Genomic DNA, 57,671 nt, shown 5'->3' with positions numbered 1-57,671 from the left:
GACTTATAAAATAATCTGATGTTTATCAATTTCTACCCCTAAACTCAAATATGAACCTTATATAAAGAAATCGCATAAGAACACGAACAATTCGTATAAAACGTATAAAAAAGTTCTGATACTTATCGATTTAAGCACTAAAACTCTAATATGAAATTTATTTTGTAGCGATTATAAATCTTTCATTCAGTTAAATATTTTTTATATTTCATTAGTAAAATTTCAAAATTGCCAACAGTTATAATCAAGGTTCCAATCAGGAATGCATATAAGTTTGAGATAAATATTAACATTATTGCCATTCCCAGAACTGTAAATGTTGTCATTAACAGCAAATCCTTTTTTGTTAATTTAATATTTTGCCTATAATATTGTTTGTTTGCTAAAATTGAAATGTAGAAAACAACTAATGAAACAATCATCAAAATACTTACAAACCAATAATTAACCTCACCAGAATTAATCAGCTCAAAGGAAACAGTGACAAGATTAATGCTTATGATAATAAAATAATGGCTAAACATTAGCCTTAATGATCTCTCAATCCTATTATGTTGCATTAATCTGTGAATTTGAATTACATATGAACCAAACATGGTTATTACAATTAGAAATAGTAAGATTGGCACTACATTAAAGTTGGTTACATCGAAAAATTCTGCCAATCCAACAACAGCCTCACCAAAGGTGATGATTGTCAATAATTCAAACCTTTCAACAAGATGGGGAAAGTTGATGATATTTTTATTAAATTTACCTCTAATGAAAAATGGCAAAAATGCACCTGCCAATACCGCTAAAACATTAATCCAAATTACATAATCTTCAAAATCGAAAATATGGCATAAAATGGCAATGATATAGATGGTACATACAATTGATAGGATTGTTATGGAGTTTCCTGCTGCTCCAGACATTGATTTTTCTTTTTTAGCTTGAATTGCATATAATATTACAACAGTACCTAGCATTATGAGCATGGAAATGTCGAAAGCAAAATACATTGAAGCCCAATCGAGCGAAATGGTATTGGCCATGAAAATAGCTGCAATCATATTTACACAGACTAAAACATAATCATACCATTTCCATTGTCCATAACGGTTAACATAGTTTGTAAAATAAAGCCAGGCTTGGAGAATTACAAAGCAAGTAATCAAATAAGCGAAAAAATTAAAAGGAGGAATTATTCCTCCAATAGGTTCGTTAATCAAGCCGGTCAACTGTGAAATTGCATAAACAAAAATCAAGTCATAGAATAATTCAATCAATTGCACTGGCTTTTTAGTTATTTCCATATAACTAAGTATTGAATTAACAGTTATATTTAGTTAACTAAATGTTATTCTTTGTATATTTCTGCCATACTTTTTCATTATCGTTAGCTGAAACCTTATTGTCCGCCATCACACCTACCAAATCATGAGCAATGTAAGGTTCCTCAAGATAATTCATATCATCGTCGGACAATATTAAATCAACTGCATTGACTGCACCATCCACATGATGCATTTTAGTTGCACCAACTACAGGAGAAGTTACCTTTTTTAAAAGCCAAGCAAGAGAGACTTCAGTCATTGAAACGCCATAATTCTGTGAAATTTCATGTACTCTTTTAATAATTTCCAAATCCAATGATTCTGTGTTTTGATATTTCAATTTAGCATAAAAGTCTTTCTTTAGTCTTTTGGAAACTTCACCAGGCAATCTTGATAGCCTTCCAGATGCAAGTGCGCTGTAAGGTGTTAGGGCAATATTGTCTGTTTTACATAATGGAATCATTTCACGTTCCTCTTCACGAAAAATTAAGTTATAATGTCCTTGAATGGATACGAATTTATTGAAATCATTCATTTCAGCTATTGCATTTGCTTTTGCAAGTTGCCAAGCAAAACAATTGGAAATACCTATATATCGAACCTTGCCTTCTTCAATCACTTCGTTTAAACCTTCCAAAATATCATATATTGGAGTATTGTAATCCCACATGTGATAAATGTATAAATCTATATAATCCATTTGAAGGTTATCTAAGCTTTTATTGACAAGATTGTGGATGTGCTGTTGGCCTGTGACATTGTTTTTAATCTCTTCTTCTGTTCTGGGTAGGAATTTTGTTGCAATTACAACATCTTCACGATTGGCATGTTCATTAATCGTTTTTCCAAGGTATTGTTCAGAAGTACCGTTCTGATAACCAATTGCAGTATCATAGAAGTTTATTTCATGATTTAACCCCTTTTAATCACTTCAATTGATTCTTTTTCAGGCAATGTCCAAGTATGCATACCTGTTGTCGGATCGCCAAAGCCCATACAACCCATACACACTCGGCTAACATTGAGGTTTGAATTTCCAAGTTTAATGTATTTCATGATAACTAATTTTAATAGAGTAATTTAAAAACATATGTATTAAATGAATCTTTCATGTGATTCAAAAATGATTTAATATTAACAATAGATTTGGAAAGTCATTTATATAGATAAAACCTACAATAACACGAACAATTCGTATAAAACAAAACTATATAAAATAAATAGTACAAAATAATATCAATTCATAAGAACATAATATGAATTAAAAACAAAATTGGAGATTTATAAAATGAAAGCCAATGCACAAAAAATAGCTGATGGAGTATACTGGATTGGTGTACTCGATTGGGATTTAAGAACCTACCACGGTTACACATTAGACGGAACCACCTACAATGCATACATTGTATTTGGAGAAGACGAAGTAGCGATTATCGACAACGCTTATCCTGGTAAAACCAAAGAGATGATGGCACGTATCGACGACGCTTTCGCTCAAGAAGGAAGGGAAGTCAAAGTTGACTACATCATCCAAAACCACGTGGAAAAAGACCACTCCGGAGTATTAGTGGACTTGCACAAAAGATTCCCGGAAGCACCAATTTACTGTACCAAAATCGCTGTAAACGGTCTTTTAAAACACTACCCTGCACTTGAAGGCGCTGAATTCATCACAGTAGGAACCGGTGACTCCTTGGATGTTGGCGGCAGAACCTTAGCATTCCTAGATGCGTTCCTATTACACTGGCCTGACAGCATGTTTACCCTGCTTGCAGACGAAACCGGTATTTTATTCCCTAACGATGCATTCGGTCAACACTTATGTTTCACCAAAAGATTTTCAGATGAAATCCCTGAAAATGTCTTAATGGATGCGGCACAAAAATTCTACGCAAACTTGATTACACCTCTTTCAAAATTAGTGCTTAAAAAATTAAATGAAGTAGTTGAATTGGGCTTGCTTGACTCCATTAAAATGATTGCACCATCCCACGGTCAAATCTGGACCGACCCTATGCAAGTAATCGGAGCTTACCAAAACTGGGCTACAGGTGTATGTGAAGACAAAATCACAATCATTTACGATACCATGCACTACTCAACCCAACAAATGGCTCATGAAATTGCAGAAGGTGCAATGTCTGAAGGCTATGATGTTGAAATCTTCTTCCTGCACGAAGATGAAAGATCAGAAATCGTCAAAAGCATCCTGACCAGTAAAGGAATCGCAATCGGAGATCCAACAATCAACGATGTGCCATACCCAAGTATCGGAGACATCATGTACTACCTGAAAGGTCTCTTATTCAACAGAACAGGCATTGTAAGAAAAGCCGTTACCTTCGGTTCAATGGGTGGAAAAGGAGGATCACCAGCAAAACTCGCTGAAGAATTGGAAACCTGCGGATTTGACGTGATTGACACCCAGGAAATCACTTTCGTGCCAAACGCTGAAGAAGAAGAAGCAAGCTACGAATTGGGTGTAAAACTAGCTAAAGCTTGTAAAGAATTATAGACCAAAAAATTAAAACATATATGATAAACCAAGGAGAATGAAATTATGGTTAAATACGAACATGAAATCGGAATTACAAAAGGAACCCCTGTAGAAAACTATGTTGCAGGAAACTTTGAAGGAGAAACCAACGAAGTAGGTATCTATCTTGCCATGTCCAGACAAGCTTCCAGAGAAGGCTATGGGGAATTGGCTGAAGTATTCAAAAGATTAGCATGGGAAGAAGCTGAACACGCTGCCAGATTCTGTGAAATGAACGGAATCATCAAACCTACCCTCAAAGAAAACATCGAATGGATGATGGGTGGAGAAAAAATGGCAAACGCAGAAAAAAGGGAAGCTTCCGAAAAAGCTGCTGAAGCAGGTATCGAAACCGCTGCTGATTTCTTCAGAGAAAGTTCCAAAGACGAAGGCCGTCACTACAAAATCTTAGAAGGAATCTTAGAAAGATACTTCTAAATACCTAAAACTCGAAAGAATTTAATTATTCTTTCACCATTTCTTTTTTTAGTCTTGAAAATTAGTAACAGCTATAGAAAAAATAACATATCTCTCCATAACTGTCAAACTTTAAAATTTATCTTTATAATTCCAAATTAAAACTCCACATATAATAACCAATAAGAGAATTATCAACCAGAAGCTATTGGAATGAACATTAAGGGAATTGACAACATTTGATTGATTAGATGCTGTTGTATTATTATCCAATACGATGCCTGCATCATAAGACAATAAATTGTTGCCTAATGAATAACCGATTTGATTAACGAATTGAGAATCATCAGCTAAATTATCGGAATCTGAATCAATCGTATTATTGCCCTCATAGAAATCATTATCATCATTTATGAGATATAATGTAGTAGTAACATTTTGAACTGATACACTGATGCTGGATATTTTATTGAATGGAGTAAAAGTAAACTTCTCGCCTAATTTAACACTTGTTTTATCCAGGGATCCGGTATTGGAAGATAATGATAAAGTCAAATTATTGAAATTTTTAGAATACTTGGAAATACTGCCGGAAGCAGTATCATTAGAATATAGACTTATATCAACAGTCAGTGGAGTGCCGGCACTATACTCTTTTGGAGAAATGCTTGAATCCAAGAATAAATAGCTTAAAACATCTACATTATTAACATTGACATTATCTGTCTTATTTCCTCCAAACCAACTGTCTTTCAAAGAAACTCCTCCGCCGGAAGAATAAACATCCCCAATAGATTCATTCACATTGGAATTCAGGAATAATGAATCTTTAATTGAAGTGTCTTTGGAATTTTGAGCAAAATAAATGGAATTTAAAGAATTATTAATAAATTCTCCAATAATGCTAACATTTGATGTTGGTTTTTCGAAATAGATTGCACTGCCAAGACCATTGCCATTATTGATGAAAGTGGAATTGATGAAACTGTCAGAAAGTTCATTGTTGAATTTGATGGCTCCACCCTCATCGGCTAAACCGTTCTTAAAGGTTATGCCCTGAATAACAATTTTTTGAGAGTCGACATTGAAAATTCTAGAGTTTCCTTCAGCATCGATGATTGCCTCATTAGCAGGATCATAGAAAATCAAATTCTTATTAATAGTTAAATTTGTGTTTCCTAGACCGGTGTATGTTCCTGGAGCCATATAAATTATGCTGCTTTCATTAGCATTATTGATGGCGTCCTGGAGAGAAGTGAATGGGGCCATTAAAGAACCGTCCCCAGTATTATTATAGCCTATTCCATTAATATCAGTTAGATTATCACTGTTCCAAAGATTAATGAAATACATTAGTGCAAGAAATGAGATTCCACCGATAATTATACTGACTTTCACAATTCTGCCCACATTAGATTCATCCTGAATATGCCTATCATATACTATGTTTTTAACAAAAGCCTGATTATCAATAATCACCTGAATTTTTCCAAAACCTTCCCTCATCTGAACATAATCGAGCGAAATAAACTCACTAGTCACTACTGGAAGAGATAGTGTTCCTAATTCCGAATTAGCAGATATATCCGGTTTTAAAAGTTCAAATAAGGCTGGAAGTCCATCACTAGTAATATTTATGATTACCTCACCAACATTGCCCATTACATGAACTCTATCATCCATACGCATTTGAATAGGGGAATTGTCTACAGCAGACTCATGTCCAATCTTAATATAGTTATTTCTAGTGAAATTAATTTCATTAGCCCCCCACCAATTACTGGATATCGTGCCAGTCACTCCTGAATCAAGATATATGGCTGGGCATTCTGCATCCATTTTATTGTCCACAAATACATTATATTTGATACTGATTTCTCCATCCCCGTCAACATATATTGCTGAACCGGAAGGAATAAGCCCTCCTTCATTAATAGAATTAGTCCTGAAGTTACATTGCTTAATAGTAAATGAACCGGAATTACAGTCTATATACAAGGCCCCACCTTGATTGCGGGCAACATTATTGACAAAATAACAGTATCTTAAAACACCATCATACACTATCTCACCGTCACCATCAATATTTCGTATTTCTTTTGTATAGATTGCACCGCCCCGTTCAGCACTATTAGAAGTAAAAGAGTTACAGTCTGTTTGAATATTAGGAACAGTGGCATCAGTGTGCAATGCATCAGTATAAACAGCACCACCCTTACTTGTTGCGGAATTAGAAGAAAATGAAGAATTGGATAGTGTAATAAGATTGTCAGAATAAATTCCACCACCATCACTTGCACGATTTCTTTCAAATACATTATTGCGGAAAATTCCGTCGCCTATTGATTCCTTATATACCGCACCACCCCTGCCGCTGATGACAGAATTCTCATTAAATTTTGAATTGGTGGACTTCAGGTAATTTGAAGAATAAACAGCACCACCGGATTGTGAAGCAACATTTGATGTGAATACAACATTATCTAAAGTTATTTTTTTACCATAAACAGCGCCACCGGATTGTGAAGCCTGATTGGATGTGAATTTAGAATTTGAAATATCTAAAGTGGATCCGGTATTGGCAAAAATGGCTCCGCCATCACGGGTTGCCATATTATTTGAAAAAGTACAGTTAATGATAGTGACAGCAGAATTCATAGCATACAATGCAGATCCGTCACGCATATTATCCGGACATTGGCCGCTTTGTGATTTGGCATTTTGAAAGACTATATTTTTTAAAACAACATTAGGAGAACTTATTCTAAATATATAAGATTGCATAGCCCCATCAATAATATGATTTCGTCCATCTATAGTAATCGGTATGGCAAGCTTGACTCCATCAAGCCCGAGTTCAGCACCGTCTACAGCTTTATCATACCGGTAATTAGTACTTAAGACAACATTTGGCGAAACTGAAACTGCGAATCTTAATTGAGTGAATGTTGCCCATCCATCCGTAAGGTCACTTTCACCGGAAATATCTTGGTCATATTGATTGGAGTTTTGATTCTCTTCAATATCAATATCATGAGCTAAATTTTCATCATCTGCATCAACTAATGTTTGATTATCAACATCCGACGCATTAATAGCTGAAATCGAAAGAAGCATTATTAACAGACATATGAAAATAATCCCTAACTTATTTCTTAACATATTAACTCTCCTAATGTTTTATTTGTCCTTATATCTTTTAATTAAAGCCCCAAATAGGCAAATAAGTATTATCAATAATATTATAAGATACGCATTATTATTATCATGAAAAATATTAGACTGATTTTTAAGTATTGATTTGCCAACCCTGTCATCTGATTGGTTATTTAAATTGTTGTAACCTGCAAACGGCAATGTTGCGGAAATATCCTCATAACTATCTTGAGAAATTGAATTGCTATGCTGATGACTTCCATTATTTATAGAATCGCCCTCATTGAATTCCGGAAGAATTGTGATTTGATAGCATTCAGCTTCTGAAGTTTCAAAATTAAATAATGTAATATAATGCTGTCCGACACCCAAAAATGCGATATTGAATGATGCAAGGCCGTTGCTTTTTACATTTACATATGTCACGGATGAATCGTCAATTGCAACCCCAACCACTGTGTATTCAGGCAAGAATTCTCCATTTCCATCTACAAACTCCGCATAAAATGGAGTATGATTACCTAAAACTCTGACAATGTCTGTTGCATTGATAGTTGATAAAACTGTGTATGTTGTTTTTGCTGAAATGCCCAAGACATCTAATGAAACCGAATATACACCAGGATATACATAATTACTAAAACAAAAGCTTCCAACTCCATTTTCATCAGTGTACATCTCATAATTATTATTCAATGCATGAATACCAACTCTCTGATTAGCAATAATGTCCTTATCCCCTTCCAAATATACTTTTAAAGTCTGAGAATTACTGTAATAATCTTTTATTTCAGGTGCAACTATTGTCAAATTCAAAACATTAAATGTTTTTGATACGGATATGGATTCTAAGCCAGAATGAAAACTTACTTCACAGATTACATCGAATGTGCCGATTTTTTCAGCTGTTAACTCCATAATCGCATTTTTAGTATTATATTTAACTTCATTTGTCAAAGATGGATTTACAGTAAAGGAAATATAATTATTATCAAATTTAGCATCGAAAATTTCCCCAGTAAATAAGCTTCCATCAGATTTATAGAAACAAAGTGTTGCGGTAACGGTTTCGTTTATTATGAAATATTCTCTATTCAATACCAGATTAATTTTTAAAGGATCGCTGTCAGTATGAGGTTCATTTGATTCCCATGGTAAAAATTTCCATTCAATCAACTGGTCATTGCTTTTAGAAGGATTATTATTTCCCCACCAATTATTGTTTATTTTATCAAAGTACCCTGAGTTGAATACTGTTTGTCCTTGTTTATCAGCATCATTAAACAAGAAAATATTATTGGATAAAGTTAAATGAGAACTGATTGAATCCAAATACATTGCTCCGCCTCTATCGCCACAGTGATTGTAAGCGAATAAGCATTGTGTAAAGGTTATGTGATTTTCATCGTTGATATATATTGCGCCACCATCGTTTTTATTGGCTTCATTTCCAATAAATGATGCATATTTGACGTCTTTCATGAATTTGTTTGTGCGTATTGCGCCGCCCTTTGCATGTAACGCTTTATTATACATGAATGAAGAAGGTGTATTTTCTATTGTTAAGCCATTAGTTGCATAGATTGCACCACCACTATCCGCAGCAGTATTTCTATCAAAAACGCAATTATCTATAATCAGATGAGCCTTGGAATGAATCGCTCCACCATCACAATCGTTTAAAATTGAAGCTCCCTGTGCAAGATTATTACTGAATGTGGAATTTTGAATTCTGAGTTCACCGCCATCATTAAAGATTGCGCCTCCGTCCTGCCATGCATGATTATAGCTGAAAGTACAGTTCACAATAACATACTTGGCATCGGATTTTATGAAAATGGCTCCACCGTCATCATCATCATATTCATAACCGTCGGTCAATATCAAATTTTTCAATGTAACAGTTCCTTCACTGGAATAAAAGATTCTGGATGCGTACTGAGCGTCGATAGTATGTCCATGACCATCAATTACAATGTTTTTATTTATGGTAATTCCTTTTTGCTCTTTTTCAAAATCGTGTATAAAATACGCATAGTCCTTATCAAGATTTATAACCGAATTTGATGGCGCATTATCTATTATTGTCTGCAAATCTGTAAAGGTCCGATAATTGCTTTGGACAACTTGAACTACATTATCCGGTTCGGAGGACTCGTCAACAGTAAGGAAAGCGCCAGGGTTGGACCATCCCTTAACGGAAATATGATGAATGCCCACATCTCTTGGAGTATAGCTGCTTAACATTGAATTCTTATTTAAAACGGCTTGTGAAAATTCACCGGAATTGGTATGCACAAGATAATAATAATAGCCCAACATGGATATTTCGCCATTAACCTCATTGCCATAAGTTGAAACCAAGCTATATTCAACCGGAACAGACTTATTGACACCAGTTGTTGTAGAACCTAAAGTGATTCTCATTTTTAAAGGATCTGAATCATAATGTTTTTCTGTCTTTGTTACATACCATTCTATTAAATCCCCATTTCCGAAATTTGGCGTATCATGACCCCACCAATTTTGATAAATATTAGAATATTTTCCACAATTATAAACTGTACCACCCATATCAGCACGATTAGTAAAGAAAATATTATATGATAAAGAGATGGAAGAACTGCTTGAATCTAAATATATTGCACCGCCCTCATCAACACACATATTACTGTCAAAAAGACAGGATGTGACATCAAAATGAGATTCTTTGTTAACGTAAATCGCCCCGCCATCTTTTTCCGCATGATTATCTATAAAAATGGCATTTTTAACATTGGAAATATAATTTGTATATACCGCACCACCGTTAACCTCTGCCTGATTATATATGAATTTCAATGGGACATTATTAAAATAGATTTCTTTGTCACAATAAATGGCTCCTCCATCAGTTTTCGCATAATTCTCTTCAAAAGTGGATGGAAGATTAAACATAATATTATTTTTAGTGTAAACAGCACCGCCGTTTCCATCTTTAGCCTGATTTTTCACAAAATTAACTGAAGAGCTGTTGAATCGAATATCGCAATAGCTATAAATTGCACCGCCAGTTGATTCTGCGACATTTGAATTGAAATAGGATGGCGAACCTACAAATTCAAGGATATTATTATTATCTCTACCCTTATCGACATAAATTGCACCGCCATCATCATAGGCATAATTATCAGAAAAGCTGCAACCATCGATTTTCAATTCACAGGGTTTAGTAGTATAAGTGTCAAAGTAGATTGCCCCTCCTCTGCCATCATAGAAAACGCTTTTCTTTTCACATTTATTTCCATTGAAGGTACAATTTTTGAAATAGTACTTTGAGACAGTACTGGCATCGCGAGAATATAACATGACAGCACCGCCATAGGCATAAGCATAATTTTTGTTGAAGATGAGGTTGAAAGCAACACTATCAAATGTATAGGCATAAATTGCCCCACCGTAATAAGCTCCGTTTTCTGTGAAGATGGATTCCTTATCAGAAAAAGTAAGCCATCTGTTGGACCAAATGGCTCCGCCATAAGTAGCATAGTTTTGCATAAATTCACATTCTTCAAATCTCAAATCGCCGGAATTGGAAATTGCACCTCCATCTTCATCAGCTGTATTTTTAATGAAAATTGAATTTGTAATAGTTGAAATTCCCAAAGGAGTGTAACTGGTAAATACTGCTCCTCCTGCCTTTTCGGCACGATTGGATTCAAAATAACAGTTATCTATGACAGAATTAGAACATGATAAAACAGCACCTCCAAAATCCAAAAGGGCTGTATTCTGTTTAAAAGTAGAGTTTGTAATAAAAACTGTATCGCCCCAATTGGCTATAGCACCGCCACGATAAGCCTTATTGCCAATGAAAGTACAATTTATAATTTCAACAACGCCTTTGCCAGAAATATAAATGGCACCACCATCTTCCTCCGAATATCCGTTTTTAAACATGATATTCTTTAATGTGACTGTACCTTGAGAGCAAGTAATTAGACTATGTTTTCCCTGTCCGTCAATTATATGACCTTTACCATCAATTGAAATATCCTTATTAATTTTAATCGGAGCGCTTCCTTGAGTATAATCATCATCCAATACTATTTCAGAATACTTTTTAGCATCATCTACCTTTTTCTGCAAATCATCGAATTTTCCGGATTCTAAAGTCTGATTTTCTTCAGCGCAAACTGCAGATATTGTAATCAATAATAAAAGTAATGCAAAGATTACTTTAAATTTCATGTTATCCCATTGTATTATCCTTTAAAGAACAATTAAGTATATATACAATATATCAGTTATTACATATAAACTATAGCAAGTAATTATATTTTGCATAGGGTTAATGAAAAAAAATTTAAAATTTAAAACAGGCAGTTAACCAAGAAAACCAGCCAGCACACTAAAGATAACAATCATTGCAAATACTGCTGAAATGGCATTGACGATAGGCTTTGCCTGAGCTTCAGTCAATTTGTATGTCAATAATATTTCAAGCATATGCCCTCCGTCGAGAGGCTTGATTGGGAGCAGGTTAAACAGACCAATTCCCAAGTTAAGTGTAAAGATCCATTGGAATATATCAATTATAGTAAATAATGCCCATGGAAGAGGGCCTAAACTGTTATCTGCCAATTTGAAATGCTTGCCTGCCTGAATTCCGAAAAATCCTATTGATTCGTTGTTAGGATTTTTACCAAGCACGACCGAATAGTCTCCCTGGTCTGTTCCGACAGTGATATTGTCTCCAGGCTTGAATGAACCGACAAAATTCAGATAAGTTTGCGAATCGTTAATGACATGGCCGTCAATGGATTCAACAACCATTCCTTCCTTTAAAACACCGTCTGATGGGGAATCACCAACAATATGACTTATTTCAATTCCATCTTCAGCAAAGAAATGTGGAATCCCATAAGCAGCACCCATAACAATCAGAATAGCTATCAAAGCAAGAGTCATGTTTGCCATTGACCCGGCACCATAAACCCTTAAACGAGAGATTTTGCTGGCTTTTTTAAGTTCATCCTCATCGGGCTCTACGAAAGCTCCCGGAAGAATGGCAAAAAGCAGCAATCCTATTGATTTGATTGGAACTTTCTCACCTACACACTGAACTCCATGGGAGAACTCGTGCACAACCAAAACCGTAGCCAGAGCTATGAATCCGGATAAAAATGGAACAAAAATAGGTGATCCGGGAATTTCAACTCCGGGAATAACAATAGAAACGGAAGGTGCTTCAAGAGCTGTCTGAAGCGAACTGATCAATGTCCATGAAATGAAAATCATTGCGGCAAATGATATTACTATCCCAACATTCATATACCATTTCCAAAATTTCGGGGAAATATTGTTTATTCTAGATATCAGCCCTCTCAGCTTTGTAGTCTTCCACATGATGACCGGAAAGTTCAATTCCACACCATGATTTGACAGCTTTTCATGAAATATTCCGACCAATATCCAGATGACAGCAAAAGCTATCAAATAATAGTAAATACCATTCATTAAAATACACCATTACTTACCAAAGTAGTGAATCAAAGAAGACAACATCAACTATATCATCCTTTTGATATCCTTCATCATTTTCGTTGATTATGATATAGCTGTTCGCCTCAACCATTGACCTAATAATGCCAGAACCTCTATTGAGCACATGCTTTGCATGTTCATCATCAGAAACTGCACGTACGAAATCAGTCCTTCCAAGTTGTGAAGGTATTTTAAGTTGGGATACTCTTTTAACAATATGGAAATCAAAAGACCTGCCTTGCATTTCAAACAAATACTTTCTTGCAAACATGTCAAACTGGCTCATTGCAGCAACAGGCTGACCTGAAAAAGTAAATATCATCTTTCCATTAACTATTCCAGCACCCGCAGGTTTTCCTGGCCTAATAGCTACCCCATGGAACAATATTTCACCAAGCTCATCAACAACATCAAGGACAACATCTCCTTTACTGATGGCTGTTCCCCCTGTGGTCATGATTACATCATACTCTTCGCTAGCTTCCAAAACGGCTTGCTTCACTTCATCAAAAGTATCTCCTGCATGACCAATATCAGCAATAGCACCTGAATCCTCCACCATTGCCTTGATTGTGAACTGATTGGAGTTAATAATTTTAGCCTTATCAATCTCTTCCTTGGTTGGCTCTACCAATTCATTGCCTGTGATGATAATCTTGACTCTAGGCTTCTTAAATACTTTAACAGTATCATAACCCGCTGAGGCAATTAATCCCAACTCCTGGTATCTGATGAAAGTGTTCTTATCCAGAATCTTTTGACCCTTTTCAATGTCTTCAGATTTCGGACTCACGTTTTCACCTGGAGTCACTTGAGAATATATTGTTAACTCATCACCATCGCAAGTGGTATACTCCTTCATTATAACTGCATTTGCCCCTTCAGGAACTGGAGCGCCGGTAGCTATTACAATAGCTTCGTTTTCACCGACTTTTTTTGATGAGAAATCTCCAGCGCCGATTGCATCAATAACCTTCAATTTTTTAGGAGCGGATTGTGAAGCTCCAAAGGTATTTTCACCAATCACTGCAAAACCATCCATTGCGGATTTGTCGAATGGCGGTGAATCATGAAATGCAATTATATCTTCAGCTAAAACCCTTTTATGTGCTCCATATAATGGAATCTCTTCAATTTCCGTGATTTTCAGATTATCATTAACTAATTTAATCGCATTAGATAAAGAATCCAGTTTAGATAGAAACATGTGAAAAACTCCCCCAAGTTATTTAAGCCATGTACTGCTCAATAACACCATGATATGCATTATCTAAATCTTCAAAACTAAATTCATGACCATTAACGATTAATGAGTCACCTTTCACTTCACCAATGACACAAACATCAACATCAATTTGAGATAAAACATCATCCAATGCATCAGCTTTTACGGTTAAAATGTATCTGCCATGACTTTCTGAGTAAAGCAATTGAATTTTATCCAATTCATCATCTTTCAATTCAACTTCACATCCAAGCCCTGACTTAATGACCATTTCGGATAAGGCTACCGCCAAACCTCCTGCTGAAACGTCATGAACTGCTGTGATATTTTTATCTGCATCGTCATCGATTAATTTTAAGACTGTTTGACCATTAGCTACCTCATCATCAATTCTGATTCTTGGAGCTGTTCCTTTTTCTATATTGTGAATGGTTCTTTGGTACTCTGAACCTGTTAACTCATCATAAGTCTTACCTATTAAAATAATCTTATCCCCTTCATTCTTGAAGTCCATGGTCCTGATATTTTCAATATTTTCAACACCAATTACCCCTACAGCAGGTGTAGGATTGATTTTGATTCCTTCTGTTTCGTTATAGAAACTTACATTTCCGCTGATGACCGGCGCATCAAATTTTTCAGCCACCAAACTCATTCCTTCAATAGCTGTTTTAAATTGCCATAGGATTTCTGGAGTTTCAGGATTTCCGAAATTCAAACAGTCCACAACAGCATATGGGGTTGCACCCATGGAAATTACGTTTCTGATGGCTTCTGCAACACATCCTGCCGCTCCATCAAATGGAGACAGTTTGGTGTGGATTGTGTTTGAATCAGTAGTAAGCGCAATGGCTGTATTTTCATCAATTCTTAAAACAGCCGCGTCATCGCCAGGTTTTACAACTGTCCTTACTTGAACTTCATGGTCGTATTGTTTGTAAACCCACTCTTTTGAAGCGATATTTGGACTGGCCAATAATTTTGGTAAAGATTCATAAACTCCAGGTTCTTTAAGTTCAATTTTTTCTGTATCCTCTGGAATTTCGCAGATAGGTCTGTCGATTGAAGGTGGATCTGCCAAAAGGATAGTCGGCAAGTTAGCGATTTCTTCACCTTCATCTGAAATAATCATGTTGTTTCCTTCAATTACTTCTCCGATGATTGAGGATGCGATTTCATGTTTATCGCAGATTTGTTTTGCAAGCTCAACATCGTCAGGGTTTATGACAAATACCATCCTTTCCTGTGATTCTGAAAGCATGATTTCATATGGAGTCATTCCGGTTTCTCTTAAAGGAATTGCACGAAGGTCTACCAATGCACCGTTGCTTGAAGAATCAACAAGCTCTGAAATACAGCATGTGAGGCCTCCACCACCTAAATCCTTTACACCACTGACATTGATTTTTTCGAGGATTTCTAAAGAAGCTTCCAATACCCTCTTTTTGGTGAATGGGTCAGCCACCTGTACGGCCGGCCTGTCTTCTGTTTCACTGTCTGATGTCAATTCCTCTGATGCAAATGTTACACCATGGATACCGTCACGGCCTGTTGTTCCTCCCATCAAAAGGAATACATCGCCAATGTTCGGTGCTTCAGCGCGAACGATTTTGTCTTTTTCAACAAGCCCTACGCACATTACATTTACAAGAGGGTTTGTTCTGAATGATTCGTCGAATTCAATTTCGCCTGCAACGGTCGGAACCCCTACACGATTTCCGTAATCGGAAATTCCTTTTACAACATGTTCGAATAAGTATCTGGATTTTTCGTCTTCCAATGGTCCAAATCTAAGTGAATCTAAAAGTGCAATAGGCATTGCTCCCATTGAGATAATGTCCCTTAAAATTCCACCGATACCTGTACCAGCCCCTCCATAAGGTTCAATAGCTGATGGGTGGTTGTGGGATTCCATTCCTACTGCCAATGCATATTTGTCAGTTACGGATACAAGTCCAGCATCGTCACCTGGACCTAAAATAATATTTTCACCCTCGGTTGGGAAAGCCCTTAGGAATGGCCTGCTGCTTTTGTAGGAACAATGTTCTGAAAACATTACGTCAAGCATTCCTTCCTCTAATTCGTTCATTTTCCTACCAAGGATTCCTTCAATATATTCAATTTCAGAATCGGCTAAAGTCATTTTAACACCCTTATTTTTTAATTGAAATAATTACTTTTTCTCCTTCAATATCCCATTCTTTGGTATAATCTTTAGAATCTTTACTGCATTCTTCTGTGTCAGTGATAATTAAGCTTTTAGCTCTTACTTCATGAGATATGACTTCGCACTGCGGTACGATTAAGTCCTTGAATTCTGCTGAAGTTTCTACATCTACACTTATGTTTGCTTCAACATCAAGATCCAGTTCTTTTCTCATGTCCTGAATTCTTCTTATGAGTTCACGAGCCATAGCTTCCTGTCTGATTTCCAAGGTGATGTTTGTATTTACAAATACGTTTCCACCATCAAATTCAGAAGATACAAAATCATCTGGAAGTTCTGAATCGAACAATACTTCTTCTGGTGATAATTCAATTCCTTCAATAACTACGCTTCCATTTGCTTCAAGTTCAGCCTTGATTTGATTGCCGTCTGCAGTCTTCAAACCTTTAACGACTTTGCCCATGTCGCCTTTAAGCTTTGGACCTAAGATTTTAAGGTTTGGTTTTGCAATGAATGACAGTTTGTCAAATTCGCTGGCCCTTAAAACTTCTTTAGTATTTGACTGATCTTTGATAATTTCCTCTAGCTCTTCAATAGCTTTCAATACATCTTCATCTTGAGATACAACTGTAATGTCTGAAACTGGCCATCTAAGCTTGTATTGTGCCATGTCACGTGCTCTGATTGAAGCCTCAATCACTTCGCGGGCAACATCCATTTTTGCTTCCAATTCAACATCAATCGCATCTTCGTCATATCCCCAATCGTTCATATGAATGCTTTCAGGCGCATCAGGATTGACGCCTTTAACAAGGTTTTCATAGATTTCCTCTGATATGTGAGGAGCTATTGGACATAATACTGATATTAATTTGACAAGCGCTGTGTATAAGCTGTAATATGCGCCTAATTTATCCGGATCATCGCTTTCAACCCAGGTTCTTCCACGGATAAGCCTTACATACCAGCGGCTCAAGTCTTCCAAAATGAAATTATTTATTTTTCTTGTCGCATTGTGGAAGAATAACTTATCCAAGTCTTCAGCCACTTCTTTTACCAGAGTATTTGCTTTGGATATTATCCATTTGTCTTCAGGCCTTAAGACCATCTTGTCTTCTGTAAGGCCAGTAGGGTCGAAGTTATCCAAGGACATGTAAGTGGTTGAAAATACGTATACGTTCCATAGGATGTTGAACATTTTGTTGATGTTCAATAGCTCTTCCCATACGAATTTCAAGTCATCCCATGGTTTTGAAGCCCATAACAGGTAGAATCTTAAAACATCCGCTCCGTACTTTTCAATCACTTCTTCCGGAGACACGACATTTCCTAAGGATTTGGACATCTTATTTCCGTTTTCATCTAATACAAATCCGTGCATTAAAACTTTTTGATATGGACTTTTACCCATTGAAATTACTCCAGTACCGAGTTGTGAGTAGAACCATCCTCTGGTTTGGTCATGGCCTTCTGTAATAAAGTCATAAGGGAACCAATCTTCAAATTTATCCTTTTCTTCCGGATAGTAAAGTGAAGCCCATCCAGCTACTCCTGAATCAATCCATACATCCAATACGTCAGGAATTCTTTTGATGGTTTGGCCACATTTGTCACATTTCACTTCAACTTCATCGACATATGGCCTGTGTATAAGTTCAGCATCGCTGACAGTGATTTCATTTAAGGATTCTTGTTTTAACTCATCAAGAGATCCTATAACCTTGATTTCACCACAGTCAGGACATTCCCATATAGGAATTGGAATACCCCAGAACCTTTGTCTTGAAATTGTCCAGTCACGGGCATTGTCAACCCAATCATGGAATCTTCCTTCACCGGCCCATTTAGGTACCCATTCGACGTTGGCAATCTCATCAAGCATCTTTTGCTTAATGTCTGTTACTTTCAAGAACCATTGTTTTGTAGCACGGTAGATGATAGGAGTTTTACATCTCCAGCATACACCGTATCTGTGTTCGATGGTTTCTGATCTGTACATCAAGCCTTTATCTTCTAAATCCTTGATGATTTGAGTATTTTCATCTTTTGTAAATCCGTCAGCATATTTTCCTGCATCCTCATTGAAGCATCCGTCTTCGCCTACAGGGCAGAATATTGGAATTCCGTTAGCTTGACCAACTTCAAAATCGTCAGGACCGTGTCCTGGTGCTGTGTGCACTAAACCTGTACCTTCGCCAAGTTCAACATGGTCTCCGGACAGGACTTTATGGACTGAATCTATTTCATCGAATTCAGCATGTTTTGGAACTTCATCCATAAGAATGTAGTCATAGCTCATTCCAATGAGTTCTTCGCCTTTGACTGTTTTGATGACTTCATACATTACTTCTTTTTCTTCAATGATTTGGTCTTCTTCATCTTCTGATTCGGCAGGGATTTTGGTTCTGTGAATTTTAACTTGACGGCCTAAAACTGTTTCCATTAAGTTTTCAGCTAAAATATAAGTTTCTCCGTCTTTTGAAACGTAAACATAATCGAATTCAGGGTTTGCACAAATTGCCATGTTTGCAGGCAATGTCCAAGGAGTAGTTGTCCAAACGAGGAAATAGGTATTTTCTTCACCGCGAACCGGGAATTTAATGTAAATAGACGGGTCTTCCTTTTCTTCATATTCAATTTCTGCAGCTGCAAGAGCAGTTCCACAGTGAGGACACCAGCTGATTACCCTTTGGTCATTTACAAGTAAATCCTGTTCATTTGCTCTTTTAAGTGTCCACCAAGAGGATTCCATGTATTTCGGATCCAAAGTCATGTAAGGATTTTCCCAATCCATCCAAACGCCCAATTGGTCGAATTGCTCTTCCATAGCCACTTTGTTTTCCAAAGCAAATTCCCTACATTTATCGACGAATTTGTCTATTCCAATCTCTTCGATTTCCTGTTTGGATTGAATGTTAAGTAAATGCTCTACCTTGTTTTCAATCGGCAAACCATGCATATCCCATCCGGCTTGTCTTCTTAAGCTAAATCCATTCATGGATTTGTATCTGAGATAGGTGTCCTTAATAACCTTGTTCCAAGCTGTACCTAAGTGTATTTTACCACTACAATAAGGAGGACCATCTAAAAATGAATATCTTGGACCTTTTTCCCTAAGTTCATTAACCTTTTTGAAAGTGTCATATTCCTTCCAGAATTTTTGCACTTTCTTTTCTATTTTATCGTGATTATATGATTTATCTGCCTCTTTTATTGGCATTGTAACTCCTCTGAATTAATATTATGTCTTTAAATTAAAAAATGAACAATACAAAAAACCGAGATGTACTCTACGGATATTGCTCACATATATAACATTATACTATATATTATCTACTACATACTATATTAACTTATCATGACCCTATTTTTTCTGGAAAAATTTGATATAAAATAAAGATTAAAAATAACATTATGGGATTTCACAGAAAATACAATTCACTATTCAAAGCCGTAGACAATATGATAAAGCTATACAAGATTTACAAAGATAAGGATGATTCCAAAAAATCCGAAGATGGTAAAAAATGAAAATACTTTATTTAAGTGATTTCAACTGTCCTTATTCATATATCGGCCTGAACCGAATAAAAAACGTTTGCGATGAACTGGATTTGGACGCGGAATGGGAAATGAGATCATTTGAACTTGAACCTGATTCCAATAACGTCCCTGCCGTTGAAAGGCACGCCATCAAAAACGGATTGTCATTAAACGACGCGAGACGAGAAATAGAAGACCTGGAAAAAATAGCCAAGGCCGAGGGTTTAAACATCAACTACAGAGATATGGTCATCAATAGCTCAAAAGATGCCCACAGACTTGTAAAATACGTGCAGGACAAATATCCTCAGATAGCTTTGGAACTTGTTTTTAAAATATTTGAATACAACTTCATTAGAAATGAAAATATCGCAAACCATGACGTTTTAAAAAAAATAGCTTCTTCCTGCGGATTGGATGAAAATGAAATAAGAGAATTTCTTGAAAAGGATTCGCTGAAAATCGAAGTGTATCTTGACATGGATGAAGCGCTATCCAATGGAATAACAACAATTCCCTATTATTTCCTATATTACAAAAATGAGCGGCTGATAATACCGGGAGTTTTCGAAAAGGAATATTTCAAAACTGCTTTTAAAGACTTATTAAGTGGGGAAATAAGAAACAAAACATTCATTTAAATCAATATTGCTTTAAACTTATTAAAAATTTAAATATTTTAAAATAAAGAATATTAATTCATGATTTTTAACAGAACAACTTATGAATTAATCAATATGGAAATCAGATATGCAGATACTTTTTTTAAGCGATTTAAAGGATTGATGCTGAAAAAGGATATTGACTTCTGCATGGTATTCACCAACCTTGAGGACTCAAGCATCCACACCCTATTCATGAGATTTGAAATCGATGTCTATTTTCTAGATGAAAAAAAATCAGTCGTCGACAAGACAACGTTAAAGCCCTGGAGATTCTATAAGGGAAAAAATCAGGTAAAATACGTTTTAGAAACAAAAAAAGATATTTTAAAAATAGAAATAGGTGACGAATTAGATTTTATCTAAAATTTCGTCAGGAGTTTCGAAAATCTGAATATTGTCAATACTTGTCAACTTGCGAGTATTTTCAATGTCAATATCCCTCATGTAGATTGTAATGATTTTGCCTTCGGAAATTGCATCATTTGGACATGTGTTTCTGCACAATCCGCAACCGATACATTTTGTCAAGTCTATTTCCTCATGTGGAATAATAGCTCCCTGTTCACAGGCAAGAGCCGCATAACACTCATCGCAGTTTTCGCATTTGGACAATTCCATCTTGGACGGCAAGACAGTGTCAATTGGTCCCGGATGAATGTCAACCGGCACCATATAAACCGGAACGGCACCTTTTCCAGATTGCGCAACGGCGTTGGTTACTAAAGTATCGGCTATTCCGTAAACTATTTTTGAAACGGTGTTTGCTGTGGCTGGTGAAACTATCAATAGGTCATATTTGCCTAAGGACAGGCGACCTGTTATTGGATATGAAAATTTTTGGTTTGAATCAGTGGCTAGCTCACGATACTTTCCGCCAGTGAGTGCAACAACACGGTCATAAAGCCCATACATTTTAAGGACCTCTTCTGCAGCCCCTGATAAAAATATAGTGACTTCATGCTCGCCGGCTAATTTTTCAGCCGCTATTACTGATTCACGTAGTAAATGACCAGCTCCAGTAAATGCAAATCCGATTCTCATTTTAATCTAAAGTGTGATATTGGTAAGCTTCTCTGTCGGAGAATGAATAGTCAAGTTTTGTGTATTGGTTCATGAATTCAGCTACTTCATCAGCAATGTCTTCCTTATCAACTGCAACACGTTTGATGAATTCTGCAACTTCATCCATCTCTTTTTCTTTTAAACCTCTTCTTGTGATTTCCTGAGTACCTATCCTGATACCGGATGGATCATCGGAGTTGTCCCTGTTGTCTCCAGGCAAGAGGTTTTTGTTTAGGATAACATTGTTGTCAGCTAATTCCTTTGCAATGTCTGATGCTGATCTGATGTTGGTTAAGTCTACTGCGATTTGGTGAGACTCGGTGAATCCTAAATCTTCACATAACACATTGAATCCTCTTTCATACATTGCCTGACCTAATGCTTGAGCGTTTTTGATGATTTGTTTAGCGTAAGCTTCACCGAATTCAAGCATTTCAGCAGTTGCAATGCCTAAACCAAGCAAGTGGTGTAAATGGTGGTTACTTACTACACCTGGGAATACCGCTTCATCAATACGTTCTTCGTTTTCTTTGCTTGAAAGAATGATTCCTCCTTGAGGACCCGGGAATGTTTTGTGGGTACTTCCCATCATTAAATCTGCTCCTTCTTTAAGAGGTTGTTGGAATTGACCTCCTGCAATAAGACCTAATACGTGTGCTCCATCATACATGACAGTAGCTCCAACTTCATCAGCTGCTTCACGAGCTTCTTTAATTGGATGAGGGAATAAGAATAAACTTCCACCGAACAAGATTATTTGTGGTTTTTCTTCTAAAATCTTTTTGTTCATTGCATCAATGTCAATGTTCATTACATTCTTATCCAATGGGTGGAAAACAGTTTTAAGACCACGAATACCGGCAGCACTTACATCAGCATGGGAAATGTGACCTCCTGATGGTACTTCCAATGCCATTACTTTATCACCAGGTTTTCCAAATCCGAAAAATGCTGCAAGATTTGCTGTTACACCGGAAACCGGTTGAACGTTAGCATAATCACAGTCATATAATTCACATGAAAGTTTTTTGGTTTTATCTTCAATTAAGTCGATATATTGGCATCCTTCATAAAATCTTTGGAATGCTTGTCCTTCAGCGTATCTGTGAGCAAAATCTGTTGCTACAGCTTCAGTTACTTCTACACTTGTTACGTTTTCAGAAGCAATAAGGTTGATACTGTTCCTCATATATTCAGTATGTTCTTTTGCGATTTTCTCAAAATTTAAAATTTCGTCATGATAATTAGTCATTTACTACACCTAATATCCAATTAAATTATTATGCTATAATTTTTGTAAATCATTTAATATAATAGTTATGAAAAACCGTGTTTTTAAAATAAAAATAATTCTGAAAATTAAAAATAAACAAAAAATGAAAAAATAAAACTATAAAAATAAAAAAAATATGGAAACTTATCCTCAAAGAGGAAAGTTTTAACCTTTAATGTATTTTTTCAAATCTTCGACTTTGTCTGTTTTTTCCCATGGAAGACCTTCAATACCGAAGTGACCGTATTTAGCGGTTTGCTTATAGGTAGTGTCCCTTAATCCTAATGTTTCGATGATTCCATCAGGAGTTAATTTGAAGTTTTCACGTACGATTTCCTCAAAGGTCATGTCTCCAATATCGGCTGCGGTACCATAGGTGTCTACCATAATTGAAGTTGGTTCTGCAACTCCAATCGCATAGGATAGCTGAATTTCACATTTTTCAGCAAGTCCGCTTGCTACAATGTTTTTTGCGATGTATCTTGCCATGTAGCATGCGCTTCTGTCCACTTTGGTACAGTCTTTACCTGAAAATGCTCCTCCACCGTGGCGGGCATATCCTCCATAGGTATCTACAATGATTTTACGTCCTGTTAGACCTGCATCTCCATGAGGACCGCCTATTTCGAATTTTCCGGTTGGGTTTATGTGTTCTTTGGTATTTTCTGTCATCAATTCATCTGGAATGACTGCTTTGAAGAGCTTTTCGCGAATGTCTTCTTTTAGTTGTTCCTGATTCATGGACATTGTCTCATCATGCTGGGTTGACAATACCACTGCATCAAGTGAAACGACGTTTCCGTCCTTATCGTAGTTAACGGATACTTGTGCTTTTCCGTCAGGCCTTAAATATGGAATCTCTCCGCTTTCTCTAAGTTGGGTTAATTTGTTGGTTAACTTGCGTGCAAGGTCGATTGGGTAAGGCATTAATGATTCTGTTTCGTTGGTTGCAAAACCGAACATCATTCCTTGGTCACCTGCTCCAGTTTCTTCATCTCCACGATCTACGCCTTGGTTGATGTCTGCAGATTGTTCATGAAGTCTGGATACAACTTCACAACTGTGGCCATCAAATTTTAAATCAGGATTATCATAACCGATTTCGATAATTGTATCCCTTATAATCTTTTCAATTTCATCATTACCTATATGGGCTTCAGAAGTTATTTCACCGAATACCATACAGAAATCGGTTGTTACACAGGTTTCACATGCAACATGTGAATTCTTATCTTGTTCCATGTATGCATCTAATATCGCATCAGAAATAATATCAGCAACCTTATCAGGGTGTCCTTGAGTTACTGATTCTGATGTAAATGTCCTATATACTTCGTTCATATCATCACCAATAGTCTAAGTTAAATCATCATTATAATACTTAAATTGAGAGAATGTATTACTATTTTAACTATTCTATATTGTATATATCTTAAATATTATATATAAATTGTTGAAAATTACGAAAAAAATAGGAAATCCTTGATTTTTTATGAGAAATCAATTTAGAAAAAAAGCTGTAAAATCAAAATTGGAATTATAAAAAAAATAAAAAAAGAAATAGAGAAATTAATCTCTAAATCTATTTACCTAAGTCTTCAAGAGCAGCACTGATTTGTGCCATAATTTGCTCGGTTTTGAAGTGTTGTTGGTTCATAGCACCAGATGGACATGCACCTACACAAGTACCACATCCTTTACATAATGCGGAGTTAATTTGTGCAAATTCTTTTCCACCTACACCAGTTGCGATTGAAATAGCATCAAATGGACATAATTCAACACATACTTGGCAAGCACCACAAACAGTCTCATCGTTAGATGCAATAATAGGTTCGATTTCTACTTCTCCTCTAGCCATTGGGATTGCTGCTCTGGATGCTGCAGCTGAACCTTGTGCTACGGAGTCAGGAATATCTTTAGGACCTTGAGCTACACCAGCAATGTAAACACCGTCAGTTAAGGTGTCAACAGGTCTGAGTTTTGGGTGAGCTTCCATGTAGAATCCGTCTGCAGATCTGGAAAGACCTAAGGTTTGTCTGAGTTCGTCAGATCCAGCGGAGTGTTCGAGACCTACACTTAATACAACTAAATCGTAAGTGTATTCAGTTACTTTACCGAGTAAAGTATCTTCTGCTCTGATAGTTAAGGTTAAATCATCGTTTTCGAAGATTTGTGCAGGTTTACCTCTGATAAATTCAATACCGTATTTTTCTTGAGATGTTTTGTAGAACTCTTCATATCCTTTACCGAATGAACGGATATCCATGTAGTAACAGGTTACTTCGGTGTCAGGTTCGTGGTCAATACATAATTGAGCGTTTTTCATGGAGTACATACAACATACTCTGGAACAGTATGGTTTACCGATTTGTTCATCTCTTGAACCTACACAGTGGATGAATGCAACACGTTTAGGTTCGATACCGTCGGAAGGTTTGATAACGTGTCCACCGGTAGGACCGGATGCGTTAATCATCCTTTCAATTTCCATAGCAGTAATTACGTTTGAGAAACGGCCGTATCCGTATTGGTAAATTCCGGATGGGTCGAATGGGTCGTAACCGATAGCAGCAACGATAGTACCAACTTCTAATTCAATTTCTTCAGGTTGTTGGTTGTGGTCGATAGCATCAGGTCCACATGCTTGTACACATAAGTTACATTCGATACAGTAGTCTTTATCGATAGTTGCACATAATGGTACAGCTTGAGGGAATGGGATGAATGCTGCTTTTACCATACCTACACCTTCGTCGTAGTAGTTAGGTATTTCGATAGGACAAGCTTCTTGACAGGATCCACATCCAGTACATAAAGCTTCATCTACATATCTAGGTTTTTTCTCAACTTTTACTTTGAAGTTTCCGATAAATCCGTCAACTTCTTTAACTTCTGCGTAAGAAATTAATTCGATGTTTTCGTGTTTTGCACAGTCTACCATCTTAGGTGCTAAAATACACATTGAACAGTCAAGAGTTGGGAATGTTTTATCTAATTGTCCCATACGTCCACCGATAGTTGGGTTTCTTTCTACTACGTAGGTTTTGAATCCCATATCAGCTAAGTCCAATGAAGTTTGAATACCTGCAACTCCACCACCGATAACTAATGCTTTGTTATCTACTGCTACTTTGGTAGCTTCTAATGGTTCGAGTAATCTTGCTTTTGCAACAGCCATACGTGTTAAATCTTTAGCTTTTGCAGTAGCTTCTTCAGGTAATTCCATGTGTACCCAGGAGTCTTGTTCTCTTAAGTTAGCAAATTCAAACAAGAATTTGTTTAATCCTGCTTCTTCTACACATCTACGGAAGGTAGGTTCGTGAAGACGAGGAGAACATGCTGCTACAACAATTCTGTTTAATCCTTTTTCCTTAATGTCCTCTTGAATCATAGCTTGACCCGGATCGGAACACATATATTTGTAGTCGGTTGCGTAAACGACGTTAGGTAATGACTTCGCATACTCAGCAACGTCAGGACAGTCGACTACTCCACCAATGTTTACACCACAGTGACAGACGTAAACACCTATCCTAATTTCTTCATTATTTATCTCTTCTGCCATATAATTCACCTTGTACAAGTCGTGAAAAATATCTAATATATATAAAAAATTGCAATTTTAAAAATAGTTATAAAAATTTTTACATAGTATTAGATATACTAATGTAGTAAATACACATTTATAAAGCTTTCTATCAAAAACTTGGAGTAAAGTTTATATATGATGAAATAAACAAAGCTTAAAATCGCCCTTAAATATTAAACTAAGAATATACAAACATATTCAAAGCAAATAAGGGCAAATCTTGATTATTTGATTAAATAATAAATTTAGGTTAATTAAAATTTTAAATTTTTTGACTATAATATCATGATAATCAGCGGAAGTGTAATCAAAGAGATTACAGTGTTGATTAGTATACAATCCGATGTCAATTCATAATCCAGTTTGTATGTTATGGCAAGCAACAGAGACATCATTCCGGATGGCATTGCAGCCTCAACAATAGAAACCTTATACTGAAGATCAACCAAACCCAATTGGGATGCGATGACAAATGCAACGAATGGGAAAAATGCAAGTTTCATGACAGAAGTAAACGCAATCATTGATTTGCTCCTGGATATTGCAGAAAAGTCAATGGACAATCCCAAAGCAATCATTATCAACGGAATGGCACCCTGACCCAAATAGTTAATGGTATTGTCCAAAACAGGCCCAATAGGAATGCCGCATGAATTGAAAGCCAAACCCAAAACCACAGCCCACAAAGTCGGAAACAGCAAAATCTTTTTTAATGCTGTTTTTATAGTGCCTCCGAATCTCAAAATTAAAAGGAAAGACAAGAATAAAAAGATACATAAGGTTGCCATGTCACAAAATATGGCCCTTAAGAATCCTTCCTGACCGAAAATTCCTAAAGTAACCGGATATCCCATAAAACCAGTATTGGCAATCATGACTGTTACTAAAACAGACCATAGCCTTACATCATCAAATCCTAATCTCTTCAAGACAAAATAGGAAACTGCCCCAGTAACTAAAGACGAAACAATGACTATAAAAGGCAAAATTCCTAATTTTGGAATCAAGGACAAATCAGAACTGTAAATCGCATGAAAAATCATGCAGGGCAATAGAATATACATTACTATCTTATTAAATGGATCAATATCACTTTCACTTAAAAAATCAATTCTTTTAAGAAAATAACCCAAAGCAATCATTAAGATGATTGACAAAATAGTAATTTCAATATTATTCATAATTATAATTAATTAAAAAAAAGTATTTAAAATTTAATAAAAAAAGAAAAAAAGTTAAAATTAGCTAACGATACCTTCGCTAGTAATTTTAAATACACATTCACCTTCAGGCAAATGAGGTGAATCGACTAAACGTGCAATTCTTTTTCCGGCCAAACCTTTTTTAAGCCAGATTCTGTAAGTGGAAGCGTGACCTAAAACGTGACCACCAATAGCTTTTGTAGGACTTCCAAAGAAGGAATCTGGTTTTGCTTGAACTTGATTGGTAATGAATACAGCAACATTGTATGTATTAGCGATTTGTTGAAGTGAATGTAAATGCTGATTTAATTTTTGTTGTCTTACAGCTAATGATTCCCTTCCAACATATTCAGCTCTGAAATGTGCCATTAATGAATCTACAATGACCAATTTAATATTAACACCACTTTGGATAAGTTCATTGATTTTATCCACCATTAAGATTTGATGTGAAGAGTTGAATGCACGGGCAACATGGATTTTGTGTAATACTTCATCAATATCCAATTCAAAACCATTTGCGATTTGTTCAATTCTTTCTGGACGGAATGTATTTTCAGTATCGATGAATACACATTCACCATCAAGACCACCAAGCTCTTTAGGTAACTGTACTGTTACGGCCAATTCATGGGAAATTTGACTTTTACCTGATCCGAATTCACCGAATACTTCAGTGATAGATTGGGTTTCAATTCCTCCACCGATTAAATCATTGAATTCTTGGCTTCCAACAGTAATGTGACCAACATCTCTTCTTCTTTCAAGTACATCGAATGCAGTTTCAAAATCAATGTTTTCAGCTCTACGTGCAGCTTCAATTACTTTTTCAGCGACACCTTCACCAATTTCTGCTTTAACAGATAATTCTTTTGGAGTAGCAGTAGCTAATCTCATCATATCAGCGAAACCTGCATCTACTAATTTTTCTGCTGTTTTTTCACCAACACCAGGTAAATCACTCAATTCAACCATAATAATCATTCCTCACGTTCATTTAAAAATATTTAGATAAAATTTTCTTAGGATTTAACCTATTTTCTTCATTATATTCATCAAAACTAACATTAGCAATTATTTCAATGGTTTGTCCATTCAAATCTTCAATCTTATCTTCAATTGAATAACCATCTTCAACAAGGCTAACAATTTCCTCTTTTTTCATTCCGATTAATTCTTCGGCTAAATTATCAAAGAATGTAACTTGAATTTCACCGGTATCATCTTCAATCCTGGTTGGAATCATAAGAATGTAATCAGGCTCATCAAATACATTACCACAATTATCACAAATATATTCGTCATCAGTTTCTTCAACATTAGCTCTGCAGTTTGGACATTTTTTAAGAATAGTTCTTTGAGTAAAAACTTCTTTAATGGTACCAGTTACACAAACATTTGTGTCATCTTCAGTTAAAGCTTCAATAGGTTTTGAAACATAGATCGCTTCCATTAATTCTTCTTGGGAAGGTAATTTCTCCAATTCGCTTTCACTAGGTTCAAGAATAGCTGTACTTCTATTTACATTTGCTTCTATACGATTATCCATATCTAAAGATAAGCGAGGATTTTGTAATTTAATTGGCTGACCTACTTCAAATTCCTTTTTAGCATCGTCGTCCCAAAGGACAACTTTAAGAGAACCTGTATCGTCAGCAACTTCCATATTTCTAACAAAACCTTCATCCCCATTATCCCTATCGAATTTACGGACTTCATATAATTCAATGATTCTACCAATGACGATAACATCTTGATCATCTTCATCAAGGTCAGAAATCTTCTTATAATCATATAATGTTTTCTCTAAAGTGGATAATTCAGGTATGAACCTAGCGGATGCTTGTTCTTCGGATAATTTAATTACACGGGAAGTAGTTCCGATGTTTAAATCTACACTGTACATTCCAAGTCTGGTTCTTGCATTTTCGATTTGATATGCGTCTCCAACTTTATAATCTTCCTGTGCACGTTCATTCCATAAAGCCAATCTAACTTTGCCTGATTCGTCAGCAAAGAGGACTGAACGGACTATACCAACGGAGCCGTCATCTCTTTGGAACTCGTTAATATCCTCAACTGATAGAATTCTACCTACAACATCAATCTCTATACCATCATCATCAATTGTATAAATCTCGCCAATAGGGGTTGGTCTTAATTCATTTTTTAATGACTCCAATTCATCAAGCTCTTCAATTGGTAGATTTTCCGGGTTAATAGTGATTTGAGTATTAAAATTAGTATTCATTGAATATTGGCTTTGGGTGTACTCATCATATCTTACATCACCGCCGATAATTTTTACAATGTCTCCTTTCTTTATTGGCAGATCTGTATCATCACCCCAGAGTGTAACCCTAATTTCGCCGGTTACATCCCTTACATCAAAATTCCTTAATTTTCCTTCATTGCCATCAGTTTTTCTGGTAAATGTTCTAACATCCTGGAGTCTTGAAACAATACCTATAATTGAAACATCCTTTTGCTCACTTAAATCGGCGATTGGGGTAAACTCCTGTTCAACTTCAGGAACATCAAAATCGCCTTTAATAATTCTACCATCCCAATGAGTTAAGGAAATTTCGCTATTTCCATCTCTGTCAATTCTTTCACGGGCTTGGGCTTGAATTATTTTGACTGTATCTCCGTCTTCTAATTTTAAACTGTCAATCAATTCAACATTTTTATTCCATAAGGTGTATGAGATTTTTCCGGAAGCGTCTTGCAATTCTATTGAAGCAACTTTTCCTTCTTTTCCATTCTTTTCATAGCTTCTGATAGTTGGAATTCTAACAATTCTTGCAATAACATTCACTTTAGTGTCCGGTTTGATATCAGCAATGTCTGTAATTGTCTCTTCATATTCAGGGAATTTAGAAGGATCTTCAGCTAACTGTTTAACAGTTGATCTAGGTCTTAAATTTGCCTCTAATCCGGAAAATCCGTCTTTGATATCGACATTTTTGATTTGAATAATGTTTCCTTCTTTGATATTTTTAAGAAGTTTAATGTTTTGAGTCCAGAATACAGCTCTAATTTCACCGGTGTTGTCTTTTAACTCGACATTGCAAACTTCACCGTTTTGCCCTTTTCGAGTTTTAAATGATCTTGGATTTGAAATTGAAATTACTCTACCGGAAATGGTAACATCTTTGCTTCCTTCTTCAAGTTTGTCGATAGTGTCAACTGCATATTCCGGTTTTTCTGAAACCACTTCAACTTCTTCAGTTATCAATTCGCCGACTACCATGTCAGCAAATCCGGAAGCATTCATGAAAGGATTATCCACTTCCTGACTTTTAAAATCGTTCATTCTGGAAAGGAATTCCTCTTCGGTGATTAAGTCCTTAACCTTATCATACTTTTCCTGTATCTCTTCAGTCATTGTAAATCCTTGTTCTTCTTGATTTACTTCTCCTGCATCATCATCGGATGATATTTCAAAAGGTAGCTCTTCGGTTGCTTCGTTTTCTTTTTGAGGTACTATTGATGAAACATCAATTCCATGATTTTTTAAGACTTCACGAGCACAGTCTAAGTCATCTACAAAATCTAATCCAAAGCTTTCACGAACTTCGTTCATTTCAACTTGGAATTGCTCTTGTGAAATTTGATCTTTAATTTTTTCGTATAATTCTAAAATTTCTTCTTGCATACCAAACCCCTCATAGAAAGTTAATTATTAATTTATAATTGGAATGTATATAAAGTATTAGAGAGAGCATTTGAAAAGTAATCTATATACTACTTAATAAAAAAAATTTATATAAATATTACTTAAGTGCAGATGTGTGAAAATGCGTAAAATAACTAATATGCATTAGGATTTTTCTTGACTGTGGTTTTAATCATTATAGCCAAATCTAAACCCATATGCCAGTTCTCTACGTACTCTATATCATATTCAATACGTTGTGCAATAGATGTGTCTCCACGACATCCATGAATTTGAGCCCAACCGGTCAACCCCGGCTTGACTTGATGCTTGACCATGTATTTTGGAATGGTCTCCTTAAATTGTTCTACAAAATATGGCCTTTCAGGTCTTGGACCAACAACACTCATATCTCCTTTTAAAACATTGAAAAATTGTGGCAACTCATCGATACTAGTTTTTCTAATAAAGTCTCCGACTTTGGTTTTTCTCGGATCGTCCTTTGTTGTCCATTCTGATTTTTCCTCATTCGGATCTTGAACCTTCATACTGCGGAACTTATACATCATGAACGGCTTAGCATTGTGGCCTATTCTTTCCTGCTTGAAGATAATTGGGCCCGGAGAGGTTAATTTGATTGCAATTGCTGTCAAAATCATGACGGGAGATGTTATAATAATAGCTATTATTGAAATTATATAGTCTGAAGTATATTTCAAGAACTTATTAAAATCGTCATCCAACGGAACATAACGGATATTGATGATTGGAATGTCCTCTATCATGTCTACTGACGGCTGTGCCGGGAAGTACCTAATGTAATCCGGAATGATTTCCGCCTTGATTCCAACTCTTTCGCAGCTTTCCACAAGCTCGTCGATACGATAATAATACTTCAAAGGAATTGCCAGAACAACCCTATCATACCTATGCTTATCAAGAATATCATCTATGTCCTTGAAAGCTCCAATTACTCTACTTCCTTCAATTTCCATGCCGATATGTTCTGAACGTCCTAAAAAACCGCTGACGACAAAACCTAAATAAGGATTTTCATGAATTCTTCGCGCAAATGTAAAAGCCAGATCATTATCTCCTACAATTAAAATATGCTTGATGTTCCTGTTATTTATCCTGATTTTCTTTAAACTTTCCCTAATAATCAATCTTTCAATAATTCCAAAGGTTGTTGCAATGATAGCCAATAGGAACATCATTATCCTTGAAAAGTTTGGTTGATTTATGATAAACAGAATAGAAACTAATGTTATAAAAGCTAAAATGTTAACCTTTATAATCTGTGTTGCTTCGGAAAAATTAGTCCTATATGTTCTACGCGGCTTATAAAGCCCAAACGCAAAATACAAAATCAGATAAACAGGCACCACAGCGAATGTGAAAAATATAAGATAACTTTGAAAACCTAAATGAGCTCCAATAGGACCGAAAAATGTCGTTTTAAACCTCAAAAAAAATGAACATATGAATGCTAGAGCAATCACTATAACATCCAGTAATACTAAAGTTATGTTCAATATTCGTTGATTCTCTTTTATCATGACAATTACCAAAAAAACTAGTTTCAATACACTTATTTGTTGTATTACATTAATTAATTTTTCTTTTTAAATAAATTTAAAAATAGCTTTAAAACACATAATAAGGCAATTCCCAAATAAACAACGAAATTGACAATAAATGATGACTCATCAGCATGATGTTTTTTATAATAAATGTACATCGCACGGTAAAATTCATAAATTAATTTAGACTTCTGTTTTTTACTGCTTGCACCCTTCAAATGAGTTATTTTTGACTCTCCATAATAAATTATCTTCCAGCCGGCCTTTTTAATCCTATAACATAGGTCTATGTCTTCACCGTACATGAAAAATGTTTCATCCAAAAATCCAACCTCATCAAGAGCCTTATTCCTAATGAACATGAACGCTCCGGTAAGGCAGTCGATTTCATAAATTTCATCGTCAGGCAGATTATCAAGATTATAGTTGTCATCCTTGCTGTTGGTCGGTATGTGGAACAATCTGAAAAAAGAGTTCTTGACGTTTGGAAAACTTCTCTTGCATGCTTTGTCGAGTTGGCCGTTTTCCAAAAGAACCCTGCAGCCGCATGCTCCGACATCCTGATGCTTTTCCATATAGTTGTAAATATTTTCCAAAGTGTCTTGCCAAACTATGGTATCTGAATTTAAAAGCAAAACATATCTTCCCTTGGCCATTCTCAATGCCTGATTGTTTCCGGCTGCAAAACCATTGTTTTCGCTAGAAGCAATGAAATTTACCCTATCCTTGAAATAATCCTGCAATTTGGATAAACTATCATCACTGGAAGCATTATCCACCACAAAAATTTCATAGCTAAAAGGATAATCATATTCAAAAATGGAATTAACCGTATTTTTAGTTAACTCGTATGTTTGATAATTTACAATTACAACTGAAAGATCCATAAGACTCACTGATTATCTTTTTAAAAATTTAAGAGTGTTAATAATTAATCTGTATTCGATTTTAAAATAATTTATCGTATTTTCAAATTCGAATTTTACCTTGCTGATTTTGCCTCTGGTAGACAACCCTTCCTTCAGGCCATCCAGATAAGTGGAACCGAATCCCTTTTTTACAAAAAACAAATATTTAATTAAGAATCCTAAAAACAGGAAAATGAAATTAACGATTTTAAGAGGAATCGGAAGGTTCTTATAGACAACCCATACATTGTTACGGGCCGCAAGCCTTACCTTGAACTCGTTATGTCTGCTTCCTGAAGTTGCGCTTCCGATATGATAGACAACAGCATCCGGGCATAACAGATTCCTATAGCCATGGATTCTTGATCTTATTGCCAAATCAACATCTTCCATATATGCAAAAAAATTGTCATCAAACAATCCGATTTCATCCAAAACAGATTTTTTATACATTGCCGCCCCAGCACAGCTAGAAAATATGTCTTTGACTTCGGTGTATTCATCTGAACGGTGGTTTTCGCCTGTTTTTTTAGTCCATGCAAGCAAGTTGTATTCATCGCCGGCATCGTCTATCAGTTCCTTATTGTTGTACTGAAGCATTTTGGCCTGCACCGAAAAAATATCATCGCTGGATGTAATCAAGTCTATCAAAGCCTTTATTGAACCTTTTTTAATTTCTGTGTCATTGTTTATTGAAAAAATCAAATCGTTTTGGGATTCTAAAATCCCCTGATTGACTGCCGGTGAAAAGCCGACATTTTCTGAATTTTCTATCAAAACAAGGGGAAAATTAAAGGAGCTGTTTTTAAGATACTGCCTGCTGTTATCGCTGGATCCGTTATCTACGATAATTACCTCTCCGATATATTCGCTGTCTTCATTTAGCGATTCAAGAAAAGTTTTAAGAAATCTTTCCCCATTATAATTTGGCGTTACTACAGAAACCTTCATATCAATCAATTGAATTTTTGAATTTTTTCCACATTTTATAATATATTTTTGGATTTAAAAAGAATAGCTTTATCTTATATGCGAATTTCTTGTCCCCTTCATATTTTGACAATTTTTCAAATAGGTCCAATTCTTTCATTTTGCCGATTACTTCATCAAAATCATAATCGTTATAGAAAAAATAGTTCATGTTTCCGAAAATGGCTTTTGGTATTCTTGAGGTTATTATAAGATTAGATAAATCATTCTGGCCCATGCCTTTATAAAATTCCGCCAGATTTTCAAAAATTCCCACTATTTCAAAACGTTTAAAATCTGATGTCCTTATTGCGGAATCCTCCCTTTGAATATAATAATAAGTCACTTCATTGCTGATGGCTATCCTATCGCCGAAAGCCAATGCCTTAAGTGCAAATTCAGTGTCTTCGCCATAAACTGCATCAGTATTAAACCTAATATTGTTTTCTTTGATAATGCTTGCCTTATACATTAATTGGCAAAAATTAAAAGGTATTTCCATGTTCAATTCCTTTTTGATGAAGTCCTTGCATGAAATTTCACTTCTTGAATAATGATGAGGAGTGGATAGCTTGTCGCCGTCCTTCTTTACAAGCTGTATTAAACTAAAGTCTGTCTTGCCGTTGTAAAGTTCAGACAAATGGTTTCCGGTAATGTAGTCATCGCCGTCGACAAAAACAAGATAGTTTCCTTTAGCCATTTCAATTCCCTTGTTTCGGGCATTGCTTACGCCACCGTTTTCCTGATGAATCACATTGTAATTCAGATTTGATCTGGATAACTTATCGTTTATAATTTCCAGGCTGTTATCGGTTGACCCGTCATCGATGACTATCAGTTCGAAATTCTTAAAATCCTGATAGATGATTGAATCAAGGGTATTTCCTATATATTCCGACAAATTATAAACGGGAACTATAACACTAACATCAATATTATCCATATTACCTACCTTCATTTAAAAGAAAATCTGTTATTCTTTTAGATGATTCACCGTCAATTGCATCAAATTGTGTGCGAACAAAATCCGAAATTTTCCTCTCATCGAATTCATTGTTCTCTATAACATTAATTAGTTCTTCACAAGTATAAACAATTGGTCCCGGAACAGTTTCCTTAAAATCATAATAAAAACCGCGTTCATTTGATAAATAGCTATCCAAGTCATATGTGAAAAATACAATAGGCCTTTTCAAAATCGCATATTCAATCATTATGGATGAATAATCAGTGATTAACATGTCGCTGATCAGCATCAGCTCTTGCTCGCTTTTGAAACTGCTTACATCAATGTATTTGCCTTTTGAGGAAATGTCCCCATCATAGAAATCCCTGATTTTAGGATGCAACCTTAAAGCAAAAACATACTCTTCGCCCAACGCTTCGTTAAAGTCTTCCAAATCAAGATAATCAAATACGTTATTGTATTTCTTCTCATCCCTAAAGGTTGGAGCATAAAGAATGATTTTCTTATCGGGGGAAACATTATATTTTTGACAGAATTCAGATTTAATCCCATCAACATCATGATTTTCAAAATAATAGTCTATTCTTGGAAGGCCTAAAGGTTTGATTTTTGATTTGTCTATCTGAAACGCTTCGGCATATTCATCTTCAACATTTTTGGAAGAGGTTATTAAAAAATCAGTATTGTCACTGGCTTTTGATAACATCTCTCGCTCTTCATCGCTGCATACAGATCCGCCAAATTTTTTGGAAGCTCCCGGAGCATGCCATAATTGAATGACGGATGTTTCATCCTTAAAATTCATGAAGGCAAGTGGGAAAAAGTTATCATTTAAAAATACGAATTTTGAAGTCGCCAGATTTTTAAAATCATTAAATGAAATTTTATCCTTGTAAAAAAAGTTGAATTCGAAATCTCCCCTTCTTTCAAACTCCTTTTTAATATAATCCAGATTGCCCTCAAAGGATTTGTTGGAGTCTATGACAAATGAAACTCTGTTTTTGTTAATTGGGAAAATCTTAAATAGGGAAAATAACATTCCATATATTTTATGCTTTAAAAATGACATGTTAAATCAACGATATTAGTGGAAAAATGCGATTATGCCTGGGATGGATTCGGCCATGGCTTGAAGACCTAAAATGAAAATTGCAAGACCGCCGATGAAACTGATATGTCTGGCATATTTCATTGCAAATCTGGTACCGAATGTTCCAATTAAAAGCCAGCAAATAACAGCTAATAAACTTAAGGAAGCTAGTCCCAATGGATTAACATGGGCATCAACACCCTGAGCAGCAAGAATCAGGTTTTCAATGTTTCCGAAAACTATTAAACCGATGAATTGTTTTAAACTGCCATCCATTTAAACACCCCTTGCTGATTTAATCATTGCTTGAAGACCTAAAACGAAAATTGCAAAACCGCCAATAAAATTAATGAAATCAACGTATTGTATTAACATTTGTGTTGCAAACGTTCCAATAATAAGCCATGCTGAAACACAACAAATACTTGCAATACCTAATTTAATAGGGTTTACTCCTGCTACAACACCTTGAGAAGACAAAACCAAGTTTTCAATATTACCAAAAACAATTAATGCTACAAAAGGTAAATATTGCTCCAACATCAAATCACCATTTCCCCAAATTAAATAATATTATTTAAAGTTACATTATTCAATTTTAAATAAAATAATATATAAAATTATCTTAAATACTAAATTTTCAAAAAAGAGGTATATTTCAAGTGTAAAAGTTACCTGTTCAAATACATCTTTTCATAGTATTCCTGGTATTGGCCGCTTTTAACCTGATTAATCCAATCCTGATTATCCAAATACCATTGAATTGTTTCTTTAATACCATTTTCAAATGAATATTCAGGTTTCCAGCCCAAATCATCTTGAATTTTAGTAGAATCTATTGCATAACGCCTGTCATGACCCAATCTATCGGTTACGAACTCAATCAATGATTCGTCCTTACCCAATTCATCCAATATCAGCTTAACAATTTCAATGTTTTGCTTTTCGTTGTTTCCCCCAATGTTATAGACTTCACCGATTTTGCCTTCCTGCAATACCAAATCAATAGCTGCGCAATGGTCACGGACATGAAGCCAATCCCTAACATTCTTTCCATCACCGTAAAGGGGCAATTTCTTATTTTCCAAAGCATTTGAAATCATTAATGGAATCAGTTTTTCCGGAAACTGGTAAGGTCCATAATTATTTGAACATCGGGTAATGTTGATTGGCAAACCGTAAGTCTCACCAAAAGCACGGGTAATCAAATCTCCGCCAGCTTTTGAAGCGGAATACGGGCTGTTTGGCTGTAATGGGGTATCTTCAGTGAAATATCCATCGCTGCCTAATGTGCCGTAAACTTCATCTGTAGAAATCTGAATGAACTTTTCAATGCCGTTTTCCTTTGCGGCATTAAGCAGAACCTGTGTTCCCAAAACATTGGACTTGATAAATATTTCAGGATCTTCTATGCTTCTGTCGACATGACTTTCGGCGGCAAAATTAATTACATAATCAGATTTCCTGACCAAATCATCTACGGTGTCCTTGTCTCTAATGTCACCTTTTACAAATGAATAGTTATCTTTATTTTCAATATCCCTCAAGTTTTCAAGGTTTCCACAGTAAGTCAATGCGTCAAAATTGATAATTTCAAATTCAGAGTATTTATTTACCATGTACCTAATGAAATTACTTCCTATGAATCCTGCCCCGCCTGTAACCAAAATTTTTGTCATAATAATCACTCATACTTAATTTGAGATTCCTTTAAACTTTTCCACTGCTTATCCTTTTCTGATAGAATTATTTCATCGATACCATCCAATGGCCAATCGATAGCTATGTCTTCGTCATCCCACTTGATTCCGCTTTCATCTTCACCATGGTAAAATTCTGTGCATTTATAAAGAAATTCGGCTTCATCGGACAATACTAAAAATCCGTGAGCGAATTTTGGCGGAATATACAATTGCTTTTTATTTTCATCAGACAGTATAGCTCCAAACCATTTGCCGTAGGTGGAAGAATCGGCCCTCAAGTCAACACCGACATCAAAAACTTCTCCCTTAATGACGCGGACTAATTTTCCTTGGGGATAATTTATTTGAAAATGCAGACCCCTTAAAACTCCTTTACTTGATTTGGATTGATTATCCTGAACAAATGTTAAATCATGTCCGGCATCCTTAAAATCATTCTGCTGGTATGTTTCCATGAAATACCCCCTATTGTCTTCAAAAACTGTAGGCTCCACAAGAAACATGCCTTCAATGCCTGTCTCTATAAATTTAAATTTTCCCATATAATCATCACTTTTTAACTAAATCAAATAAATATTGGCCATAGTCTGTCTTTTTCAATTCTTCGGCTGTTTTCAATAACTGCTCTTCATCAATGTATCCTTTAAGATATGCGATTTCTTCAAGGCATGCAATGTATAGTCCTTGCCTTTTTTGGATTGTTTCAATGAAATTGGCTCCTTCCAAAAGACCTTCATGGGTTCCTGAATCAAGCCAAACCATACCTCTTCCCAAAAGTTCAACTTTTAGTTTTCCTCGCCTGAGATATTCCTCATTGACTGAAGTAATTTCAATTTCCCCTCTTGAAGACGGCTTGATGTTTTTGGCTATTTCGATAACATCATTATCGTAGAAATATAATCCCGGCACGATATAATTTGACTTTGGCTTTTCGGGTTTTTCCTCAATGGACAAAACATTCCACTCCCTGTCAAACTCAACAACACCGAAGTCTTCAGGATTATTGGTGTAGTAACCGAATACCACAGCACCTTCCTGTAAAGTTGTTGCCCTTTCGAGTATTTCTGTGAATCTGTGTCCATGAAATATATTGTCCCCTAAAATCAATGCGACATTGTCATTTCCAATGAACTCTTCACCGACTATAAATGCATCGGCAATACCGTTGGGATTTTCCTGAACCGCATATGAAAATTCAATTCCCAGGCTTGCTCCGTCACCCAGCAAATCCTTATACATTTGCAAGTCACGAGGAGTGGTTATAATTAATATTTCTTTAATTCCTGCAAGCATTAAAACAGAAATAGGATAATAAATCATTGGTTTATCATATAAAGGCAATAACTGTTTTGAAACCGCCTTTGTAATAGGATAAAGACGTGTTCCAGAACCGCCTGCAAGTACTATACCTTTCATAATAATCACTTAATTAATCTATTATTTCTCATAATTAATATAATATTTCAAATTTAAGAAAATCATTTTCACTTGCTGCGTCCTTAAAAGTGTCAATAATATCCTTATCAACCTCTTCTGAATTGATCAATTCGATTTCACAATCCATTTCGGTTAAAATATCATATAGTGCATCTAAATTCTTTCCGTAATATTCCGGGAAATTCAATGCCTTCATCAAATAATCATGCCCATCTTTTTTTATCATTTTGCCATCAAGCTGCATTTTATACCTCTTTAAATGTTTTATAGTGGTCGGATGTGTAGTACACCTTAAAGTCTCCGGTATTGTAAACTATCCTTTCCGCCCCACGGCTGGTTCCGTTTGCATTTATATCACATTCAATATATTTGGATTCACTGCCTGGAAGCGCATGCTGCCTGTTGGTAAATACATCTCCCCCAATGCTTTTTCCGGGCGCATATTTCTTGAGAGGTCCACCATGCCATCCAAGGTTTTGAGCCTCTTTTTTGGTTATATAATTGCTTGGAAGCTTGTGAAACTGCTTAATATAGGCAGAAACTTCATTGACTGTGCAATATTGACCGTCTTCAACTATATTAACGTCACTTGTATCATCACCGGATTTTAAAAAATCAAAAAATCCTGCGCTTACAGCACCAATACCCAACAAGAAAACGACTAATGCAATCAGCAAAACTACTTTTCTATTCATTTTATCAACTCAACATATTCAATTATAGCATCCTTATAATCTCTAAGAGGTTTGAAGCCGTTATCAGTCCAATTCTTATTATTCAGGACAGAATAGCTCGGTCTAGGAGCCGGCCTTGCAAATTCTGAAGCTGTGACGGGAATGACATTGACGTCAACTTCTGCAATTTCAAAAATGTATCTTGCAAACTCGCACCAGGAGCAGCTTCCAGAATTTGTAATATGATAAATACCGTAAAGATCCGTTTCAATCAGTTCTGAAATGGCATTGGCTAAATCAAGCGTATATGTGGGTGTTCCAACCTCATCATAAACAACAGTTATTTCAGAATGACTTTTAGCCAATTCCAACATGGTTCTTGGGAAATTTTTCCCATTGATTCCGTATAGCCATGCGGTTCTTACAATGAAAAACTTATCCATTATTTCCAAAATTGCCTGTTCCCCTTCAAGTTTGCTTTTGCCATAAACGCTGATTGGTCCTTTTTCATCAGTTTCAATCCATGGCATGGTATTTTCGCCATTGAATACATAATCTGAACTGACATGAACCAATGGACAATCGACTTTCTTACAGGCAACCGCCAGATTTTTCACACCTTGGCCATTTACGGCATATGCAATATCCTGGTTATCTTCACAACCGTCAACATCGGTATATGCCGCAGCATTAATAACAATGTCAGGCTTTTCGTTGCAGATGACATCCAATGCCACGTCCTCATCGGTAATATCCAATGTTTTTGAAGTTGTAAGAATCAATTCATGCTTATTTTTCAAGACTTTCTCCAAATCATGCCCCAACATTCCATTAGAACCTGTAATTAAAATCTTCATAAATAACCTCTTAAAACTTTTAATATTAGTTTAAATATATATTATATGTAATATTTAAAAGACGGAGTTAGATATCATGAAAGTATGCATTATTGGTCAGGGCTATATTGGACTTCCGACCGCCGCACTTTTCAGCAGAAACAACTGTGAAGTGGTCGGCGTTGACATTAACGAAAAAATAGTTGACAACTTAAATAAGGGAATAATCCATATTGAAGAGCCTGGAATATCTGATATTATCAAAAACGCTGTTGAAAACAAATTATATACTGCTAGTCTAACTCCCCAAAAAGCCGATGCATTCATAATTACCGTTCCGACTCCATATGTCGTTGAAAACTACAGCTGTGATTTGAGCTATGTAATTACTGCATGCGAATCAATAATACCCTTTTTAGAAAAAGGAAATACGGTTATTGTCGAATCCACAATAGCTCCAATGTCTACTGATGAAGTAATCAAACCTATTTTTGAAAATGCAGGATTTACAATCGGTGAAGACCTATACCTTGCGCACTGCCCGGAAAGAGTTCTTCCAGGAAGGATAATTGAAGAGCTAATCCATAATGACCGCATCATTGGCGGCGTGACACCGGAATGTTCAAAAAAAGCCAGTGAAGTTTACGGACAATTCGTAGAAGGGGAATTGATGTTGACCGAAGCAAAAACCGCTGAATTATCAAAATGTATGGAAAATACCTTCAGGGACGTTAACATTGCCCTTGCAAATGAACTTGCAAAAATCTGTGCTGAAATTGGAGTAAATGCACTTGACGTGATTGAAATGGCAAACAAGCATCCTAGAGTAAATCTTCATTCCCCTGGACCAGGTGTTGGAGGACATTGTCTTGCAATTGACCCTTACTTCATTTATGCAAAAGCTCCGCAGACAGCTAAAATCATCAAGTTATCACGTGACACAAATAATTCAATGCCTGATTTTGTATGTGAATATGTGAGGAAAATTATTTCAAAAGGAAAAATAGCTGTCCTGGGCGTTTCCTACAAAGGAAATACCGGAGACGACAGGGAAAGCCCAGCTTATGAAATAATTGCAAAACTAAGCAGCGATTACGAAATTGACATTCATGACCCGCATATTGAAAATCCTGATTTTGTAAGCTTGGATGAAGCGACTAAAGATGCTGATTTGATTTTGGTTTTATGCGACCATAACGAGTTCAAATCAATGGATTATAATTTAATAAAAGAGAATATGAAAAATCCGATTATATTTGATACAAAAAATATAATAAAAGAAGTTCCAAGCGAAATTAAATTATATAATTACGGGAACTTATATGAATTGAATTAAAAATTTATTGTTTGGTCTTTTTGCACCGGATGACCTCTCCATGCTTTTACGCTAGTCCATTCAGCAGCCGGGTCAGTCCAGAATTTGTCGTTTGCATCTAAACCTAAAGGTAAAAATACTGCACAGCATGAATAAAGACTTCCGGTATTAACATCTTCATCACAAATGTCTATTTGAGGACCTATAAGTCCCATTTTTAACCATCCGTCTTCATTGAAATTATTATCATTACCCAATTGTACTTTGATGACTTTTGTTAAAGCGGATCTGACTTGGGCAGGATTAATGTTTCTTGGTAAAATGTTAAGTAAGGCCGCCTGAGAAAGCAAATGTAAAACACCGCAACGATAGCACAATGATTTACCTAAAAGAGGATAGGTGCCTTCTGGTGAAATTTGTCTTTCGAGTTGAGAAGACAATCTTGAAGACCTCATTAATTGAATATCCAGAAACTCTCCATCCTGAAGTCCATATTTTCTCATTACCGCCAATATGTCATTGAGCATCGGATGGATAATCAAACTGTTGTAATAACCTACATCCATGTCTTCACCATCAGAATAAACCGCATCTCCAAGGTAGTATTCATCTCTAAACTTAGAAACACCATAAACTAAACGCTGTTTATCGCATTCTCCAGTGAATTCTAAAAGTGTTGCTTCAATAATTGCTGTATATAATAGCCAATGATTTTCATAAGGAGCAATTATTCTTGTGTTTTTCAATTCACGAATGATTCTGGCCTGGATGCCCATAGGTAAGTTAAGCCAAATTTCATTTTTAGCTCTAAGCAAACCTTGTGCGAATAAAGCAACATCAACTAAAGATTGTTTTGGTTCTACAACAAAAATGTAGTCATTATTATTAGGATTAACTGAATTAGAAATAGCTTTCAAAGTCAAAAATGCGTATTTTTTACGAATTTGACCTTCTTCAGAATTATCTTCACCAAGTTCCAGCCATGGCGCAATTCCATTAAATACACGTGCAAATGCTCCAAAATATGCGAATTTCTGATCTTGTCCGCTTTGTGACTCAATAGGCATATTTTTCCTAAGGGTGCCCTTTGCAAGATTAGCTATGACCGGGAAAGTTATTTTTTGTAATTTTGAAACCCAATATATCCTATCTTCCCAAACTGAAGGTTTCTCCTCTACTATAGGAGTTTCTTTTTTTCTAAATCTTTTAAAAAATGAGATGCTCATAAAATATATTCTGTTAAACATATTATATAAATATTAAAAAAATTGAGCAACGATTATATATTTTATTGTTCATAAATATTTATCATTAATATAGAGGTCAAAAATATGCCAACAATGTCTGAAAAAATACTAGCTAAAGCTTCAAATAATGAAAATGTAGAAGCTGGAGACATAGTTATTGCAAACATTGACATTGCAATGACACATGATTTAACTGGCCCTCTTTCAGTAGAATCGTTTGAAAAAATTGGAGCTGAAAGGGTTTGGGATTCTTCAAAAATCGTTATCCCCTTTGATCATCAAGTTCCAGCCGACTCTATCGATTCAGCAAAAAACCATATATTAATGAGAAAATTTGTAGAAGAGCAAGGTATTGAGAATTTTTATGACGTTAATGCAGGAGTATGTCATCAAATACTACCTGAATTAGGTCATGTAGTTCCTGGAGATGTTATTGTAGGAGCCGACTCACATACATGTACTCATGGAGCATTAGGAGCATTTTCAACTGGAATAGGCTCTACAGATATGGCCATGGTGTTTGCTGAAGGTAACTTATGGTTAAAAGTGCCTGAAACAAACAGATTTGAAATAACAGGCAAATTAAAAGATAATGTTTATGCAAAAGACGTGATTTTACATATAATAGGTAAAATGGGTGCGGACGGTTCAACATACAAAGCCTGTGAATTTGCAGGTGAAACAATCTCAAACATGAGTGTTTCAGATAGAATGGTTCTATGCAATATGGCAATTGAAATGGGTGGAAAAACCGGACTGGTAGAACCTGATGAAAAAACCATTGAATATGTTGAAGCTCGCTCTAAAAAACCTTATAAAGTTTATAAAACTGATTTGGACTCACCTTCACTAAACATGATTGACATTGACGTTAGCGATTTAGAACCGCAGGTGGCATGCCCTCACAATGTTGACAATGTGAAAGCCGTTAGTGAAGTCGACCAGGAGATTGACCAAGTGTTTATAGGCTCCTGTACCAACGGCAGACTCAGTGACTTAAGAGATGCTGCAAAAATTTTAAAAGGGAAAAAAATAGCCAAAGGCACTAGAATGTTAGTTATTCCTGCATCCAAAGAAATTTATTCAAAAGCATTGGATGAAGGGTTGATTAGAATATTCGTAGATGCCGGAGCGCTAGTATCCGCTCCATGCTGCGGTCCATGTCTTGGAGGGCATACAGGAATAATAGGCCCTGGCGAAACAAGTCTTTCAACTTCAAATAGAAACTTTAAAGGAAGACAAGGAAGCCCTGATGGAAAAGTTTTCTTATCCTCTGCCGCTGTTGCTGCAGCATCAGCAATTAAAGGAAGAATTGTAGCTCCGGAGTGATAATATGAAAGGTACAGCATGGAAATTTGGAAATGACATAGACACAGACATTATTGTGCCAGGAAGATACCTGATTTATACTGATGAAGAAAGATTATCCCAACACTGTATGGAAGGTTTAGACCCTGAATTCAATGAAAAATGCAAAAAAGGAGATTTCATTGTTGCCGGAACCAATTTTGGATGTGGCTCTTCAAGGGAACATGCCCCAATAGCATTAAAGGGTGTTGGCGTTTCAGCGGTAATAGCTGAATCATTTGCAAGAATTTTCTACAGAAACGCTACAAATGTAGGGGTTCCACTTCTAGAAGCTCCAGGAATTAGCAAAATTGTAGAAGATGGAGAAGAGATAACAGTAGACATGGAAAATGCTACCATAACAAATGAAAATGGAGAAAGCATTGAATTTAAAAAATTGCCTCCATTCATGTTAGAGATATTGGAACAAGGTGGTTTAATTGAATACCTCAAAAACAAAAGATAGATATCAAATTGCTGTGGTTCCCGGTGATGGAATAGGTAAAGAAGTAATGGAAGCAGCAATATATGTTTTAGATGCTTTAGACATTGAATTCGATTATGTTTATGCGGAAGCTGGAGACGAATGCCTTGAAAAAAATGGAACTGCACTTCCAAGCGAAACATTGGATCTGATTAGAAATTCAGATGCATGTCTATTCGGTGCAGCGGGTGAAACTGCAGCTGACGTCATTGTTAAAATACGCCAGGAAATGAGAATGTTCGCCAATTTAAGGCCTGTGAAATCCTATCCGAATACAAATCCATTATACGACAATATCGATTTCATGATTGTGCGCGAAAATACAGAAGGATTATATATTGCTGGCGAAGAGAGTTATACTGATGAAGGTGCAGTAGCAAGGCGTATTATCACAAGAGAAGCTGAAGAGCGCATTATCGATTATGCATTTAAATATGCAAAAGAAAACAATAAAAATAAAGTTACAGGCGTTCATAAGGCTAATGTTTTAAAGAAAAGTGACGGTTTGTTTAAAGAAATATTTTACGAAGTTGCAAGCAGATATCCTGATATAGAGGCTGAAGATTTCTATGTGGATGCAACAGCAATGTATCTCATAACACAGCCTGAAAACTTCGATGTTATTGTAACCACAAATCTCTTCGGAGATATTTTATCCGATGAAGGCGCAGGACTCGTTGGAGGACTTGGTTTAATTCCATCCGCCAATATTGGGGAAGATGGAGCGCTTTTTGAACCGGTTCACGGTTCAGCACCAGATATAGCAGGTCAGAATAAGGCCAATCCAATAGCTATGATGCTTTCAGCCATTATGATGCTTAGATATCTTGGTGAAAATGAAGCTGCTGAAAACTTTGAAGCGGCAATTTTAAAAGTATTGAATGACGCTAATAAATTAACTGGTGATTTAGGCGGTTCCGCTACAACTATGGAACTGGCTAGAGAAGTTAAAAATAATCTAAAAAATTAAATGGAGATAAAAAATATGAATTTAAAAAAATTAAGTAGAATGCAATTGGCAGCACTTTTTATCATATTCATTATGGTGGTAAGTGGGGTTGCAGGATTCCTTCTCATAATTTTCAGTAATAGTGGAATGTAAACAAAAAAAGAGGATGATAAAATGGTAAAATACGAAATAGCAGCAGTTGTTGCAGAATTTAATTATGATATAACTCAAATGATGCTAGAATTAGCTAAAGCGGAAGCAAAAAATAGAGACTGTGAAATCACAAAGGTAGTTGCAGTTCCTGGCGTGTTCGATATGCCACTTGTAATTAAAAAATTATTACAAAAAGATGAATATGATGCAATTATCACATTAGGCGCCGTAATTGAAGGTGCAACTGACCACGACCAAATCGTGGCTCAACATGCTTCACGTAAAATTGCTGATTTGGCTTTAGAATATGACACTCCAGTAGCACTCGGTATTACCGGTCCGGGCATGACAAGATTAGATGCTCACAGACGCGTTAAAAACGCAAAAGGTGCTGTTGAAGCTGCAGTAAAAATGTGCGATAGATTAAAAGAAATTTAGATGATTACATGGAAATACTAAAACCTAACGAATTAAGAGAAAAATTCAATGATCCATGGATTGCACCATACGAAAAAGTCTTGACTATGGTAGACGGAGATAAAGTGGAACTCGTCGAATATCATCCATGCATCTCCGGATCTCACTGGCTATTGAATCAATACAGAAATAACTCTGAACTAATCGATTCAGCTTATCGTGACGGGAATAAACATGTTTATTCATGTCATGTTGGTTCAGCACCGCTGGATTTGAAAGCTAGTTTCAATGCTGCAGGAATCGACGAAATCATTGTCGACGGCGATGAAGTCAAAGTAACCCATGCCGGTCTTGCAGGTGCAGGTGTTGGAGCTGGAATGTGCAGAGGAATGGGAAAAGGAGTTAAATATGTTGAACTTATTCAAGTGGGAGGAGGTTCAAAAGCCGGAAAGGCAACTGTAGTGACCCCTAAACTTGAAAAAGTAGTTATCGGTGTTGATGATACCGATATAAAAGATGCTGGAGCTACCTGGACTATGGCACATAATTTAGGTGTTGAACTTGCCAGCGAAGGTTTTGAATACATTGACCATATAATTGTCCAACTATATCCACATAACCCTCACAAAACCCAAAACTGTGTATCAATTGCCCTTACTTTTGCTGTTGAAAGCGAAAACAAAGAAAAACTGATTGAAAGGGTTATTGAAATACTCAAACGCGATACCTTATCCGACAAAACAGCAATAGCTATTTTGGAAGGTTTGGATATCCCTGAAAAATTAAGGGAATATTCAATTGCCACCAAAACCGGAATGATGGATGTCGAAACTGCTGAAAAAGTTGCAGAAGAATTGGATATACCATTGATTGCCGTTACTGGTGAACAAGGAAAAGTTGGCGCATTGGCTGCTTTAGGTCTTTATAATGATGTTGAAGAAGCAGTTAAGGCATATGATAAAAAAAATTAGATATCTGCATCCTTTGATGCAGATTCTTAATGTATTTATTAAATTTTAATAAAAAGTCAAAATTGATAATAGAATGAATAATATTGCATTTTTGAAAAAATTCGTTACATTTATAAAAAAACAAACACATATAAATATTCATTTAATAATAACGGTTTTATAATACAGTATACTTTACACAAATTTCAGTATACTTTACACAAATTTTCAGAATAATTTTTAATCGGTGCATCATGAATTACAAGCAAATAATAGAGATATTGAAAGATTTTAAAGTAAAAAAAATAATTTTTTTAGGCTGCAACTCTGAAAATTTAATGAAATATATTTTAAGTTATACTCAGATAAATTGTGGAGAACTTATATTTATTGATTCACAGCCAAAAATCAATATTGAGGAAATTATTAATGATTATACTAACGTAAATTTCACTTTTTATAATGAGGATAGTTTAAATAAATTAACTAATTTTAAAGATTATGATGCAATATTTATTGATGATAATCCCAACTGGTATACAGTTTATAACGAATTAAATATTATTGAAAAAAATTGTGATAAATTTCCTTTAATTTTTATATGTAATTCAATTTTCCCTAATGAAAGAAGAGACACTTATTATCATTTTAATAATATTCCTTTTAGTTATCAAAATACGTATGAGAAAAAATTACGACTTTATGATGATCTTGTTATTGATGATGAATTTTATCATGCAATTTACCAAAATACTCCAAAAAATGGAGTTTTAACAGCTGTTGAAGATTATATAGAAAATTCTGAATTAGACATTGGAAAAACATTAATTGATTGTAAAACAGGAATATTATTAATTTACTTTAAAAATCATCATATTTTCAAAAAATACTATAATAATAAAAATTTAAACAATGAATTTATAAATTTTCATGTAAAACATACCCTTTTAAAAAATATTGTCAAGAATTCTTTGGCCGAAGATTCAGATGATTATTTTAAAAATGATACTGACTATATCAATAAAGAATTATTAATAGAAATCAGAGAAAATAACGAAGAATTAAATGATTTACTAAGAACAAAAATCAATAGAATAAATGACCTCAAAAAAGAAAGAAGGATATTAAACAAAACAATAACAGAAAAAGACAAACAAATAACACAAAAAGACAAACTAATTAGAACAAAAATCGATAGAATAAATGACCTCAAAAAAGAAAGAAGGATATTAAACTATACAATAACAGAAAAAGACAAACAAATAACACGAAAAAACAAACAAACAACACAAAAAGACAAACTAATTAGAACAAAAATCGATAGAATAAATGACCTCAAAAAAGAAAGAAGGGTATTAAACAAAACAATAAAAACAAAGGATAAACAATTAAAATACAAAAATAAAAAATTACATTATAATAAACGTTCTATAAATTTACTGAGCTCAAAGCGAAGATTTTCAATTTTATTATCTCAATTTTATATAATTTTTAAATTTAAATATGGTGCTAAGTTAAAGTTAAACAGGACATTATTCAATGAAATAATAAAAAATAACTGGCTAGATGTTGGATTTTATTTCAAAAATAATAGAGAATTATCAGAATTTAAATGGTTTAAACTTTTAACTCCGGAAGCACATTATGTCTGCCATGGATATGATGAAAAAAGAATACCTAAACTAGGATTTGATGATAAATTAAAAAAAGAAGGGATAATTAAAGAAATAACCGGTGATGCATATGATAAATAATGATAAATTATCTCCAAGAAGGGAGGCGCCTTTTTTTAACTTAAAATCTAATTCTGAATTACTTAATGTGTACATTCATCTAGAAGCATCTACGAAAGAAAGTTATTCAATGGATCAGTTTATCTCTTGTAACCCAAAAATTAACAAACCAGATTATGATAAATTAACAGTTATTATTCCTGTAAGATATTCTGAAGACAATGATGAAGCAATGGAAAATTTTTATATTATTTTACAATATTTAGAATATATTGGAGTTAAACACATTATCATTTCTGAAGAAGATGATTATTCTAAAATGAATGAAATATTTAACAAATGGGAAGATAAATTTGATGACATTTCTTTATTATTCACTCAGTCACATGATGAATTCAACAAACCAAATGCAATAAATGAAGCAATTAAAAAATGTATCACACCAATTGTTGCTATTATGGATTACGATGTATTGGTTCCTAAAAATTCATTTGATCAATCACTTTCATTAGTTGATTCTTTTTATGATTTTGTTTATGCTTCAAACAATTATGTTAAAAAAATAAATAATAAAATAGAATTAATAAATGATTTTAATTTTGAAAATATTAAAACAAATGACAATTATGAGTTAAATTACTCAAATATCCTATTTTGTAAAAAAGAACATCTTATGAAACTTGGAGCATATAATACTTCATTTAAAAAAGATTATTATTTCGATGAAGAGTTATTATTACGAATTATATTATCTGAATCAACACTGTTTTATGTAAATGATTACTCTTATAAATTAAAATCCATAAATTCTACTTCAAAAAATGATTTACAACATTTAATAAATCAATACAATTTATTAATATATAATAATCTTGATGTTCTTATTAATCAAAATGAAGACCTTTACAGAAATTCCATAATGTTTAGAGATGATGTTTATCCAGATACATCTAATTATCTAATTTCTGTTATTATTCCCGTATATAACTGCGAATTCTTTTATATTGATCGCTGCATAACTTCTTTGAAAAAACAAACAATCGGATTCGAAAACATTGAAGTAATACTAGTAGATAATGCATCAACACACCAACCATCGATAGACCTAATAAAAAAATATGGTGAAAAATATAATAACATCAAAACAATATTTCTCGATATCCATTCAGGAGCAGGGGCTGCAATAAATACTGGAATAAAAGCGACAACAACAGAATACATAACATTTCTAGACCAAGAGGACTATTTCATAAATAACATATGCGAAATAGCCTACAACAACATGGAAAACGAATATGGCGATATGCTAATAACAAATTTCATAAATTTGCATAACAACAACGCAAAAAGTCAAAATTGGAAATTTTTAAATTTAAATAATAAAGAAAAAACCCTGATAAATTGTTTCAAAGACCTGGATGTTTTTAAAATCTCTCCAATCACAGGAAATAAATTTTACAGAAAAAAATTTTTACTAAAAAATAATCTAAAATACGATAATTTTAAAATGGGCCATCAAGAACTTTTTAATGAAAAAACCTTATTTAAAGCAAAAAATATAAAAATAATTGATGAAATCTCAGTTATTACTGAATTAAAAAATAGTATTGATAAAAATTTCAAATCAGCAACATTAAAATATACAAAACAAGACTTAATTGATTATATTCACGTGATGGATGAATGCTATAAATTATACTTAATCAATTTCAGTAGAGACAGAAGGACAAGCACAATAGCAACTAAATTAAATTATTTTATAAACGAATTAGTAAATGTTAGTTTAAGTCGGCAAGATATGAAAATAATTATTGATGAAAGTTATGACTTATTTAAAATTATTAAGGACAAACCATATTTAATTTCTAAAAAAAATACTCCTATTTTTAATTCATTCATAACAAAAAATTATGAGGAAGCCTTTTCAATTTATAACGATTTATTAAAGTGATATTAATGAATAAAAATTACGTGACAAATAAATCATTCAATAAACCAAGTTATTATAAAGAAAACATTAATAAAAATCCTTTATTTGCAAGATATATATTTTTAGATAATATATCTAAAGAAAACGAATCCAAAAAGAGATTTATTTCAGAAAATCCTATAATTAAACCACCAAACTATGATGAATTAACAGTAGTAATACCATTTCGTGCAGCTGATGATGAAAAAAGAAATAAAAATTTAAAAACAGTAGTGAATTATTTAAAATTTATAGGGGTTAAACACATTATCATTTCAGAAGAGGATGACTATTCTAAAGTAGAAAAATTTATTAAAGAAGATCCAAATACTTTTGAAGATATTAAACTGGTATTTACAGAATCAAGTGAATTATTCTGTAAATCAATTGCAATTAATGAAGGAGTAAAAAATTGTAATACAGAATATATTGCTATTTCAGATAGTGACGTATTAATTCCAAAAGACATTTTTAATGAATCTCTATCTCTCATTGCCTCCTTTTTTGATTTTCTTTATCCTTTTAATAGAATGGTTAAACAAATTTATGGTTATGTAGATTATACTAATGTTGATTTTGATAGTGTAGATTCAGAAGTAGAAACTAGAATAAATGCTGATGGAGGATTCTTTTTTTGCAGAAAATCATCATTTTTTAATATTGGAGGTTATAACACTGCCTATACAGGATGGGGTGGTGAAGATAATGACTTTTGTTTACGCATTACTTTTTCCGATTATAATATTATTAGACTAAATAATCCTTTATATCACTTATACCACGATAAAGAACGCCCTAGAAGGACAAATACTAGATTATTAATTGATATTTATAATTCATCAAAATTTGATTTTCATAATTTAACAAAATTAAATAATCTTGATGTTCTTATTAATCAAAATGAAGATCTTTACAGAAATTCAATAAAGTTTAGAGATGATGTTGTTTATCCTGATGTATCTAATTATCTAATTTCTGTTATTATTCCAGTATATAACTGTGAATTCTTTTATATTGATCGCTGCATAACTTCTTTGAAAAAACAAACTATCGGATTCGAAAACATTGAAGTTATACTAGTAGATGATGCGTCAACACACCAACCATCGATAGATTTAATAAAAAATTATGCTGAAAAATATAATAACATCAAAACAATATTTCTCGATTTCCATTTAGGAGCAGGAGCTGCAAGAAATGCTGGAATAAAAGCTGCAACAACAGAATACATAACATTTCTAGACCATGATGACTATTACGTGAATGATATATGCGAAATAGCCTACAACAACATGGAAAACGAAAATATTGATATGCTAATAACAAATTATATAGATTCAGAAGATTTAAATGGAACAGGATGGGATTATTTAAAAATTAAAGGAAATAAGAAATTAATTAACAAATACGATGAACTAATAGATATATTTAGAATAGCTCCTTCAACTGGAACAACAACCTTTAGAAAAAAATTTCTGCTTAAAAACAAGTTACAATATAAACATATCAAAGCAGGGGAAGATTTAGTATTTAATCAGGAAACATTATTCCATGCATCTGGCATTTTATTAATTAATACACCATCTATTGTATTTTCTTATAGGCATAATACTAATAAAGATTTCGCTTCACGTTCATTAGACTACGAAAAAAATACGTTAAGTGCATTTATTGATGCATATTATGAAAGTTTTAAATTATTTAGAAAATATGCGCCAGATTACACACATTACGCATTGTCTTCGTTGAATAATTGGATAACTGAAAAACTATTAAAATCTAATTTATCTTTTAATGATTTTTTAAATCTCACAATTGAAGTTAGAGAACTAGCAATCCACTATGTTCATAATAAAAAAGTTGATAAGCCAAAAAAATGTTTAGATTTATATGAACTAATAGTAAAAGGTGAATTTAATCAAGCATATGACCTTTATAAAAAATTAATTTAAGTTTTTCAATTAAAATAATGGTTTTATAAAAAACATACGCTATTTATTTCATCTAATTTTAATTATTTTACCTATCTTCATTTGAAAAGTTAATTTTATCTTTTCTATTGATTAAAACGAATTTTGAATTACTTTTATTATCATTCCTTAAAAGTTATTTATTTGTCATGATACCCGTTAAATCACTATATTCAGGAAATTGCCTCGGTTTTCTGTGGCGAATGACTTTATCGAAGTTGAATTTGTATTCTTAAATATTATCTTAACCTCATGATTGTCATGATTGAATGTTGAAGATAATTTTTCTTTGAAATAAATGGTGGAAACTTGCTGTCCATCAATTAAAACATTATATGTATCGTTTAACTTGAAAATACCTGAAGAATTGAGCATAGATGCATTATCAACAATTATTTCATAATTATATGCTGGTGTATCTTTGGATACGATGAAAAACATCTCTGTAATTGTGGTATTGTTAACAAGATGATTTGAGTGTGTGATTAACGATCCGGCGAATTTCTCTTTTAAACGACTGTTTTGAATAACATCCCCCGCTTCGATATTTAATGAATCCTTAACCTCAAGAGGTACTCTTAAAATATCAGTCTCGCCAGGTCTTGTTTCATTGATTGTATATACAGCATCATCGATTTGTATAGTGTCATTGGCTCTTACACCCAGTGACATCATTGCATCCGAAGGCATACGTATTTGATCTGATTCGTTTTCAATAGCTATATCAACAGTATATGGTCCTCTTACAGAAATTGTATCGTCTCTTGGTGTATTGTCAGCGTATATGATTAAATTTCTTGAGTTAGGTTCAATTGACAAAACACCGTTTTCAAAATGAGCCGCTCCAATGAATGTTGAAATCATTAACAGCAATACGATAATTGAAATAATCAATGGAAAATGAATTTTAATAAATGACTTAAGCAGATTTCCGCGCGGAGTCTTTTTAAACATGACAAGTGATTTGACAACTACTTTGATAATGTAGTAAATCGCCAATACAATACCTACTATGGTAATGATAACTCCAATGGCCAACGGAACAAATTTTACGAAAAATATTGTAAACAATCCCAAAATGATTAATGATAAACCAACAATAGACATTCTAATAAAATAACCGATGTCATCGATCATTACAACCCTACCATATTTATTAGCACGGTTTATAATAGTTCTTACAACCTCATTTGCCATTAAATTCAAATCTGAAAGTGGGGACATGTCGTGTTCAATTGCACCGATGTCGACCTCCATTATTGTGATTCCCAAAACATCAGCATCAATAACAATACCTACATCCACACCATAATCGCTTTCAAAATTAATTCTTTTTAAAACTTCTTTTTTAGCCGCAAACTGACCGCTCAATGGCTGTTCAAATGAAATTTCTGGGAAAAAGAAATTCAACAGGGGCTTTGCAGTAAGTTCAGTTACACGACCACTTGCACGGGAAAATTTAGTTTTTGTAATATCGGTTTTTCCTTCCAAAATAGGCTTAATCATCGCTTCAACCTTTTTTGAAGTTAAATTATAAATGTCAGCATCAATAAAAGCGATGATATCACATTCAGCTTCTTTATATCCTGTTTTTAAAGCTTCACCCTTTCCCTTATTTACTTCATGATTGATTACAATAGCTCCGGCATTTAAAGCTTCCTGCTCGGTTCTGTCAGATGAGCCATCATTGACTACAATGATTTCATCAACGAAGGAAACGTTTTTAACTACATCCACAACTGCAGCTACTGTATCCTCTTCGTTGTATGCGGGAATGATTACTGAAACCTTTTGATATTTTTTTGGCTTTTGAGTTTTTATGCCCGCAAGTAAAAAAGTAAGAATTACTAGAAACCAATACACGCTAAATCTCCATTTTTATTAATTCAAATATAATTAGTTTTATTAATTAACTAATATAAATAGTTATAACTAATTTCCAAAAATAATGGGATTTAATTAGTTTTAAATCAAAAATAAATAATCTGTCCAGTTGATTTAAGATGATTAAATATTGAATATTCTCATTGAAAATATGAAATTAATTTAACAATGATACTTTAATATATCTAAATGTCAATATTATTATGTGAGTAAATAATTTGTTTAGAAGGGATTTTTTAATGACACCAAAGATAATGATTATTCTTGGAAGTGGATCAGATATTGCTATTGCAGAAAAAAGTATGAATATATTGGAAAAACTTGAAATTCCATATAGCTTAAAAATTGCATCTGCACATAGAACCCCTGATTTGGTTCGTGAAATTGTTCAACAAGGTACTGATGCCGGAATTAAAGTTTTTATTGGAATTGCGGGATTGGCCGCTCATTTGCCAGGTTCCATTGCCGCATATACACCAAGACCTGTCATTGGCGTTCCAGTTGATGTTAAGACTGGCGGTGTTGATGCATTGCAATCAATTGCCCAAATGCCATATCCTTCACCAATCGCTACAGTTGGAATCGACAGGGGAGACAATGCCGCAATATTGGCCGCCCAATTTATTGCTATCCATGATGAAGAAGTGCGTGAAAAAATAATTAATCTAAGAAAGGGATATGCAGAAAAGGTTAAAGACAGCAATGAAGAAATCGTCCAAAATATTGAGAAAAAATATCTTCAAAACGACTTTTTAAGAATAAAAAATCTTGAAATAAAAGAAATAGAATATGATGAAACACAATCAGATTGCAAAAACAAGGATGCGGATGTTGCAATCATTGTTGGAAGGCAAACTGATGTGATTACAGCCAAAAAGATTGAAGTAATATTGGACAGGCTTAAAATTTCCCATGACACAAAAGTTGTTTGCCCAATCAGATCCACAAAAAAATTCACAAATTACGTTAAATCCATGTCAAACGCCAAAATATTCATTGGAGTCAGTTCAAACTCATCCCAAGTCACTGGAGGAATAGTGGGCTTGACAGACAGGCCGGTGATTGGAGTTCCATGTACCAATGAAAATGGTGACGATTATATTCTTACAACCGTTAACATGCCGCCAGGTGTCCCTGTTGCAACTGTTGGAATAAATAACGGTAAAAATGCTGCAGTTCTTGCTGGTGAAATTCTTTCTATAAATGACCCAACAATCACAGAACTTCTTGGAAAATTAAAAGACAAAAAAATTAACCTATAGTGATAGTATGAACCTTAACGATAAAAAAGTAATTGAAATTGAAGACGAGCTTTCTTGTGAATTTGAAGTATCAAAAGTTTTAAGAGAATATCCTAAAGACACGGTCATTATTAAAAACGTTAAAGGATTTGATATGCCGGTCGTGTCCGGAATCTGCAACACAAGGGAAAAAATAGCCAAATCAATCAATTGTGAAGTATCCGAAATTACACAAAAAATTATTGATGCTATGGAAAACCCTATGAAAGTGGATAAATTCACAGATTTCAGTGAATATGACACATTAAACATTGATTTGGGTAAAATACCTATATTGACTCACTATAAAAGAGATGGCGGAGCTTATATCACAGCGGGAGTTGTTTTTGCCCGCGACCCTATAACCGGAATCCAAAACGCTTCAATTCATAGGATGATGGTGCTGGACAACAAAAGGCTTGTCATAAGAATCGTTCCAAGAAACCTCTATACTTACTTCCAAAA

46 protein-coding genes (1 of these 46 only partly in view) are annotated in these 57,671 nt (G+C 34.5%); 15 read left to right on the top strand and 31 right to left on the bottom strand.

Annotated elements, in window-relative coordinates:
* Window positions 1–182: 182 nt before the first annotated feature.
* Genes TL18_RS00450 through TL18_RS11055 form a run of 3 tightly spaced genes read right to left on the bottom strand, consistent with a single transcriptional unit; the run spans window position 183 to window position 2,375 of the window.
* Window positions 183–1,298, bottom strand: coding sequence for a low temperature requirement protein A (locus tag TL18_RS00450; RefSeq protein ID WP_067039738.1), 1,116 nt, complete (start codon window positions 1,296–1,298; stop codon window positions 183–185).
* Between the two features lie 37 nt (window positions 1,299–1,335).
* Window positions 1,336–2,202, bottom strand: coding sequence for an aldo/keto reductase (locus TL18_RS00445; protein WP_231483676.1), 867 nt, complete (start codon window positions 2,200–2,202; stop codon window positions 1,336–1,338).
* Window positions 2,203–2,231: 29 nt separating this feature from the next.
* A complete protein-coding gene (locus TL18_RS11055; protein ID WP_197031825.1) occupies window positions 2,232–2,375 on the bottom strand; it encodes a hypothetical protein in 144 nt (47 codons plus the stop codon).
* Between the two features lie 232 nt (window positions 2,376–2,607).
* Between TL18_RS11055 and TL18_RS00440 the strand changes: the two genes are divergently transcribed.
* Together TL18_RS00440 and TL18_RS00435 are read left to right on the top strand one after the other, a co-directional pair.
* Window positions 2,608–3,834, top strand: coding sequence for an FprA family A-type flavoprotein (locus tag TL18_RS00440; RefSeq protein WP_067039736.1), 1,227 nt, complete (start codon window positions 2,608–2,610; stop codon window positions 3,832–3,834).
* Window positions 3,835–3,879: 45 nt separating this feature from the next.
* Complete coding sequence (locus TL18_RS00435; RefSeq protein WP_067039734.1) at window positions 3,880–4,293, top strand: ferritin family protein; 414 nt, start codon at window positions 3,880–3,882, stop codon at window positions 4,291–4,293.
* A 111-nt stretch (window positions 4,294–4,404) separates the two neighbouring features.
* Here the strand turns inward: TL18_RS00435 and TL18_RS00430 are convergent, their stop codons facing one another.
* The 6 genes from TL18_RS00430 to ileS all read right to left on the bottom strand — a co-directional run bounded on the left by TL18_RS00430 (window position 4,405) and on the right by ileS (window position 19,566).
* On the bottom strand, window positions 4,405–7,434 hold the full coding sequence (locus TL18_RS00430) for a right-handed parallel beta-helix repeat-containing protein (protein ID WP_067039731.1): 3,030 nt from the start codon (window positions 7,432–7,434) through the stop codon (window positions 4,405–4,407).
* 18 nt (window positions 7,435–7,452) lie between these two features.
* A complete protein-coding gene (locus TL18_RS00425; protein ID WP_067039726.1) occupies window positions 7,453–11,658 on the bottom strand; it encodes a right-handed parallel beta-helix repeat-containing protein in 4,206 nt (1,401 codons plus the stop codon).
* Window positions 11,659–11,793: 135 nt separating this feature from the next.
* Window positions 11,794–12,927, bottom strand: a complete 1,134-nt coding sequence (locus TL18_RS00420) for a site-2 protease family protein (RefSeq protein ID WP_067039724.1) — start codon at window positions 12,925–12,927, stop codon at window positions 11,794–11,796.
* A gap of 16 nt (window positions 12,928–12,943) precedes the next feature.
* The gene (gene glp, locus TL18_RS00415; RefSeq protein ID WP_067039722.1) at window positions 12,944–14,161 is read right to left on the bottom strand and encodes a gephyrin-like molybdotransferase Glp; all 1,218 of its coding nucleotides are present in this window, start codon (window positions 14,159–14,161) and stop codon (window positions 12,944–12,946) included.
* Between the two features lie 22 nt (window positions 14,162–14,183).
* Complete coding sequence (gene purL, locus TL18_RS00410; protein WP_067039720.1) at window positions 14,184–16,322, bottom strand: phosphoribosylformylglycinamidine synthase subunit PurL; 2,139 nt, start codon at window positions 16,320–16,322, stop codon at window positions 14,184–14,186.
* Window positions 16,323–16,332: 10 nt separating this feature from the next.
* Window positions 16,333–19,566 (bottom strand): isoleucine--tRNA ligase, encoded by a 3,234-nt coding sequence (gene ileS / locus TL18_RS00405; RefSeq protein WP_067039718.1) that lies wholly within the window; start codon window positions 19,564–19,566, stop codon window positions 16,333–16,335.
* A 307-nt stretch (window positions 19,567–19,873) separates the two neighbouring features.
* On the opposite strand from ileS, the gene TL18_RS00400 reads away from it, so the two are divergent.
* Together TL18_RS00400 and TL18_RS00395 are read left to right on the top strand one after the other, a co-directional pair.
* A complete protein-coding gene (locus tag TL18_RS00400) occupies window positions 19,874–20,530 on the top strand; it encodes a DsbA family protein (RefSeq protein ID WP_067039716.1) in 657 nt (218 codons plus the stop codon).
* A 60-nt stretch (window positions 20,531–20,590) separates the two neighbouring features.
* Complete coding sequence (locus TL18_RS00395; protein WP_067039714.1) at window positions 20,591–20,917, top strand: DUF192 domain-containing protein; 327 nt, start codon at window positions 20,591–20,593, stop codon at window positions 20,915–20,917.
* On the opposite strand, the gene TL18_RS00390 is transcribed toward TL18_RS00395, so the two are convergent.
* The 20 genes from TL18_RS00390 to rfbD all read right to left on the bottom strand — a co-directional run bounded on the left by TL18_RS00390 (window position 20,903) and on the right by rfbD (window position 41,529).
* Window positions 20,903–21,595 carry a dihydromethanopterin reductase (acceptor) gene (locus TL18_RS00390; RefSeq protein ID WP_067039712.1) on the bottom strand — a complete coding sequence of 231 codons (693 nt, stop codon included), beginning with the start codon at window positions 21,593–21,595 and terminating at the stop codon, window positions 20,903–20,905. The two genes, TL18_RS00395 and TL18_RS00390, sit on opposite strands and share 15 nt — an antisense overlap.
* A gap of 1 nt (window position 21,596) precedes the next feature.
* On the bottom strand, window positions 21,597–22,868 hold the full coding sequence (gene glyA / locus TL18_RS00385; protein ID WP_067039709.1) for a serine hydroxymethyltransferase: 1,272 nt from the start codon (window positions 22,866–22,868) through the stop codon (window positions 21,597–21,599).
* A gap of 186 nt (window positions 22,869–23,054) precedes the next feature.
* Entirely contained in the window at window positions 23,055–24,230 is a 1,176-nt protein-coding gene (metK, locus tag TL18_RS00380; protein ID WP_067039706.1) for a methionine adenosyltransferase, read from the bottom strand.
* Between the two features lie 241 nt (window positions 24,231–24,471).
* Window positions 24,472–26,457, bottom strand: coding sequence for a CoB--CoM heterodisulfide reductase iron-sulfur subunit A family protein (locus TL18_RS00375; protein WP_067039703.1), 1,986 nt, complete (start codon window positions 26,455–26,457; stop codon window positions 24,472–24,474).
* 299 nt (window positions 26,458–26,756) lie between these two features.
* Complete coding sequence (locus TL18_RS00370) at window positions 26,757–27,662, bottom strand: AEC family transporter (protein WP_067039700.1); 906 nt, start codon at window positions 27,660–27,662, stop codon at window positions 26,757–26,759.
* Window positions 27,663–27,722: 60 nt separating this feature from the next.
* Window positions 27,723–28,658, bottom strand: coding sequence for a DNA repair and recombination protein RadA (gene radA, locus TL18_RS00365; protein ID WP_067039697.1), 936 nt, complete (start codon window positions 28,656–28,658; stop codon window positions 27,723–27,725).
* A gap of 22 nt (window positions 28,659–28,680) precedes the next feature.
* Window positions 28,681–31,341, bottom strand: coding sequence for an OB-fold nucleic acid binding domain-containing protein (locus tag TL18_RS00360; protein WP_231483619.1), 2,661 nt, complete (start codon window positions 31,339–31,341; stop codon window positions 28,681–28,683).
* Between the two features lie 155 nt (window positions 31,342–31,496).
* Complete coding sequence (locus tag TL18_RS00355) at window positions 31,497–32,900, bottom strand: undecaprenyl-phosphate glucose phosphotransferase (RefSeq protein WP_067039694.1); 1,404 nt, start codon at window positions 32,898–32,900, stop codon at window positions 31,497–31,499.
* 53 nt (window positions 32,901–32,953) lie between these two features.
* The gene (locus TL18_RS00350; protein ID WP_067039691.1) at window positions 32,954–33,811 is read right to left on the bottom strand and encodes a glycosyltransferase family 2 protein; all 858 of its coding nucleotides are present in this window, start codon (window positions 33,809–33,811) and stop codon (window positions 32,954–32,956) included.
* Between the two features lie 12 nt (window positions 33,812–33,823).
* A complete protein-coding gene (locus TL18_RS00345) occupies window positions 33,824–34,783 on the bottom strand; it encodes a glycosyltransferase family 2 protein (RefSeq protein WP_067039688.1) in 960 nt (319 codons plus the stop codon).
* Window position 34,784: 1 nt separating this feature from the next.
* Window positions 34,785–35,744, bottom strand: a complete 960-nt coding sequence (locus TL18_RS00340; protein WP_067039685.1) for a glycosyltransferase family 2 protein — start codon at window positions 35,742–35,744, stop codon at window positions 34,785–34,787.
* 1 nt (window position 35,745) lies between these two features.
* On the bottom strand, window positions 35,746–36,837 hold the full coding sequence (locus TL18_RS00335; protein WP_067039682.1) for a CDP-glycerol glycerophosphotransferase family protein: 1,092 nt from the start codon (window positions 36,835–36,837) through the stop codon (window positions 35,746–35,748).
* Window positions 36,838–36,852: 15 nt separating this feature from the next.
* Window positions 36,853–37,134, bottom strand: coding sequence for a hypothetical protein (locus TL18_RS00330; RefSeq protein ID WP_067039679.1), 282 nt, complete (start codon window positions 37,132–37,134; stop codon window positions 36,853–36,855).
* Window positions 37,135–37,401 (bottom strand): hypothetical protein, encoded by a 267-nt coding sequence (locus tag TL18_RS00325; RefSeq protein ID WP_067039677.1) that lies wholly within the window; start codon window positions 37,399–37,401, stop codon window positions 37,135–37,137.
* 128 nt (window positions 37,402–37,529) lie between these two features.
* Complete coding sequence (gene rfbB, locus TL18_RS00320) at window positions 37,530–38,537, bottom strand: dTDP-glucose 4,6-dehydratase (RefSeq protein WP_067039674.1); 1,008 nt, start codon at window positions 38,535–38,537, stop codon at window positions 37,530–37,532.
* Between the two features lie 5 nt (window positions 38,538–38,542).
* Window positions 38,543–39,103, bottom strand: a complete 561-nt coding sequence (gene rfbC, locus TL18_RS00315; protein ID WP_067039670.1) for a dTDP-4-dehydrorhamnose 3,5-epimerase — start codon at window positions 39,101–39,103, stop codon at window positions 38,543–38,545.
* A gap of 7 nt (window positions 39,104–39,110) precedes the next feature.
* Window positions 39,111–39,977, bottom strand: coding sequence for a glucose-1-phosphate thymidylyltransferase RfbA (gene rfbA / locus TL18_RS00310; RefSeq protein WP_067039667.1), 867 nt, complete (start codon window positions 39,975–39,977; stop codon window positions 39,111–39,113).
* Window positions 39,978–40,011: 34 nt separating this feature from the next.
* Entirely contained in the window at window positions 40,012–40,224 is a 213-nt protein-coding gene (locus TL18_RS00305; RefSeq protein ID WP_231483618.1) for a barstar family protein, read from the bottom strand.
* A 19-nt stretch (window positions 40,225–40,243) separates the two neighbouring features.
* Window positions 40,244–40,693 (bottom strand): ribonuclease domain-containing protein, encoded by a 450-nt coding sequence (locus TL18_RS00300; protein ID WP_067039662.1) that lies wholly within the window; start codon window positions 40,691–40,693, stop codon window positions 40,244–40,246.
* The gene (gene rfbD, locus TL18_RS00295; protein WP_067039659.1) at window positions 40,690–41,529 is read right to left on the bottom strand and encodes a dTDP-4-dehydrorhamnose reductase; all 840 of its coding nucleotides are present in this window, start codon (window positions 41,527–41,529) and stop codon (window positions 40,690–40,692) included. Before rfbD ends, TL18_RS00300 begins: the two co-directional genes overlap by 4 nt.
* Before the next feature lie 76 nt (window positions 41,530–41,605).
* Between rfbD and TL18_RS00290 the strand changes: the two genes are divergently transcribed.
* Window positions 41,606–42,844: a nucleotide sugar dehydrogenase gene (locus TL18_RS00290; protein WP_067039656.1), complete on the top strand. Its 1,239-nt coding sequence runs from the start codon at window positions 41,606–41,608 to the stop codon at window positions 42,842–42,844.
* Here the strand turns inward: TL18_RS00290 and TL18_RS00285 are convergent.
* Window positions 42,841–44,049, bottom strand: coding sequence for a DUF2264 domain-containing protein (locus tag TL18_RS00285; RefSeq protein WP_369814525.1), 1,209 nt, complete (start codon window positions 44,047–44,049; stop codon window positions 42,841–42,843). The genes TL18_RS00290 and TL18_RS00285 overlap by 4 nt on opposite strands.
* 105 nt (window positions 44,050–44,154) lie before the next feature.
* On the opposite strand from TL18_RS00285, the gene hacA reads away from it, so the two are divergent.
* The 8 genes from hacA (at window position 44,155) to TL18_RS00245 (ending at window position 54,024) form a co-directional block, all read left to right on the top strand.
* On the top strand, window positions 44,155–45,399 hold the full coding sequence (gene hacA / locus TL18_RS00280; RefSeq protein ID WP_067039651.1) for a homoaconitase large subunit: 1,245 nt from the start codon (window positions 44,155–44,157) through the stop codon (window positions 45,397–45,399).
* Between the two features lie 4 nt (window positions 45,400–45,403).
* Window positions 45,404–45,883: a 3-isopropylmalate dehydratase small subunit gene (locus TL18_RS00275; RefSeq protein ID WP_067039648.1), complete on the top strand. Its 480-nt coding sequence runs from the start codon at window positions 45,404–45,406 to the stop codon at window positions 45,881–45,883.
* On the top strand, window positions 45,858–46,871 hold the full coding sequence (locus tag TL18_RS00270; RefSeq protein WP_067039645.1) for an isocitrate/isopropylmalate family dehydrogenase: 1,014 nt from the start codon (window positions 45,858–45,860) through the stop codon (window positions 46,869–46,871). Before TL18_RS00275 ends, TL18_RS00270 begins: the two co-directional genes overlap by 26 nt.
* A 153-nt stretch (window positions 46,872–47,024) precedes the next feature.
* Window positions 47,025–47,441 (top strand): 6,7-dimethyl-8-ribityllumazine synthase, encoded by a 417-nt coding sequence (gene ribH, locus TL18_RS00265; protein ID WP_067039642.1) that lies wholly within the window; start codon window positions 47,025–47,027, stop codon window positions 47,439–47,441.
* 8 nt (window positions 47,442–47,449) lie between these two features.
* Window positions 47,450–48,391, top strand: coding sequence for a methanogenesis marker protein 11 (gene mmp11, locus TL18_RS00260; RefSeq protein WP_067039639.1), 942 nt, complete (start codon window positions 47,450–47,452; stop codon window positions 48,389–48,391).
* A gap of 233 nt (window positions 48,392–48,624) precedes the next feature.
* Window positions 48,625–50,124 (top strand): hypothetical protein, encoded by a 1,500-nt coding sequence (locus TL18_RS00255; protein WP_067039637.1) that lies wholly within the window; start codon window positions 48,625–48,627, stop codon window positions 50,122–50,124.
* Window positions 50,114–52,054, top strand: coding sequence for a glycosyltransferase family A protein (locus tag TL18_RS00250; protein WP_067039634.1), 1,941 nt, complete (start codon window positions 50,114–50,116; stop codon window positions 52,052–52,054). Before TL18_RS00255 ends, TL18_RS00250 begins: the two co-directional genes overlap by 11 nt.
* A gap of 5 nt (window positions 52,055–52,059) precedes the next feature.
* Window positions 52,060–54,024, top strand: coding sequence for a glycosyltransferase (locus TL18_RS00245; RefSeq protein ID WP_067039632.1), 1,965 nt, complete (start codon window positions 52,060–52,062; stop codon window positions 54,022–54,024).
* 177 nt (window positions 54,025–54,201) lie between these two features.
* Here the strand turns inward: TL18_RS00245 and TL18_RS00240 are convergent, their stop codons facing one another.
* Window positions 54,202–55,905: a glycosyltransferase gene (locus TL18_RS00240; RefSeq protein ID WP_067039629.1), complete on the bottom strand. Its 1,704-nt coding sequence runs from the start codon at window positions 55,903–55,905 to the stop codon at window positions 54,202–54,204.
* Window positions 55,906–56,165: 260 nt separating this feature from the next.
* On the opposite strand from TL18_RS00240, the gene purE reads away from it, so the two are divergent.
* Entirely contained in the window at window positions 56,166–57,188 is a 1,023-nt protein-coding gene (gene purE / locus TL18_RS00235; RefSeq protein WP_067039626.1) for a 5-(carboxyamino)imidazole ribonucleotide mutase, read from the top strand.
* Window positions 57,189–57,195: 7 nt separating this feature from the next.
* On the top strand, window positions 57,196–57,671 hold the beginning of the coding sequence (locus TL18_RS00230) for a UbiD family decarboxylase (protein ID WP_067039623.1). Its footprint extends 781 nt past the window's final position; only the first 476 of its 1,257 coding nucleotides appear in the window; the start codon lies at window positions 57,196–57,198; its stop codon lies beyond the right edge, outside the window.

It is taken from the genome of Methanobrevibacter sp. YE315 (genome assembly GCF_001548675.1).
Taxonomy (GTDB): domain Archaea; phylum Methanobacteriota; class Methanobacteria; order Methanobacteriales; family Methanobacteriaceae; genus Methanocatella.
Note: the sequence above shows the minus strand (reverse complement) of the source record. Positions and strands in the feature narration are given on the sequence as shown.

Bases quoted from the DNA above. Each gene is read 5' to 3' on its own strand.
- TL18_RS00425 (WP_067039726.1), bottom strand. From the start codon at position 11,658: ATGAAATTTAAAGTAATCTTTGCATTACTTTTATTATTGATTACAATA.
- TL18_RS00325 (WP_067039677.1), bottom strand. From the start codon at position 37,401: ATGTTGGAGCAATATTTACCTTTTGTAGCATTAATTGTTTTTGGTAAT.
- radA (WP_067039697.1), bottom strand. From the start codon at position 28,658: ATGGTTGAATTGAGTGATTTACCTGGTGTTGGTGAAAAAACAGCAGAA.
- TL18_RS00345 (WP_067039688.1), bottom strand. From the start codon at position 34,783: ATGAAGGTTTCTGTAGTAACGCCAAATTATAATGGGGAAAGATTTCTT.
- purL (WP_067039720.1), bottom strand. From the start codon at position 16,322: ATGACTTTAGCCGATTCTGAAATTGAATATATTGAAGGAATCCTTGGT.
- TL18_RS00400 (WP_067039716.1), top strand. From the start codon at position 19,874: ATGAAAATACTTTATTTAAGTGATTTCAACTGTCCTTATTCATATATC.
- TL18_RS00420 (WP_067039724.1), bottom strand. From the start codon at position 12,927: ATGAATGGTATTTACTATTATTTGATAGCTTTTGCTGTCATCTGGATA.
- TL18_RS00370 (WP_067039700.1), bottom strand. From the start codon at position 27,662: ATGAATAATATTGAAATTACTATTTTGTCAATCATCTTAATGATTGCT.
- TL18_RS00305 (WP_231483618.1), bottom strand. From the start codon at position 40,224: ATGATAAAAAAAGATGGGCATGATTATTTGATGAAGGCATTGAATTTC.
- TL18_RS00395 (WP_067039714.1), top strand. From the start codon at position 20,591: ATGATTTTTAACAGAACAACTTATGAATTAATCAATATGGAAATCAGA.
- TL18_RS00440 (WP_067039736.1), top strand. From the start codon at position 2,608: ATGAAAGCCAATGCACAAAAAATAGCTGATGGAGTATACTGGATTGGT.
- glyA (WP_067039709.1), bottom strand. From the start codon at position 22,868: ATGACTAATTATCATGACGAAATTTTAAATTTTGAGAAAATCGCAAAA.
- TL18_RS00335 (WP_067039682.1), bottom strand. From the start codon at position 36,837: ATGTCATTTTTAAAGCATAAAATATATGGAATGTTATTTTCCCTATTT.
- TL18_RS00290 (WP_067039656.1), top strand. From the start codon at position 41,606: ATGAAAGTATGCATTATTGGTCAGGGCTATATTGGACTTCCGACCGCC.
- rfbB (WP_067039674.1), bottom strand. From the start codon at position 38,537: ATGACAAAAATTTTGGTTACAGGCGGGGCAGGATTCATAGGAAGTAAT.
- rfbD (WP_067039659.1), bottom strand. From the start codon at position 41,529: ATGAAGATTTTAATTACAGGTTCTAATGGAATGTTGGGGCATGATTTG.
- TL18_RS00375 (WP_067039703.1), bottom strand. From the start codon at position 26,457: ATGGCAGAAGAGATAAATAATGAAGAAATTAGGATAGGTGTTTACGTC.
- mmp11 (WP_067039639.1), top strand. From the start codon at position 47,450: ATGGAAATACTAAAACCTAACGAATTAAGAGAAAAATTCAATGATCCA.
- rfbA (WP_067039667.1), bottom strand. From the start codon at position 39,977: ATGAAAGGTATAGTACTTGCAGGCGGTTCTGGAACACGTCTTTATCCT.
- TL18_RS00245 (WP_067039632.1), top strand. From the start codon at position 52,060: ATGAATAAAAATTACGTGACAAATAAATCATTCAATAAACCAAGTTAT.
- TL18_RS00285 (WP_369814525.1), bottom strand. From the start codon at position 44,049: ATGAGCATCTCATTTTTTAAAAGATTTAGAAAAAAAGAAACTCCTATA.
- rfbC (WP_067039670.1), bottom strand. From the start codon at position 39,103: ATGGGAAAATTTAAATTTATAGAGACAGGCATTGAAGGCATGTTTCTT.
- TL18_RS00350 (WP_067039691.1), bottom strand. From the start codon at position 33,811: ATGGATCTTTCAGTTGTAATTGTAAATTATCAAACATACGAGTTAACT.
- hacA (WP_067039651.1), top strand. From the start codon at position 44,155: ATGCCAACAATGTCTGAAAAAATACTAGCTAAAGCTTCAAATAATGAA.
- ribH (WP_067039642.1), top strand. From the start codon at position 47,025: ATGGTAAAATACGAAATAGCAGCAGTTGTTGCAGAATTTAATTATGAT.
- TL18_RS00250 (WP_067039634.1), top strand. From the start codon at position 50,114: ATGATAAATAATGATAAATTATCTCCAAGAAGGGAGGCGCCTTTTTTT.
- TL18_RS00300 (WP_067039662.1), bottom strand. From the start codon at position 40,693: ATGAATAGAAAAGTAGTTTTGCTGATTGCATTAGTCGTTTTCTTGTTG.
- TL18_RS00450 (WP_067039738.1), bottom strand. From the start codon at position 1,298: ATGGAAATAACTAAAAAGCCAGTGCAATTGATTGAATTATTCTATGAC.
- TL18_RS00435 (WP_067039734.1), top strand. From the start codon at position 3,880: ATGGTTAAATACGAACATGAAATCGGAATTACAAAAGGAACCCCTGTA.
- purE (WP_067039626.1), top strand. From the start codon at position 56,166: ATGACACCAAAGATAATGATTATTCTTGGAAGTGGATCAGATATTGCT.
- TL18_RS00430 (WP_067039731.1), bottom strand. From the start codon at position 7,434: ATGTTAAGAAATAAGTTAGGGATTATTTTCATATGTCTGTTAATAATG.
- TL18_RS00360 (WP_231483619.1), bottom strand. From the start codon at position 31,341: ATGCAAGAAGAAATTTTAGAATTATACGAAAAAATTAAAGATCAAATT.
- TL18_RS00340 (WP_067039685.1), bottom strand. From the start codon at position 35,744: ATGGATAATATTGATGTTAGTGTTATAGTTCCCGTTTATAATTTGTCG.
- TL18_RS00255 (WP_067039637.1), top strand. From the start codon at position 48,625: ATGAATTACAAGCAAATAATAGAGATATTGAAAGATTTTAAAGTAAAA.
- TL18_RS11055 (WP_197031825.1), bottom strand. From the start codon at position 2,375: ATGAAATACATTAAACTTGGAAATTCAAACCTCAATGTTAGCCGAGTG.
- glp (WP_067039722.1), bottom strand. From the start codon at position 14,161: ATGTTTCTATCTAAACTGGATTCTTTATCTAATGCGATTAAATTAGTT.
- metK (WP_067039706.1), bottom strand. From the start codon at position 24,230: ATGAACGAAGTATATAGGACATTTACATCAGAATCAGTAACTCAAGGA.
- TL18_RS00355 (WP_067039694.1), bottom strand. From the start codon at position 32,900: ATGATAAAAGAGAATCAACGAATATTGAACATAACTTTAGTATTACTG.
- TL18_RS00275 (WP_067039648.1), top strand. From the start codon at position 45,404: ATGAAAGGTACAGCATGGAAATTTGGAAATGACATAGACACAGACATT.
- TL18_RS00330 (WP_067039679.1), bottom strand. From the start codon at position 37,134: ATGGATGGCAGTTTAAAACAATTCATCGGTTTAATAGTTTTCGGAAAC.
- TL18_RS00390 (WP_067039712.1), bottom strand. From the start codon at position 21,595: ATGAGAATCGGATTTGCATTTACTGGAGCTGGTCATTTACTACGTGAA.
- ileS (WP_067039718.1), bottom strand. From the start codon at position 19,566: ATGCCAATAAAAGAGGCAGATAAATCATATAATCACGATAAAATAGAA.